We start from the raw sequence: 49,871 nt of genomic DNA on the forward strand, positions 1-49,871 counted from the left end.
TCAGTGGATGATTGGCCGATACGTCCGACTGCTTCAACCACGACATTGGCGTTCCTGTTCATGTTCTTAGGCTTCGGCGGCTTCCGGGCTTGCGCCCTGGCTACGGCGAGCGCTTCTTTGGGGTGTTTGGTGTCTGCGAGGGCGTTGCCGCGTTGGAGAGTGATCCAGCGGCGGGTGTTCGGGTTTCGGCAGACGTAGATTTTTTCCGAGTCGTCGGTGAGTGCTCTGATTAGCATCATTGGTGGGCCTCGATTCTTATTACTTGTTCGGGGTCGCTTCGGTGCTTGATTTGGACACCGTTCCAGGTGAGTTCCACGACGGTGGCGTGCAGTTGGTGGGTGAGGTAGGTGATACGCCCGTAGATTCGTGGCTCTCCCGGAATGTTGATGCAGGCGTGGAGCCCCAAGTGGTCGAGGTTGTTGAGGCGGCCGGTTTGGATCTCGTCCATGTCCCGGAGCGGGTCGAGACGTGGGACTGGTCCGTCGCTCCTGGGGCGTTTCGGGGTTGCTGGTTCAGTCACTTTTCCTCCTGGTACTGGTTAGCGCGGGCACGGAGCCATGCGGTGATTGGCTGGGCAACGCGCAACCGGTCTTGCAGGCTGCCCTGGATCAGTTCGTTCCATGCCTTGTACTGAAAAGCGTCGGCTACCTCGTTGAGCGCTTCTGCTTTCGCTTCGGCGCGGACGGTTTCAAGCCAGCGGTTGAACTGGGCGGCGCGACCCGGAATAGGGTTTCCGTCAGTGTCGCTTGTATAGAACGTCCGTATGGTCGCAGTGTCCGGCGTGAATTCCCCGCCGTAGTAAGTGGCTTCATGTTTGTCATTGGCGCCCATGGGAACCATCTCCTATGTTTTTGATTAGTAATTCCTGTGCTCCGACCTGTAGTGTTTTCCCTTGTGCATCTCAGTCCTGATGCTGAACGAAGTCACTCGATCCCAACAGGAGGAAGTTATGGGTTTCATTGGTTGGATTGTTTTAGGCCTTATTGCTGGTGCGATCGCTAAGGCGATCAAGCCTGGTGAGCAGGGTGGCGGCTGGCTCGCTACCCTGGTGCTTGGTGTTGTTGGTGCCGTCATTGGCGGCTGGATTGGTTCCGCGGCATTCGGTGTCGGAGTGGACGAGTTCTGGTCGCTTTCGACTTGGTTGCTGGCCATCGGCGGCTCGCTGATCGTCCTCGTTATCTGGGGATTGATCACACGCAAGAAGGCGTAGTTTGCGCGACAGAACGGGGTCTTACCTTTCGAGGTGAGGCCCCGTTCGCCATGTACGACGAGTGGTCAACTTGAGTCTGGCGTGATGCTCAATTTCTGTTCCTCCTGTACAAGGTGGTTGATTTGTTAATTTTTTGACAAGGTTTCAGCTGCTGGTCAGGTTGTTGCTGAGCTGTACTTAGATTGGTCTTCCAGCACCTGGTCCAGCTGGTCGGCGGGTACCAGTACTTCTCTGGCTTTACTTCCGCTGGCTGGGCCGACAATGCCAAGGGCTTCCAGCTGTTCCATGAGCTGGACGGCTTTCGCGAAGCCGATCCTGAGCTTGCGCTGAAGCATTGAAGTTGATCCGAACTGGGTCGTGATCACCAAGCGCAAGGCTGAACGGAACAGCTGTTCATCGTCTTTGGGCATTGGCTTGGCCGCGGCCGTCATGCTGGTGTTTCCGCTGCTGAAGACGATGACGCCTTTGGCAGTCTTGAGCGCTTCCATGGCTGCTGCTTCAGCACGCTCTGCTTCGTTTTCTGGCCGGCCAGTACTCCGTTGGCGCAGTGCATAGGCCAGGGATGGAAGCCGACGGTTCCAGCCGTCGCGAGCTTCAATGAGTTTCACGTCAAGGTCGGAGCCTTCTTCGGCGCGGATGGGCATCAGCAGGCCGATGAAGGAGTCTCCGCAGGTGATCATCATCCGGGTGCGGGTAGCAGTTGGCTCGATAGCCAAGGGCTCCTTGTAGGCCGCGGCCGCATGAGCGAATAGCTGTAGCAGCTTCCCGTTGGCCAGGATCCGGGAGGGCACCTGCTTGGCAGCGGTGACGGCTTCTTCGAAGAGTCGTGGCAAGTTAGGGAAGACCCCAGAGGTGTTTCCGTTGGGCACGATGTACGTCTTCCCAGGGAACAAGCCAGAAATGTCGGTGAAGATCAGTTCCTTGGTAGAGACCTTGATCTGCAAGGAATCGCCGATTTCATCCTCTGGCTGGTTCTTCGAAGCTTTGAAGACTTGGAGCAGTTCCTTGACCACGGTCGGGTCTAGGTCGAAGGAGTCTTCTTCGGGGTCTCCGGTGAGCCCTTCGGAATCCCAGACGCTCACGATTGCCAGTGCAGCCGACGCGGTGTTGGTTGCTTGGACGTAGACATTCTGGTCATCGGCCATGAAATGCACGACGTCCAGGCCGGTATCAGCATCGTTGTGAACATGCGGCTGTACAGCGATCAGTGCGTGGCGCAAGTCCGCGGTGTTTACGGTGAGGATCATGGCTTCTCCTTCAAAGCTGGGCGGGGTCTTCTGGTGTTTGCCGAGGCGCGTTTGCGTGCGGCCTTAGCCCGGTCTTCGGGAGTGGTGCCGCCGAAGATGCCGTACTTGAACGTGTCCTTATCAGCGAACGCCGTTTCCCGGCAGGCATACCGGACTGGGCAGGTAGCGCAAATGCTCTGAGCTTTATGCGCTTCCGATGCGGCGATGCTCGATGGGAAGAACGGATCACCGTTCTTCTTGAAATCCCAGGGATAGCAAGCTGCCTTGTCCTGCCACGAAGCAATGTCATCGGTCAGTTTGGGGGCTTGGCGGGTAATGCTCGCCATGCTTCTGGTGGCCATGGCTACTCGTTCTCGCCATCGCAGTCGACACACAGGCCCGACCACTCGGAATCCGCTACTACTTCCTGATTGCAGCCACCACAAGTCGCGGTGACCTCGTCAGGGAGGGGGACCAAGTCCAGTTCACGATTGCGATGGGGCTCGTTCATGGCCGAGTACTCCATGGCCAGCTTCTCGTCGATGTCGAGTTCGTAGCCGAGATGCTCAGTGAGGAAGTTGTAGTAATCGTGAGCGCTCTTCCAGCGAGAGCCGTGCCGGTGGTTTTCAAATCCCGAGCGTTCGAAGCCCGACAGCTTACCCAGCGATTCCTCGACGCTGACCTGATCGGCAAACGCGAGCAGCATGCCCAGATAAGCCAGCGACTGGCGCACCAGATGCTTGTGCATTTCGTCATTCCAGCGATCCAAGAGCTCGCTGGAAGCGGGCGTGCCGTCAAACTCTGGGGGCTTGATGCCCACCACGTCGCCAAGAATGGTGCGACCCTCTTCGGAGTAACGGACTACGGAGTTGATCTGCTTTGCGATAGCGTCCTTCGCCAACGACTCCGAAGGCTTCACGGTCTCGAAGGCGTTCTTGATGAAGGCGATTCGGGAGCGCTGCACGATCTTGAGCATGCTCTTGAGCTTGTTCTGCGTCTCCCTGTCGCGCTTCTCCTGCTCGGTCAGCTCGGGCTTCGCCTTTTTCTGCTTCGCGTACCAAACCGGCTCCGGGTCCCGGTAGTTGAAGCGGTACTTGTGGCCGGCGGCAACATGCTCCTCGTCGGTCATCTCGTCCTCAACGGCTGACCAACCACTGCTGTAGGAAATCTCGTAGTCGCCTTCTTTGGCGTCCAATTCTTTCAGCTCCGCCACGCGCTGTGACTTCTTGATCGACATCTCAGTCTCTGTAATGACGCGCTCAACGGTCTCAACGCTGGCGCCGTTAGGCATGTCCTCGATGCGTTCCACGGCGCGTTCGTACAGGTTCGGGATATCGGACTTCTCTTCCAGCTCCTGCAAGCGCTGTACCGCGTCCAAGCTCAGGCGGCCGGCCGAGTAAGCCTTGGAAACGCCGTCGTTCTTCTGGGCGACCTTTGCGCGAGCCTGCACCTCCTTGCGCGACATCTTGAACTTCTTGCCCACGGTCGTGATGTCCATGCCAAGATCCAGCAAACCCTGGATGCCCTTGGATACTTCGGCCTCGGACAGCGGCCGGTGGTTCCGGCCAGTGGTCAACATCGTCTCGATGTCAGCGCGAGCGCCACGCTCCTCGGTGGGCTCTGGAAGAACCACGCACGGAACCTCGGTCAGGCCGGCCTGCGCGGCAGCAGCACGACGGCGGTTGCCGTCCTGCACCACGTAGTCGCCTTCACGGTCCGGGTGCGGGTAAACGAGCAACGGGTTCAGCAAGCCCAGCGACTTGATCTCGCCGGACAGCTGGGTCAGATCGCCCAAGTCCTCGCGGATGTTATCGGGGTGCTGGTGAACAGCGGAAAGGGCAAGAACTTCAAGTCTGCCGTTGAATTTAGCCAAGAAAATACACCTCTAGTGCGTCAAAAGATTGGAAAGAAAACAGTTATGCGGCGCGGAAAGCGCGAAGGTCAGATGCCACCCAGTCGCCAACAGCCAGGACTACCCAGCCGAACGCTGCGATAGCGCACAAGCCACTGAAACCGGAAGGCATCTGCGCGGTCAGCATGCAGAGCAGCAAGAGCAACCCGATGGTCGGCATATGGACCCAGAACATGCGGCGGACCGCGAAACGAAGAACGTCTGCAGGACTCATGGGAATCACCCCTCAAACAAGGACTGAGCCGGCACCGGGGGAGGAAGGAGCACCGCGGAGAAATCAGCGATCTCCAAACCGTTCACGTGCAAGTGGCCAATGCCGTTGTCGCCGTCCGCGACGGTGCCGACCTCGACGTAGACGTTGCACCCTCGGTACTTGTTCTTCGCCCACGCGCTCACCGTTGCCTTAGCGGCCTTGGCGCGATCAGTCTTTGGCGATTCCAGCCAGGAGGCATGCAATGATGCAGACGGCCGGCCGGAGCCCTTCGGATTGATCACCACGCGGCCCTCGACCCGGCTCACAGCACTATGCCTTTCTGGTTCAAGACCTCGTCGAGTTTCTTGGTGACCTGATCGGCGACAGACTTCGGCGTGGCCACCATCGAGCCGCCCAGCGTTACGCGGATAGTCTGCCCACTGGGCTGGACCATCATGTTTTCAGGCGATCGCATGGACGGATGCCCTGAGCGCTGTACCATCTCCGCCACCTGCTGGCCACGAAGCTTGTCAATCTGGTCTCGCAGCTCGTCGAGGGCATCGTCCAAGCGGTCAATATTCACCAGCGTGTGGTCAATGACCCCATTGATGTTGCCTGTGGAGTCGAACCCTGGCCACTGCTTCAAAGCAATCAGCAAGTGAACGGTGGCTTCCTTCGCACGGTCGTAAGCATCCTGGCGAGCAACGACGTTATGCGCCTCAGCGATACGCGCCGGGTTCTCCGACTGGTGATTCTTCCGGAACCAAGACTTAGACATCGCCCTCTCCTCTTCTTGCTTTGCACTTGCCGCACTGGCACGGTCCGTCTTCGTTGGGGGTGAACCCGATATCGATACCTTCGAGTCCGCTTGCCGAGGCGAGCTTCCTACCGACCTCGTCGGCGACCCGATTAGCGACTTCCTGCGTCCGGAGCATTGCCCGGCCTGCCTCGACCTGCGTCTGCTTCAGCTCAGCGGACTTCTCGTTGGCCTTCGCCCCGGTGATGAAGAAGTACATTCCCGAGCCAAGGACTCCGAGGAATACCAGGTAGGCAGCGCCGAACAAGATCCACATGATGGCGTTCACTTCTTGCTCCTTGGCTTGCGTCCTTCGCACCATCCGAAGCGTGCAGCTTCACCGCGATGCTCGGCACAGTACTTGTCGCGCTCCGAACCGCGAGCCCTCTTGTTTTCCTTCAGCTCGATACCGCAGAACCCGCACAGTCGGGCAGCGGCTTCCGGCCGAATGCGAGTAGCTACAATGCCCACGAGTGCTGCACCTCCACACGCTGGTTATCGATGTACGCCTGCAAATCCTTGGCAGCGACACGGATCGTCTTGCCTGTCCGGCCGATCATCACCTTGGGCAGTTCACCTAGATCGATCAGGTCGTAAATGGTCTGCTTGCTCACCGAGAGCAGCTCACCAGCCTCGACGACCGAGTAGAGCAACCGGACCGGTCTGGTCTCAGTCGGCACCCCTGGTTCAACATCCACCACACGCTCGCCCCTGCGAGTCTGTGGAAACTTGACTACACTGGTCATTGAAATCACGCCTTTCTTAGCGGTTAGTTTTGGTTTCGTCGCCCTCAGCAGTTGCACCTGCTGGGGGCTTTTCTAGATTTGTCCCGTAAGACTGATAGACCCTCTCGGTAGACTCAGAGGTTCCAACACCCGCACCAGACGGTGCACCACCTACTGAGAGGGAAACTTCATGGGACACATTCGCTACGCCGGGGATATCTACAACTTGCCCGAGGATGAGTTTGCGGATGTCCGCCAACGTGTTTTCGATGCGTTGAAGAACGACCAATTCACGACCATCACCATCAAGGACCCCGACGGGGACTTGAACACGCTGGCCATCAGCCGTGGCATCGGGATTAGCTTCCATGATTGGGACGCTTTCACCGCTTCCGATCTGTCCATGTAAGTTCCTGGACTTGCCCTCAGCAGTTGCACCTGCTGGGGGCATTTCCTTTTCCTGGGGATTGCTCATGCCGCACGCACCCTTCCCGACTTGTTTTCCAACTGGCCACTCTTTTCTTCCACTTTGGTCAAAAAGAGATCATCTACGGCCACGCCTAGGAATTTCGCAATTCGCAATGCTGGCTCTGGCTGTAAAGTGTCGACCTCGCCATTGCAGAGGCGGTTCATATAGCTATGCGACTTCCATCCCGCAATGCTGGCGAGTTCGCGACGAGACACCTCCTGAATCTCCATGATGGTCAGGAGCTTCTTCCTGTCCTTGAGTTTCATCCAGATATCTCCTAACTGGATCGGGAACTTTACGACCTTCACTGTACTATCCTTTCTTCCAAGTGTCCAGATAATCATTACATTAACCACCCCCTAGTGTCCACTCTTTTTTTACGGATTTACCTAGAACCGCGTGGATTCGGGCATTCTTCGCAATTTATAGCTAGAGTTCTTAGTGTCCACGACATGCTTACAAGAAGTGTCCGCACTGTTTGCGCGTGTCCATGCGATCCGGAAAGACTATGGCTGTGAACGAATTACACCCACTCGGCCGCCTCATCCAGGCAGCGCAAGACCGTGAAGGTTGGTCAACCCGCGACATGGAGAGGGTGGCTGAGCGAAACGGCTACTCGATGAAGCACTCGAATTTTTCCCGCTTGAAGATTGAACCCGTGGTTGCAATCAAAGCGAGTCAAATTCAAGTACTCGCGTCGGTGCTTGGTGTCTCGGAGCAGGCGGTTGCTTATGCAGCTGTCGCCAGTATGGGAGTCCAAATGGACGCCCAGGATGCTTCTCTGGAAAATTCGCTTCGCTATTCAACGGATCTAAGCGTCCGGGACCAGCGATTAGTTTTGTCTCTGGTATCCGCGATGCGTGACGCGGAAAGTGGCACTGATGGACAACGAAGCCAATCTCAAGCAAGCGAAACTCCAGCACTGCGAGCGGTGGCGCCCGAGGGTGACCCTCGCCCTGGACAGAAGATGAAGCTGCCAGATTCGCCCGAAGTAGCAATCGCGAAGCTTCGCCTAAAGCAGGCCATCGAAGCGGACGAGTCCGCTGGTTACGGCATCACGGAACGCCATGGCGACGAAGCCAGGAGTATCCCAGTACCACCACGCGATAAGCTTGCCGCTCACCCAAAAGTGAAGACCAAGCGCGAGCAGCTCGACGAAGAAACCGGTCAGAGCAACGAAGATTACGAAGACCTCTACGATGACAATGAAAGGAGCTAACTTATGGAAATGATTCTCCAAGAGATCCCTTTGGACGAGCTAGTTCTCGACCGCAGGAATCCACGTTTACCGGACGTGGACATGCCCGATCAAGATACCGCGCTTGAGACTTTGGCTCAGAACGCTGATTTGGGTGAGCTCGTAGATTCGATCTCAAATGCGGGTTGGATCAATTTCGAACCGTTGATCGTGACTATTGAGGGTGGCGAAAATGTCGTTATTGAGGGTAACCGCCGACTAGCTGCATTGAAGATCATCCGTGATCGTCGGCTTCAGGAATTGGTAGGAGTTTATCCACCTAAACAGATTCACGCCGAGGCTCAACCCGAAAAATTGCATGTGAACTTAGTAGCTTCCCGCGAAGCTGCGCGTGAGTTTATCGGGTTCAAGCATATCAATGGAGCTTTTAGGTGGGATTCTTACGCGAAGGCGAAGTTTGCGCACGAATGGTACACGGCTTCACCCGATCTCAACATGATCAGCAAGAAACTCGGTGACAGTCACAGTACCGTTTCACGTTTGATAAATGCCTATTCGGTTTTGCATCAAGCTGAACACTCAGGGTTTGACCGCCATGAGATTGAAAAGAAGAACCTTCATTTTTCACACCTCTATACAGCACTTCCAGCGCCCAGTGTTCGAAAGTTCCTAGGTATCGATGAAGTGAGTGCCAAGGAAGTGCTAACAGAGGCTCCCATACCTGCGGATCACACTGAGAATCTAGTTCAATTGATGACATGGCTTTACGGACAGGGACGCCAGGCTGCCGTTGTCAGGACACAGAATCCAGACTTGGGCAAGCTGGTCAAAATTCTCGGAGATTCCCGAGCAACTAGTGCTCTGAATCAGGAGAACGACTTGTCATACGCGTTCACCATGGTCATTGATCGCTCGGACGTGTTTTCAAAATCTATCCTTCGACTCCGAAAGTCTGCAAAAGAAGCACTCGATGCCGTCCCTGGCTACGACGGTAGTTCGGATTCTTACCAGAATATGCAGGATATTGCGGACACTATCGACGTGCTCGGCGCGCAGGTGAGCAGACGATACCGAAGAGCTTTGAATGAAGCTTCTGACGGCGGTATCGATGGTTAGTGTGTTCAGCCCCCGCGCAACCCGCGCGCGGGGTGCCGACTGGGTCGAGCTTTCCGTCTTGATTGAAGGTCGCCCTATGACGAACGGGCGGATTATTTCTGCTCAGCGCATTCTGTCTGAACCGGGAGATGATCTTGAAATTATTGATCAAGATGATCTGGATGATGGCATAGGCATCGATTTTGATAACGACCCCAGTGTTTCCGACAACGTCTCTGAGGAAAAGTGCCAACTCATCCTTGAGGAGCTGGAGAGCCGTTCGCAATTATTAGGTGATCTTTATCCATTTTCGATAGTTTCGAAAAACTCTGGTTGGTCACTAGAAATGAAGGAACGAATCTCTCCTGAGATCTCCGGTGCACACAAATGCTACCTTGCGTGTCTACTAATGACTTGCGCGCGAAGCGAACTTCTAAATTTCGATAGGACTTCTTCGGTAGTGCAAGGGATCGGCAATGCCTTTCAAGCATTGGCATATATCAGCGCGGCCGAGCTGCTTGGCGGAAAAGCGTTCTGGATGGGTTTCCCTCGCCCTGATCGTTCAAACATGTTGGATGCAGTACGCAACTTGTCTGACCAAATGGGCCTGGGGATTCCAGTTGATCAACGTCCGCCGAGCGTAGGTAGCACGAATTCAGTTAAAGACGGCGGGATCGATTTGATCGCATGGAGAACATTCAAGGATGGGCGACCTTCTGGAATTGTTCTATACGGTCAAGTTGCGAGTGGCGATGATTGGCAAGAAAAATCTGTCAACGGAAACATTGGGAAATTCAAAGCCTTCTTTAAGAGCGCACCAGCGGCCCATCCACTGATCGCAATTTTCATCCCAAGGGTTGCCAACGACGGCATAGGGGAGGACAACGTATATTCGTACGAAGATCGTGTCTCGGCAAGTATTTCCAGCTTGGACGGGGAACTCGGCTTGATCGTAGATAGGCTCCGACTAACAGAACTTACTGGCCAGTTCGGGCGATCAGCAAGCTATGAATACAAAGATATCCAGTACTGTATTCGCAAAATAGTCGAATGGTCAGTAAAAGCCATAAAGCAAGCTAGGGAATAACAAAACCGAATTCGGCAACCATGGGCGCGACGGCCTTTGAAACTACGAGGAGTTCGTCCATGGTTCCGGTGCGATGCGCTGAATAATTTAGCGACAATGCCCGCTGAGGTAGGTCTTTATATAGTTCGGTAATTTGTGGAACCATGTCATAGCTGAGCATCCACATTCCTTTGGGATTCGCACACAGCAGGTTCGCTAAATCTTCATGATCCTCTTCGCCAAAAGCGTTGAGGTATAGGTAGCTTCCCTTTTCAAAGTAAGGAGGATCTGCATAGATAAATGCGTCAGGGTCAGAAAGGTACTGCCCAATGCACTCCAACCCATCGGTGTTAGTCACCGAAATCCTGCCGCGTTCCTGTCCGAGCCATTCTATTTTGGCCCGTAACTTTTCCCTGTTGAATCGAGCGCCAATTTTGTCTTTAGCCTCTTGACTACGCCCTCCGATAACACCAGCATTCAAAACGCCAGATCGATTGGTGCGGTTAAGGAAAAAGGTGGCGAAACCGAGACGCGTCGACTCTGAAATATCCGCTGACTTATAAATCGCTTTTTGCCTATCCCACTCTTCAATGGTGAGATCTGTAGAATCAAAAATTTCCAAAAATTCTTGAGTGCGATTGATCGCGGAATCCCAGAACGCGAAAATTGCAGGATCGAGATCATTGATTACAATCTTCGCCACTGCGTTACGTTCCAATAATGCTAAGGCGGCGCCAGCTCCGCCAGCATAGGGCTCGACATAGGTTGCATCATCTAGGCAAAGTGCGTCAATTGTCTGCTGAATAAACCCGGTCAATGCAGACTTTCCCCCAGGGTAGCGAAGTGGACTGGCACCCATCTCGCGCTTGGTAATGATCGTCACAATAATTCCCTAGCCCTAGAAAGCAACTTATCCACCCTACCATTCTCAACCTGTGTCATCGAATTGTCGATTGTTCACAATCCGGGTTGACTGGTGTGAATGATTGCACATGATCTGCACTAGGGGAGTCGTGGCGTCACTCCGACACATTAGCCACCAGTTCCATATCGAATATATATTCGAACTAAAGTTCTTGGTATGCAGAAAGTATGGGGCATGCTGCGCTCCTTCGCGCACGTCATTATTATTTGGAATCGTCCGTACCCGGACATAGTCGCGGCCACTGACGGCCGGCGCATTTGGATTGACCCGAAACTCACAACAGTGGAGCGTAAGTGCTTCCTGGCGCACGAGGCAATCCATATCCAGCACGGCCACGACGGTTGCCAGTCGCCGGCCGTCGAACGGCAAGTCTGTCTGGAAGTAGCACGCTTCCTTGTCAGCTTTGAGAGCCTGCAGGAAGTTGCAGGCTGGTCACGATGCCCGGTCGAAATGGCCGAGGAACTCGGAGTAACAGAACAAGTCATCTTGGACCGACTGGCCACCCTGGATGGAGACCAGATCCAGGCCCTCTGGCCACCCGGCGAGTACATCGCCTAACCACAAATCCACATCTCGTAACCAATCGCGCCAATGGGCACTAATTGGCGCGCAAAATTTCCCCAAGGAGGGAAGAAATATGAGCACCTCAGATAAGCCAATCAGGTCGAAGCGGAGTAATAACGAAGGCACTGCACCACGGCTTCGCAAAGACGGCTCGTGGCAGGCCAACTATGTCGCCGGCTATCTTCCAAGTGGAAAACCCATCCGGAAATCCGTTTATGGATCCACGAAGGCTCAATGCGCGGCCAAACTCAAAACCGCGCTGCTTGAAGTGTCTGATGGATCCGTAGTCCTGAGCCGATCTCCGAGGCTAATCGAATGGCTGGATCACTATCTCGATGTCATAGCTCCGAGCACCATAAAGGAGCGAACAATCAACGCCCATCGCTCCAAAGTTGATAACTACGTGCGACGCCACAGGATCGCTGGCAAACGCCTGGATAAGCTTACGCCCACCGACGTCGACCTTTTGTACCGGGACGCACGGGGGAGTCGCCAGCGCACGACCAGCCGCGGCTCCAAGTCCGACCCGCTCTCACCGAGCACCATCCACGGACTGCACCGAGTCCTCCGGCGAGCGCTGAATGTGGCAGTAAATCGCGGTGTAATGGCGAAGAATCCGGTGTTGCGTGTTGAAGTATCTGGGAAGTCTAATTTTGAGCCTCAGGTTTACACGACGGAGGAAGTGCGTCGGATGCTTGCCTTGGCTACGGGTATGGATGATGGGGCGCGGTGGATTCTGAATCTGACCCTTGGCCCTAGGCAGGGGGAAGCGCTGGGTTTGTCCTGGTCTGACGTGGATCTGGAATCGGCGCGGATTAAGTTGGTGCGCGAGGTGTATTCGTTGCCGTGGAAGCATGGGTGCGGAGATTCCTGCGGCCGGCGGTATGGTTCGAACTGTCCGTCACGTCACGGTGGCGGCTTCTTCACTGGCCCGCCGAAGAGCGATGCCGGTAACCGTAGTCTGCCGATCCCCGCGCAGCTGGTTGCTGCCTTGAAGGAGCACCGCGAGGTGCAGTCGCTGCAACGTTCAAAAGATTGGGGGCCCTACGTCGACCAAGTAGGGGCCGAACATGATCTGGTGTTCAGTCGGACGAACGGGCAGCCTGTCGACCATCGAGCCGATTGGCAGGCCTGGAAGGACTTCTTGGCTGCAGCGGAAGTTCCTAATGGGCGTGTGCACGACGGCCGGCACACGGCTGCAACCACGCTGCTGCTATTGGGCATCGACCCTCGAGTGGTGATGGAAATCCTTGGTTGGTCGCAGGTCTCCATGCTGACCAGGTATCAGCACGTGCTGGACGAGATGCACGATGATGTGGCGAAGAAGCTCACGAATCACTGGACTCCGGATCCGGAGCCGGAAAGCAATATCATCTCGCTTGCGGATATGCGCAAGAGGCGACTGGGCGGGGGCACCTGAAACCAAAATTGTGGTGGTGTTGTGGTGGAAGAGCCCGAGTTGCCTCAATTTTAGTCACAAAAAAAGAACCGCCGTTCACTTGTTTTGCCAAGTGAACGGCGGTTTTGTATTTTGTACCCCCGGCCGGATTCGAACCGGCGACCTAGAGATTAGAAGGCTCTTGCTCTATCCAGCTGAGCTACGGAGGCATAACCGAAAATAGTTTAGCTCATTGATCACCAAAAATACGACTTGAGGCCGATAGGCTGGAGAAGCGAATGTAGATCATCATCTGATTAGGAGTAGTTAAGTTGCCGAAATTGAGAATCGGTAGCGTGTTGAGCATCGTGTGCTTCTGTCTGCTAAGCGTGGTTTTAGCTTGGGCCGTAGCGTTGCCGCTTTGGATGGGAGAAGGCATAAATGATGCCAAGCTTCCAGGAATCGCCATGGCAATGATGTTTACCCCGACCATCGCTGCTCTAGTGATTGCCATTGTCGAACGCCGGCTAACGAGCTTCAGCTCCGAGGTTGGGCTCTGGCCAATCAAGCGTCCGGGGAAGTTTGCCATCGCACTGGTGCTGTCCTATGGGATTCCGCTCGGGCTCATACTTCAAGCGCCCTTCATCGGAACATGGCTAGGGGTCTTCCCTGGTGATCTGCAGAATTTCACCGTACTGCGCGTTGTCTCCGGCCAGGAAGGCCCGACAATCTACCTTCTCGGACAGGTGGGGTTGATAGTTGTCGCTGGCCTCATGAATTCCTTGTTTGCTTTAGGAGAGGAGATTGGTTGGCGGGGATGGCTTTGGATTCGCCTGCAGCCTTATGGGCAGCTTGTATCAATTCTTGTATCCGGCGTCGTCTGGGGGATCTGGCATGCACCATTGGTGCTTCTGGGCTACAACTATCCGATGGCTACGGGCGCGTGGGGAGTCATGGCTATGTGCGGCATGTGTACCGTATTTGGCGCCTTCCTTGGCTGGTTGCGTACCTACAGTGATTCCGTATGGCCAGCGGCTTTGGCGCATGGAGCCTTCAACGCCAGCGTGGGATTGGTTTCACTGTTTATGGTGATGGGAGTTCCTTTGGACGCAACAAAAGCATCAATCATGGGTTGGTCCGGCTGGATCTTGCCAGGAACCGTCATAGCCGCCATGCTATTGAAAGGCGCATTCAAACCTCAATGGGCTAAAGATTTATCCACAGGCCGTTGACTTTGCGTCCGACCGGATCTTGCGGTGCGCCATCATCGGATTCAATGGCAGAAAAGGCTTCTGCCATTTGTATCCAATAGGAGGCAGTCCAATGAGCGATCTTGTGACAATCCGCGGAATTGTCGGAACGGAACCTCAACTCAGCATTACGCCCAAGGGCGTTTCCATCTTGAAATTCCGAGTAGCGACGCATGAGCGAAAACGCGATCTTGAAACAGGGCAGTGGGTCGACGGGCCGACCAATTGGTATGCGGTTTCGGCGTTCCGTGCCCTGGGAGAGAATTCCATGGAATCCCTGGGGCAAGGCGACCATGTAATGATTTTCGGAAAGTTGCAGATCCGAGAATACGAACGAGCAGATGGCTCGCGAGGGAATAGCGCAGATATCGAGGCTTATTCAATTGGTCACGATCTGCGTTTTGGAACGAGTTCCTTCAACCGTGTACGGACAGATACCGGCGAAATGGAGCGTGTGCAGCACCCGTCACGTTCGTCCGACACTGAAGCGAGCTGGCAAAGCGAGGATGGGGAAGCGGCCTGAAGACGCGTGTTCTGGTGGTGTTTGAGGGTTTCGTGTGAATCCGGGCACCACCAACCCAAAATAGTGGTGTGTGGATTCGGAAATGACCCCCGCAACAGACTAGCCTTAAGAACATGGCGGAATTCATTTACACGATGACCAAGGCTCGCAAGGCCGTTGGCGACAAAGTCATCCTTGACAATGTCAGCATGTCGTTCTTCCCCGGTGCCAAAATTGGCGTCGTGGGACCCAACGGTGCTGGTAAGTCAACGATCCTAAAGATCATGGCGGGGATCGATACTCCCTCCAACGGTGAAGCGCGTCTTTCACCGGGCTACTCGGTAGGCATCCTGCTGCAGGAACCCCCACTGAATGAAGAAAAGACCGTCCTGGGCAACGTCCAGGAAGGTGTTGGCGAGATCTATGAAAAGATCACTCGCTTCAACGAAATCTCGGAAGAGATGGCACAGGACGGTGCCGACTTCGACACGCTCCTGGAAGAAATGGGCAAGCTGCAGGAAGCGATTGACGCTGCCGACGCTTGGGACATTGACAATCAGCTCGAACAGGCAATGGACGCGCTGCGCTGCCCACCAGGCGACGAGAAAGTTACCCACCTCTCCGGTGGTGAACGTCGACGTGTAGCACTGTGCAAGCTTCTCCTGCAGAAGCCGGACTTGCTGTTGCTCGATGAGCCTACTAACCACTTGGACGCAGAGTCCGTACTGTGGCTGGAACAGCACCTGGCATCTTACCCGGGCGCCGTGCTGGCCGTAACCCACGACCGCTACTTCCTGGACCATGTCGCCGAATGGATCTGTGAAGTTGACCGCGGTCGCCTGCACCCATACGAGGGCAACTACTCCACTTACCTGGAGAAGAAGCGCGAGCGCATGGAAGTTCAGGGCAAGAAAGACCAGAAGCTTGCTAAGCGTCTGGCAGAAGAACTCGAGTGGGTTCGTTCGAACGCCAAGGGCCGTCAGACTAAGTCGAAGGCTCGTCTGGCGCGCTACGAGGAAATGGCTGCGGAAGCCGAGCGCACCCGCAAGCTGGACTTCGAAGAAATCCAGATTCCGCCAGGCCCGCGCCTGGGCCAGCTGGTAATCGAAGCCGAAAACTTGAAGAAGGGATTCGGCGATCGTGTATTGATCGATGGTCTGTCCTTCTCGCTACCGCGCAACGGCATCGTGGGTGTCATTGGTCCCAACGGCGTCGGCAAGTCGACCCTGTTCAAGACCATCGTTGGCATGGAAGAGCTTGACGGTGGCACCCTGAAGGTCGGCGACACGGTCAAGATTTCCTATGTCGACCAGAATCGCGAAAATATCGACCCAGAGAAGTCGTTGTGGGAGGTCGTTTCTGACGGCCTCGATTACATCAACGTCGGTCAAGTTGAGATGCCATCGCGTGCCTACGTTTCGGCGTTCGGGTTCAAGGGCCCAGACCAGCAGAAGAAGGCAGGTGTTCTCTCCGGTGGTGAGCGCAACCGTCTGAACCTGGCGCTGACCCTCAAGCAGGGTGGCAACCTGTTGCTGCTCGATGAGCCTACTAACGACTTGGACGTTGAAACCCTGTCGTCGTTGGAAAACGCGCTGCTTGAGTTCCCGGGTTGCGCTGTAGTGGTCTCCCACGACCGTTGGTTCCTGGACCGAGTCGCGACCCACATCTTGTCGTACGAGGGCACTGAGGAGAACCCATCGAACTGGTACTGGTTCGAAGGCAACTTCGACTCTTACGAGAGCAACAAGGTTGAACGATTGGGTGCCGACGCGGCTAAGCCGCACCGTGTTACCCACCGTCGCCTGACCCGCGACTAATCCACGGGCATGAAAATAGCCGCCACATTTGTGGCGGCTATTTTTATGCCGCAGGAGGCATCGTTCAATTAGCTCGTCGTCGAATCGGCACGCAATCCGGACAATTTCAGATACTCGCGATCCTGGTAAAGCAGGTGTTGCTGTTGCGCATGCCCGAAGAGTACCGCATGGACTTCAGCAGCAATCAGGCGGGAGCCTCCAACGCTGATGGAGGAGTGGATACTGGCGCGGAAAGCAACGGGAGCCTCGATGAAATGTGGCTCGCCGGTGGGCAAGACCCGGAAATGTTGATCGCTGGTAAATCGTGGGGCACCCGGGCGCGCGAAATTATTTGCCAGCTCGTGCTGGTCTTCGCCGAGCATATGGATCACGAAACTCGATGCTGCTAGCACAGCGCCGGCAGCGCCGGATTCTTTGGCCAGCGAGAACGAAACGGCAACGGGATCAATGGAAAGTGAAGCGAGGGAAGAGATAGTTAAACCGTAGAATGCCCCGTCGACCGCTGCAGTAATCACTGCTACTCCAGCAGGATGGTGACGGAAGGCTGTACGGAATCCATCTGATAATTCGCTCACTGAGCCGCTCCTTTGCCTGGAGTTGGAATAAAACTCCAGTAACTGATGCAAAAGCCCGAGCTTTTGCCAACAACTTTGAATACTTCCACCCTAAGACCTCAAGTAAACTTGAGGTCAAGGAAAGGGGTGGTGATGCTTCACACAGCGGAATCTGGGGATTGCGAAAAAGATTTTCCCGGGCGTGAACTGCTAAGCATCGGGCAGGTTAGCGAACGCACTGGTGTGGCCAGATCTGCACTGCATTATTACGAAGATATTGGGCTGATCGTTTCCATGCGGACAGCGGGGAATCAGCGACGCTATCCTCGCCACTTGCTGCGTCGTATCTCGTTGATCAGTGTCGGCAGTAAGTTGGGCATCCCACTCAGCGACATCAAGCGTGCTTTGGCACCAGTGCCGATGGGAAAAATCCCCGAGGAAAGAGACTGGCTTCGCGCGACAGAGGAATGGAAGAAAGTACTCGAAGCGAGGCGGCGTGCCATCGAGGAATTAGAAGATCGGCTTATGGGATGCATTGGATGCGGCTGCCTGTCGATGCAGGCCTGCAGCCTCCTGAATCCGGAAGACCAATTGGCGCGTGAAGGTGTGGGCGCGCGGCGATTGGAAGCACCCGCAGATGCCGGGGAGCAGTCCATGTAGCCGGAGGGGCAGAACATTACCTGTTTTGAAATTCCGATATCCTCTGGCGCCTTCGGTTGGCGCCGCCTCGAACTCCCGTACTGAACTCGGCACTTACTAGAATGTAATCATGAAAATTGCTCAAATATATCGCTTTCCTGTTAAAGGGCTACCAGGCGAAGCAGTCAGTTCGGTCGCAGCCAAAAAGGGAAGCGGGCTAGAGGGCGATCGCTGTGTCGCCTTCGGAAACGGCACAATTGAGCACCAAGACGGACAGTGGCAGAGCTGCCTAAGCTTCACTATTCTCAAGAACAACAAGAGCCTGCAAAAGTGGCAAGTTGAATCCAGTTTTCCACTTATCACCATGACCGCGCCAGCATCTACAGGTGCGGCACCATTGACCTTTGATGCCAGTAGCCAGCATGGCAGGGATGCCGCCAGCACCTATCTGTCGAATCACTTGCCGGCGCAGGGGCCAAAACCGCGAAGATTGGTGTCTGCACCGCAAGGAATGTTCGATTCGCGACTGTCGGGCATTTCGATTATTAACCCCAATACGGTTGCGGAGCTGTCGCGAGTATCCGGGGTGCACTTGGATCCCCGGCGGTATCGAGGCAACCTTGTGGTGGAAGGCCTGCCCGCATACTCGGAATATGGGCTTATTGGCAAAGTGCTGCGCATAGGCGAAACCCGTATTGCCATTACCAAATCAATCGCCCGTTGCTCAGCAACCTCGGTAAATCCGGATACTACCGAAGTCGATACCAACGGACCCCGTTTGCTGGCAACGCACTTTGGCCACGTTCACTGTGGCATTTATGGAACCGTTCTGGAATCCGGGGTCTTGGAGACTGGCGCCTCAATTGAAATAGAAAACGAAGCAACAGAGGCCGAAGAACTGGTTCCAGTGAAGATCTCTCCACGGTTCATGACCATACTTCGAAACGAGGACTTGGGCTCAGGAGTAGTCGAACTGCTGCTTCACGATCCTTACGGATGGATTAAGTCTGAGTATGAACCGGGCATGCATCTAAGGGTTCACTTGCCAGATCCGCTGTGGAGAAATTACACCATCACCTCGGCGAGCGACCGGGGCATTAGTATCGCCGTTCGCATCCAAGGTGAAGCTTCAGCGAAAATAGCACAGCTGCAGGAGGACGAGCAACTTCTTGTCTCAGGGCCGTACGGTGTGCTGACCTCGGCTAATGTACTGGGCTCCAGCACTGCCATCGTCAGCGCTGGAATTGGCATCACTCCTGCTTTGGGGCTGCTCGGGGATGCTGCAGCGGTGAATGGCAGCCAAGATCTGAGGTTCATCCATGTCGAACGTGGCGGAGCCAGTGCCTTGTACTGCCGGCTGGAACAGATGGCTGCCGGGCTGAAGGCGCCAATCAGCTTGGATCGCATCGACACCTCCGAGGGGCGGCCAGCGGCTGCTGCGATCGCAGCACGACTACGCGGTTGCAGCAGGGTGGTGGTGTGCGGGCCTGAAGAGTTCACCAAGATGGTATTCGAGGCGTGCGAGCAAGCGGGAATTTCTGCTTCGCAGATTTACAGCGAAACCTTCGCATCACCGGCGACCGATCTGGAACGCCTTTTTGAGAACTATCCGCCCGCAGAAGTCTCTTGTCGCGGGAGCGAAAAGAATTTCACCTGGAGTGCGGAGAATGGAGTGTTGCTTGATGCGCTGGAAGAGCAAGGGCTTGAACCGGCTAGTCTTTGCCGCTCGGGTTCTTGCGGCGAATGCGCCGTTAGCCTGCTCAGGGGCAGGATTTCCTACCCGTTGGAGTCGAGCGCCCGCGTAGCACCGGGCCAGATCCTCGCCTGTATGGCCGTACCAGCAGGCGATATTGAACTGGACGCATGAACCACGCGGGCGGTGCGCTATCGATTCAGGACTAGTGCCCCTCTGCGAACTCAGGCAGGCGGATCATGCCTTCCTGGGCGACGGTCACGACGAGCTCGCCTGCCTTGTTGTAGAACTTTCCCGCACCAAGTCCGCGGGCCGACGAGGCCGATGGCGAATGAAGTACGTAGAGCAGCCATTCATCGACTCGGAAATCCCGGTGCCACCACATTGCGTGATCGAGGCTGGCGATGCTCAAGCCGCGATGTACCCATGGCACTCCATGGGCTCGCAGGGCAGGCTCAAGTAGCATGTAGTCGCTCGCGTAAGCCAAGGCAGCTCGGTGCAGGGCGGGCTCATTGGGCATTGCCGAGGTGGTGCGCAACCAAACCGCACTATCGGCAAGCTTGGCCGAATTTCCTGGAAGGTAGATCGGTTCCGAAACATGCCGGACGTCGAAAGGCCGTTCGAAAGCCCATTCCTTTGCCACTGGATGGTCCAGGTGCCCCACGAGATCTGCGGTAGTCGGAAGCGACTCGGGATCCGGGATTCCGGCAGGCATTGGATCATGGTGTTCGAGGCCGTTTGCCGGTTCCTGGAATGAGGTGATCATTGATAGGATCGGTTCGCCATTTTGGTAGGCGTGCACTCGACGTGCGGAAAATGAGCGGCCATCGCGCAGGCGCTGTACGCCGAAAGTGATGTTCTGGTTCGGGTCTCCCGGACGCAGGAAATAACCGTGCAGGGAATGGATCGCACGGGTCGCTTCAACTGTACGCGTGGCGGCCATGATCGATTGGGCCAGAACCTGCCCGCCAAAGACGCGAGGTCGAGTCTGCCCAGGGGTATGGCCGATGAAGATATCCTCATCCGTGCGCGCCTGGTCTTCTCCATCCAGATTCAACAGATCCAGCAGGATCTGGGTGGTGCCTAGGTCTTCAGTCACTGTGCGGGCTCCTTGGAATGCGATAGCGGAACAAAACCAAATTTAATGCTACTCGAAAGTAATATTTTCAGTTGAGATTCGGGCTCATAGGAAAACTATACGTTTCACGGAGCAGCATCACGCCATGAGCAAAGTCGCCACGCGTAGTTGCCGCTCCGTGAGACGATAAATATATGGCTAGTGATGCGGTGATTTTCGACGACAGTAATTCAGTAAGCGACTTAGCGAACTTTATTAGCCGGGCGAAAACAATTGAAGATGATGCGGCCCAATTCGTCGCTCGAAATACGGCCTTGGCTGTCTATGTACCTGTTTTGGTCCCTTCCGACCTCGGTCAAGGCGGCTATACCATCCTCGGAATGCGAGTTCATCGCTTGGCGCAGCCTGCAGATCTCAAGGCCAGCTATTCCTTGGCATCGATCCAGGATCGCCTTGCTCGCATGGGGGAGTCAACCGTCGACTTCGCGCTCCCACCGGTTGAAGAGAACCCTAAATGGGCTGGGATCTCCGTGCCGGTCTCAGGCTGGGAAGATGCAGGAGCCGTAGCGAACGACATGCTATCTTCCTCAGCTCAAAACGGCATCGACGCCGTCGCCCAAGCATTGCCGGTAAACCCGGGATTGCCTGTGCTTGTGCAGATACGGCAGCGAATTTGGGCTGCGGATGTGCCAGGAGAAGATTTGAAGATTCCTATGGGCTCCGCATTTGCCATGCATGCCTTGGGTTTCTTGGCGTCTGGCGGGCAAAGCCGAGTATTCCGCAATGGCAGTTGGACTCGACTGAGCAACGAGCGAGGGCATGTCCTTGTCCGCAAAGCCTCTTTGCTCGGCTAAGCAGTAATAAGGATATGGACTAGAACGCGCCCGTGGCGGTTCTAGTCCATAAATTCTTAGAGCAGATTCCGGTGTTCATCCGGAGTGTTCAGCAGCGAGTGGGCTGCACGCTCAAAGTAGTCCCGAAGGGTTTCGGCCTGCAGCATTGGCAGCTCTAGCTGGTCTATAGCCTTGTTCATATGGCCCAGCCAGACATCACGGTAGTGGCCGTTCACCGGGTAATTTGCATGACGCATGCGGAGCCGAGGGTGGCCACGATGCTCGGAGAATGTTGTCGGACCACCCCAGTATTGTTCCAGGAACAGCTGGAGGCGAACTTGGGCAGCCCGAAGCTCCTTCTCTGGGTACATCCGTCGGAAATCCTCGTCTTCGGCAACGGAACTGTAGAAATTCTTGGTCAGCTGCGCGAAGATTTCGCGACCGCCAACCTCTGCGTAGAAGGTACCGGGATAGTTGGCAACGTCGATCGGCGTTTCGGCGGCATCCAAGAATTCTTGGCTGGATCGGCCTAGAACCAGGGGATTGCTGAAGGGATCTTTTTTCGGGTCATGTGCAAGTGGCAGGTTTTCAGTCATTCGTAAAAATCCTCAGGAGGAGCTAGGGGATACCGGCTCGTGGAGAACCGGGAAGTTGACGGACCGGGCGATGAAGCAAACCTTGTTCGCTTGGGAGTGGAGCGAATCGGCAAGTTCTCGTTGGGATTCATCGGCAAGGTAAACGACGGGCCGCAAGATGGCTTGGGTGAATTCACCGCTGTTATCCCTATTGAGACGCAGTGTTCCAGAAGCATCGTCCGTATAGCCAGTGATATTCACGCCGTGGGTAACCGCTACATGCAGATACGAGAGCATGTGGCATTGGCTCAGGGCAGCAAGCAGGAGTTGTTCTGGATTCCAGCGATCGCGATCCCCATGGAATGTTGGATCCGCGGTGCCCGGCAAATCTGGCAAGCCCGATGCGCGCAATACATGGTCCCGGCCGTAGCTGCGGTAGCTTTCCGTTCCGGTTCCACGATTGCCTGTCCATTCGAGCCCTACCCGATATTCATGTTGCGAGAGGTCCATAGGTCTATTCTCCCACTTTTAACCGAAAGGTGGCGGCGGCTTCCGCATTGAGCAGAAGCCGCCGCCACCATCCGAGCGACCCTAGATTTCTAGTGTCTCGGCGTCCGCCCGACGCGCAGCGAGAGCCCGGACCACGTCGGCACGCGATTCCACCAGCAGACGGCGCATCGCCGCGTGCTTGGATCCCAGGGATTCCAGGAATGCATCCGTCTGGTCCAAAGTTTCATGCGAGACGTTGGAGCTGGGGTAGAAGCCGATCACAATCTGCTTGGCCATCTCATGCGAGTAGGATTCCCACGCGTTGACCAGCAGCCCGAAGTAGTCCTCGGCGTATCCGGAGATCAACGCGTTCTGGTGCACGTTGTTGAAACCGGAAATGACCGCGCTTTGCTGATCGTTGGACAAGGTAGCAGCGGTTGCCGCCCCGAATGCCTCTGCCTTTGCTTCTGCAGTTGGGCGGGAAGCTCGCGCGGTGTACCACGAGGCCTTGCCCTTGGCCGTGTCGTCGCTGGCCAGAACTGCGTCGAGATCAGCATCGCTCAGGTAGCCGCCGGCACTCAGCGCAATTGCGAAGGACCAGCGCAAATCGGTGTCAACGGCCAGGCCTGGCAAGCTCGCCGAGCCGTCGAACAAGTTCCTGACGCGATCCAACTGGGCGGCGGCGCGCGAGCGGTGCGCGAAGGCCTTGACGAACTGCAGCTGCGCGTCGGAGCCTGCTTCAGCATTGGAAGCCAGCTGCCACAGCTGGTCGGCAGCCTGCACCGAAAGTTCTTCGCTGCGTTCTGCAGCAACATAAAGATCCAGCGAGGTGTTCAGCTGGCGCAACAGCACCATGATCACCGTGGAATCCACCTCGTGGCCAATATTGTTCAGCAGCAACTGGACGTAGGTGCTTGCAGGGGCTTCGGCATCACGTACAGAGTCCCACGCGGCTGACCAAACAAGAGTGCGCGGCAGCGACTCCTGGAAGTCCTTCAGATGCTCGGTGGCAGTCGCCAAGGAAACTTCATCCAGGCGGATCTTCGCGTAGGTCAGGTCATCGTCATTGAGCAGAACCAAATCCGGGCGCTTCATGCCGGCCAGCGCGGGAACGAAGGTGAGCTCGCCATCGATATCAAGTTCTTCGCGGTGCACGCGCTGCAGCGTTCCGGCCTCATTGAGCGAGTAGAAGCCGACAGCAAGTCGGTGCTGGCGCAAAGTCGGGAACTGGGCAACGGCGGACTGGCGAATGGCAAAGGACGTAATAGCACCGTCATTGCCGGTTTCAATTTCGGCCTTGAGGGTGTTCACACCAGCGGTTTCCAGCCAGGATGCGCCCCAGCCGCTGAGATCGCGGCCGCTGGCGGCTTCCAGTTCCTTGAGCAGGTCTGGCAGCTCGGTGTTCTTCCAGGCATGCTTGGCGAAGTACTCGCGTACGCCAGCCATGAATTCTTCCTGGCCTACGAAAGCTACCAGCTGGCGCAGAACGCTGGCCCCCTTGGCATAGGTGATTCCATCGAAGTTGACCTCTACGTCTTCAAGGTCATTGATCTCCGCGACAATGGGGTGGGTGGAAGGCAACTGGTCCTGGCGGTAGGCCCAGTTCTTCTCCAACGTATTGAAGGTGGTCCAAGCGCTTGTGAACTCGGTGTTCTGCGCGGCCGCCAGAGTGGACATGAATTCTGCGAAGGACTCATTGAGCCACAGATCGTTCCACCACTTCATGGTGACCAGGTCACCGAACCACATGTGTGCCAGCTCATGCAGGATGGTGATCGCGCGGCGCTCAATCATGGCACCGGTTGGACGGGAACGGAAGATGTATTCCTCGAGGAAGGTCACCGCTCCAGCGTTTTCCATGGCGCCTGCGTTGAATTCGGGAACGAACAACTGATCGTACTTCTCGAATGGGTATGGGGTGCCGAAGTTCTTCTCGTAGAATTCGAAACCCTGACGGGTCACGGTGACGATGTTCTCGACGTCCAGGTACTGCATCATGGATGCGCGGGCGAAGACACCCAGCTCGATGGTGCGGCCGCTGGAGGAAACCAGCGAATCGCGGGCGACCTGGTAGGGGCCTGCGATCAGGGCAGTGATGTAGCACGAGATGCGCTGGGTTGGGGCAAAGGCCCAAGTTGCTGAATCGCCGTTTTCCTCTGGCGCAGGAGTCGGGGCGTTGGAAACAACGTTCCAGTATTTTGGCGCGGTGACCGAGAACTGGAAGGTGGCCTTCAAATCAGGCTGCTCGAAGACGGCGAACATGCGCCGGCAGTCCGCGACCTCGAACTGGGTGTACAAGTAGACTTCCTGGTCCACTGGGTCCACGAATCGATGCAGGCCTTCGCCGGTGTTCATGTACAGCGCGTCCGCGTCGATCACGAGTAGGTTTTCTGCGGCGAGGTTCGGCAACTGGATACGGATGCCATCTGAATGCTGCGCTGGGTCCAGCTCGACGCCATTGAGATTGATGGAGCGTACCGAGTCGGTGACTGCATCAATGAATGTCGAAGCGCCGGCGGTGGCGGAGAACCGCACCGTAGTCTTGGAAGTGAAGACGCGCGCACCGCGAGTAAGATCCAGGCTTACCTCATAGCTGTCAACGTTGAGCAGATTTGCGCGTTCGCTGGCCTCGGCGCGAGTGAGGTTCATTCCTGGCATGGGTTCTCCAATTCTTGGTGATGGCTATCCACCGGTGGAAGTTGTGAAATGAATATTGAATATCTGTCTATTGTGTCACCTTTGACCGGGCATTGCGCAAGTCATCGGGCCGAACAATTTACTCAATTTTCCAATAGCGTCCCGAAATTGCACGCTTTGGGACGCCTCGGAGACTTATTCGGTTCATACTCCGTGATGCGCAGCTGAGAAGTAGCCGGAGCGCGTGCAGCGGTCGCTATCCTAGATAGGACAGTAAAAGAACCCTCCCTAGTAAATGAGGCAATCGACTATGCGCGTGCATATCGCTACTGACCATGCAGGACTTGAGCTCAGCGAATACCTGGTAAAGCACCTGACCGCCAAGGGCTACGAAATGGTCAACCACGGCCCGAAGTCCTACGATCCGGAGGATGATTACCCGGCATTCTGCATCAACGCGGCACAAGCTGTTGTTGATGACCAGCGCGCGGGCGTGGACGCACTGGGTATCGTCTTGGGCGGCTCCGGCAACGGCGAACAAATTGCTGCCAACAAGGTCGAAGGGATTCGCGCCGCACTGGCGTGGAACATGGATACCGCGAAATTGGCCCGTGAGCACAACAACGCCAACGTCATAGCCGTTGGCGGGCGCCAGCACTCAGTAGAAGAAGCTGCGGAACTTATCGAGGCCTTCCTCAATGAACCATTTAGCGAAGCGGAGCGCCACGTACGCCGCATCGGCAAAATCGCCACGTATGAAACGACCGGCGAGGTCATCGACTAGTCGTGCCTGAAGGTCATTCCCTTCACCGTCTTGCCCGCCAGTTCGACGATGTCTTTGGCGGGCAAACGGTCCTGGTTACTTCTCCGCAGGGCCGTTTCAGCTCCGATGCCGCGCGCATCGACGGCCATCAGCTGGAACAGGCCTTTGCCAAAGGCAAGCAGCTCTTCTGCCGCTTTTCCAACGATCTCTATCTGCGAGTGCATCTGGGGCTCTATGGCGCGTTCAATTTCGGGGGAGACAGCTACTTTACGGGTGCTTCCTCTATTGGCGCCCCTCGGAAGATTGGTGAAATCGAAGCCAGTGCCAGTACGGATGCTGAGAAGTACACCGGCCCGCCCGCACCGGTAGGAGCAGTTAGAGCGCGGATCGTTTCCGAACACGGCTGGGCTGATTTGCGCGGGCCAACTGCATGCGAGGTTCTGGAGTACGAACAGGTCCAGATTCATCTGGATAAGCTCGGCCCGGATCCATTGATTGGGTCCGCAGTGCTTTTCAGGGCAGCCAAAGGCCAGGCTGATTTAGCGGACGCAGATATTCGGCTTGAAGCGGGCTTCAAGGAATTCCGGGCGAACCTGATGAAGACCAAGACAGCCATTGGCATCGTGCTCATGAACCAGGCGCTCATTTCTGGTGTCGGCAATATCTACCGAGCGGAAGCCCTATTCCGGAATCGAATCGCTCCGGAATTGCCGGCGAATGAACTCAGTGCTCAAAAGGCCAAATCACTTTGGTGGGACATCGTATCGGTAATGGAAGACGGCGTTCGCGATGGCAAGATCATCACTACCTTGCCCGAAGACCGCGACCCACAGGGCGTGGTTTGGCCCGATAACGCGTACTACGTTTATCAGCGGCAGGGAATGGGGTGCCGGAAATGTTCGGCGCAGATTTCCCTGGCCGAAATCGCGGCTCGCAAGCTGTACTGGTGCCCTCGTTGCCAGAAGCTTCCGCGCAAACATGTGAAGGCATAAGCTGCAGATTCGTCGATGGGACGAGCGGAGTTCTTTTCGTTCAGGCTCGTCGGCGTGTTTTGCTACCCATCACCGTACGGCAGTGATAAGGGAGAGGTGCCAAGTGAGACATGGAATCCCCGATTTGCAAAGCAAGAGTTTTATGGTCTAGACTGAATCTTGTTCGAAGAGCAGAAGCTTCGAAATGGGGATGTAGCTTAGTGGTAAAGCCTTAGTCTTCCAAACTAATGATGCGGGTTCGATTCCCGTCATCCCCTCCAAATGAAAAGGCCTCGCCGTGCGGGGCCTTTTCGCGTATCTGGACGAAGGCCGCTCTTTTCCTGGCCTCCTCTGCGTAGTGCAGCCATTTCGGGTCACTGCAGAAATGAGGCTACGAGAATGTTTGCGGCTTCCATTTTTCTGCTCCTGGACGTCAAATCGCATTCTTGTGCATCGGTGGGGAGCGTTTTTCCCAGGCCCGTTCACTTCGTCAGCGGCGGAGAAGAGTCGTCGCCGAACGTCGCTAATTGATTCGATGAGCCTCGGGTTCCGGGGTGCAGCTTCGGGAAATGGCGGTTTCCCGCTTTCAAATTTGCCAAACTGGCGCCCTCCTAACGCCTGCCTGGGAGCTGTTGGCATGGCGTCAGGTTTGCAAGCGTGACGCTTGGTTTCGACCGGGGTTCAGTCCAGCAGCCACGGATTATGTGCCGGGTCGCCGAGCAAAGCAACAGTTGCTGCGTGAACACCTGGAAAAATAATCGGCCGCATCTGGGTCCCAGTCAATGCTTCAAAGGAGAATGGGTGGATCCTGTCTTCCAGTCGGCCGGCGGCACTGGTGTTGCGGTCGCTCGAAAATCTACCTGTAATTCAACTCACGAAAAAGCGAGTTTTGGCTAAATTCTGTCTTGTGAAACGAGGAAAACCGCTAAATCATGCGGATGTCTTTCTGCAACATGCAAAATCCTCGATTTTGCTTTTGGTTCGAACCCGTGTAACTTAGTTTCTTGTGATCAGCACGGGAAACAAAACATTCCCGGACCGATTGCAAAACGGTTAGTCCAGATGAAACAAGCTTTCTTCTGAACTTTACCGGGGTGTAGCTCAGCTTGGCTAGAGCGCGCGCTTTGGGAGCGTGAGGTCGCAGGTTCGAATCCTGTCACCCCGACTTTATGGCTGAAGCAATTCAGCCGTAGAATTGAGAACTGAGAGATCAGTCCTCGTGAGTGGCGGAAATTGAAAAATTCTCGGTATTCAAGCAAAACGGTTAGTTGGAGCAAAGCATCGCTTGATGCGGCTTCCTGGCTAATCGGGGTGTAGCTCAGCTTGGCTAGAGCGCGCGCTTTGGGAGCGTGAGGTCGTAGGTTCGAATCCTGTCACCCCGACTTTACGAGTGAAAATCTTCGGATTCAGCTCGTGAAATTTGAGAGCTAAATATAATTTAGATCTTGTGATCACTAAGAACCGTAAAAAGTAACTAGTAAGCATCACAAACGATTAGTGGATACAGGATAACTCGGGTTAGACTGTTCACTGCTAATCGGGGTGTAGCTCAGCTTGGCTAGAGCGCGCGCTTTGGGAGCGTGAGGTCGCAGGTTCGAATCCTGTCACCCCGACTCTGTCGAACAACCCCGCAACGCCACCATGTTGCGGGGTTTTTTGCAGATTAGACCTAATATTAGACAACTCAGGAGTACAACGCTGTGAAGAGCGCCGTCGAAAACGTCAACCCGACCCGGGTTAAGCTGACCGTTGAAGTTCCTTACGAGGAACTGAAGCCCCGCGTCGATGAGGCGTACAAGACCATCGCTCAGCAGATTCAGATCCCAGGCTTCCGCAAGGGCAAAGTTCCTGCAAAGATGATCGACCAGCGCGTCGGTCGCGGCCATGTCATCGAGACTGCCGTCAACGAAGGTCTGAACGAGTACTACCAGAAGGCAATGGTTGAGAACGAACTCACCCCGCTGTCCCGCCCAGAGGTAGACATCACCGAATTGCCATCCCTCGAAAAGGAAGGCGAAGGCCAGCTGGTCTTCACCCTCGAGGTAGACGTACGTCCGAAGGTTGAACTTCCGGACTACAAAGGCATCGAAGTTTCTGTTGAGGCCAAGGAAGTTGCTGACGAGGACATCGAGAAGGCTCTCGACGATCTGCGCGGCCGCTTCGGCACCCTGAAGGAAGTTGAAGCTCCAGCAGCTGCAGACTCCTTCGTGACCATCGACCTGACCGCTGCTGTAGAAGGCGAAGAAGTCGACTCCGCACAGGGCCTGTCCTACCAGATCGGTTCCGGCAACATGCTTGAGGGCATGGACGAGGCTGTTACCGGCCTGTCCGCTGGCGAAGACGCAACCTTCGAGACCACCCTGGCTGGCGGCGAGCACGCCGGCAAGACCGCAACCGTCAAGGTTGTCGTCAACGCTGTGAAGCAGCGCGAACTGCCAGAAGCTAACGATGACTTCGCTCAGCTGGCTTCGGAATTCGACACCATCGCCGAACTGCGCGAGAACCTATCGAAGGACGCTGCAGAGGGCAAGGTTGTCGAGCAGGGCGTAGAGGCTCGCGAGCTGGTTCTGGACAAGCTGGTTGAACTGGTTGAGGTTCCTGTTCCTGCATCGGTTATCGATGAGCAGATCGAGCAGCACTTCAACGCACCAGACGCTGAAGCAGACCACGACACCGAAGAGCACCGCGCAGAGGTTCGCGAGAACACCGAGCGTGCTTTCAAGAACGAGATCATCCTCGACGCTGTTGCAGATGCTGAAGAAGTTGGCGTCGAGCAGTCCGAGCTGATCGACTACATCGTTCAGACCGCAGGCCAGTACGGCATGGAGCCAAACCAGTTTGCACAGATGCTGGACGGCGCAGGCCAGGTTCCAATGCTCATGGGCGAAGTTCGCCGCCGCAAGGCACTTGCAAAGGTTCTCGAGTTCGCTAAGGTTACCGATTCCAACGGTGCCGCAGTTGACCTGACCTCCTTCGTCAAGCCAGCCGGTGAAGAAGAAGCTGCTGAGGTTGAGGCCGAAGAGGCCAAGTAGTCTTCACTAAACTCTGATGGCCATCGGCCGCTTGTTCAAAACAAGCCGCCGATGGCCATTTTTGTTCGCTGCGGGCGTGCATCATGCGCCGTGAGCGAAACAGGGGCATGAAACGGCCCAAGAATGGCTTGAAGTAAGTAATCTCAAAGTAACCAGTTGTAGCTATGGGATTAGAAACAGAGATTCCAGAAACTGATCTACACGTTTGGAAGAGGTAGAGAACATGTCAAATGATTCGCGCACTCCCACTATGGCAGCCGCAGAGCCGGCCGGCCGTGATGACTACATCTACAACCGCCTGCTCAAGGAGCGCATCATCTGGCTGGGCTCCGACGTCCGCGACGACAATGCGAATGCCATTTGCTCGCAGTTGCTGCTGCTCTCGGCAGAGGATCCTGAGAAGGACATCTACCTGTACATCAACTCGCCAGGTGGATCGATCACCGCTGGCATGGCCATCTACGACACCATGAACTTCATCCCGAATGACGTCGTGACCGTAGCAACCGGTCTGGCCGCATCGATGGGCCAGTTCCTGCTTTCCTCGGGCACCCCGGGCAAGCGTTTCGCTACGCCGAACGCCCGCATCCTGATGCACCAGCCATCGGGCGGCATCGGCGGTACCGCCTCGGATATCAAGATCCAGGCTGAACTGATCATGCACATGAAGAAGGTCATGAGCGAGTTGACTGCAGAACAGACCGGTCAGACCGTGGAGCAGATCCTCATCGACAACCAGCGTGATAAGTGGTTCACCGCAGAAGATGGCTTGAAGTACGGCTTCTTCGATCAGATCGCAACCCACGCAGGCTCGGTCAACGGTTTCGTAGGCGACGACAACAAATAGTCGCACCGCATCGCTTGATACCCAAAGATTTGTCCTAGGAGAAAACCATGAACTTCAATCCGGAAGCCGTCAGCGGTCAGATGCCGTCGGCCCGCTACATCCTGCCACAGTTCGAAGAGCGCACCCCATACGGCTTCAAGCGCCAGGACCCATACGCAAAGCTATTCGAAGATCGCATCATCTTCCTCGGCGCCCAGGTTGATGATGCATCGGCCGATGACGTGATGGCCCAGCTGCTGGTCCTGGAATCCATGGACCCTGAGCGCGACGTTACCCTGTACATCAATTCGCCAGGTGGTTCCTTCACCGCGATGACTGCAATCTACGACACGATTCAGTTCATCCGCCCAGAGGTCCAGACCGTGTGCCTTGGCCAGGCGGCGTCCGCAGCAGCAGTACTGCTCGCAGCTGGTACCCCGGGCAAGCGTTTGGCCCTGCCTAACGCGCGCGTATTGATCCACCAGCCAGCAATGGGTGGCGGCGAACGCGGCACCGCGACTGACCTGCAGATCCAGGCCGAGGAAGTTATGCGCATGCGCAGCTGGCTGGAAGAGACCATTGCCTCCCACTCCGGCCAGGACGTTGAGAAGGTGCGCGGCGACGTGGAGCGTGACTTGTTCATGACTGCTAGCGAAGCCAAGGTGTACGGCATCGTAGACGAGGTATTGACTCCTCGTAAGCTGAACCGTGCTCAGCTGGGAAGCTAGCGCATACTTGGAATAATCCATGATGAATGGCGGTTTACCTAGTTGTTGGTCTGTCCAAAGGCAGACGGCACAACACAGGTAAACCGCCATATTCATCTAATTTGGGGGACTACTAGCCTAGAATTGAGTAAGTCCACAGCTACTCAAGTAAACGGGAGAATGGTGCGATGGGACGCATGGGTGAAGGCTCGGATCTGTTGAAATGCTCTTTCTGCGGGAAGAGCCAGAAGCAGGTTAAGAAGCTAATTGCAGGCCATGGTGTCTACATTTGTACTGAATGCATCGAACTCTGCAACGAAATCATCGCTGAAGAGTTCGCCGAAGAGCAGGTGCACGAAGAGTTCTCCTTGGCTAAGCCACGCGAGATCTTCAACTCGCTGCAGGAATACGTCATCGGCCAGGAGAACGCCAAGCGTGCTCTCTCGGTCGCTGTCTACAACCACTACAAGCGTATTCACGGCAACCAGGACCACGGTCCTGTTGCGGCGCTGACTAACGATGACCCGCTGGATGATGTGGAAGTCTCGAAGTCCAACATCATGCTTATTGGTCCTACCGGATGCGGTAAGACGTACCTGGCGCAGTCGCTGGCGAAGAAGCTGAATGTTCCTTTCGCTGTCGCCGACGCTACAAGCCTGACTGAAGCAGGCTACGTGGGTGAAGATGTGGAAAATATTCTCCTCAAGCTGCTTCAGTCTGCCGACTATGACGTCAAGAAGGCCGAGACCGGCATCATCTATATCGACGAGATCGACAAGATTTCCCGCAAGAGCGAGAACCCTTCGATCACCCGGGACGTTTCCGGTGAAGGCGTCCAGCAGGCGCTTCTGAAGATCCTTGAAGGCACAGTCGCTGCGGTGCCGCCCCAGGGTGGCCGCAAGCACCCTCATCAGGATTTCATTCAGCTCGACACCACCAATATCCTGTTCATCGTTGCCGGCGCCTTTGCCGGACTGGAAGAAATTATTTCTTCACGGGCCGGGCAGAAGGGCATCGGTTTCGGTGCTCCGCTGAAAGCGCTGAAGTCGGAGACCGCTTCCTACTCGGATGTTCGGCCGGAAGACTTGCTCAAGTTCGGCCTGATTCCAGAATTCATTGGTCGCCTGCCGGTGATCACCACGGTGGAGCATCTGGATAAGGACGCGCTAGTGCGCGTACTGACCGAACCAAAGAACGCACTTCTCAAGCAGTACCAGAAGATGTTCCAGATGGATGGCGTGGCTTTGAGCTTCGACCAGTCGGCACTGGAAGCAATCGCAGAACAGGCTATTGCACGCGAGACCGGCGCGCGTGGTTTGCGGTCGATTCTTGAAGAAACCCTCGGCGGCGTAATGTTCGACCTTCCAAGCCGCGACGACGTTGCCGAAGTGGTCATTACTCGGGCAACCGTCATCGACCGTGAAGATCCCACGTTGCTCTCTCACGCGATGGTGGCCAAGCGCGATATGAAGTCCGCCTAGCCGTATTCAAAAATTCTCTTCGGAAGAAAGTTGGTAGTTCATGGCTGAACGTCAGCAAGTTGATTTTTGGTTCGATCCTATCTGCCCGTTCGCTTGGGCGACGAGCCGCTGGATCAAGGAAGTGGAGAAGGTCCGCGACATCGACGTGAACTGGAACGTCATGAGCCTCTCGATGCTTAACGAAGGCCGCGACCTTCCAGCTGACTACCGCGCCAAGATGGACATCTCATGGGGGCCGGTGCGGGTGGTCACGCGTGCTGCCCAGGAACACGGCGAGGGAGTCAAGGACAGCTTGTACACCGCCATGGGTGAACTGTTCCATTACGAGAAGATCGAAGATCGTGATGAAGTCATCGCCAAGGCGCTGCAGAAGGCGGGATTGCCGGCGGAACTCGCTGAAGCTGCGCATACCGATGCCAACGATGACATGCTGCGCTCGAGCCACGAGGCAGGCATCAACTTGGTGGGGCAGGATGTAGGCACGCCAATCGTCGCCGTTGATGGCGTTGCTTTCTTCGGTCCGGTCATTACCCGTATTCCAACTGGGGAAGATGCAGGAAAGATGTTTGACGCTGCGGCGCAGCTCGCATCCTTCCCGTACTTCTTCGAAATGAAGCGCACTCGTACCGAAAGCCCGGTTTTCGACTAAGCGGGAATTTTCTGTTCCAAGGACGTTGTCTCATTGCGAGGCAGCGCCCTTGGTTTTTAATCAGTGAAGGCGCTTGGCAAGGAGGGCCGGGTGTTCGCCCTCCGATGCCACTAATCCACGGAACGATTGGCTATCCGCCGACGGAGGAAGGCGCGCCATCAAGGCGCCGATCCGCATGGGCCGGACCAGTATTTTGTGCATCCGCCATTCGTTGCATCGTTGCATCGGTGCTTCACCTTCTCGTCGGATCGCGGAGCACGCGGTTCATATTGGCCAGGGACGGTTCCACAGTCCAATTGGTGCGTCGTTCGAACCTCCGTTTCTTAGGCTCGGATGATGACTCATGAGTCCAGGGCAACGGCGCGCGGTGGGCGGACAGTTCATGCTGCCTTCGCAGAGTGCGCAGGAGCGTCATCGGATCGCAAGGCAAGTCGTGGAGGTAGGCCATCGACGTCGGCAACCGGCAATATCGGGTGTCGAATAAGTCCAATTTTAAAGCCTAATTAATGCATATTTTTTCGTACGGGGCAGACATCGCGAAGCCGGGAAAGTATCTGTTACCGAAGCTTCTATTTCATATATTCAGACACGCTGTTCTGGTCTCGCGCGGCAAGGCCGGACTCTGGGCGTGTGATTCGGCTCACTGGTATTTAGGGGCTGGTTTGAAATCACCAGAAATGCACGGGCTCATTCGAAGGGGAGTCGTGGCGCCGGGGAATCGATTGAAAGTATCTGTTTCAAAACTATTTCGCTTCATAACTTGGTGGCCGTTGCAGGTCGGTGACGCGGCGGGCGGAGGAAAATATTCCTGTAGAAAATGCTTGAAGTGTGTGTTTGACTGTTTCCCACGAGTGCAACAGCACCCCCATCGATAGTGGCAAAGAAGCCACTGGACAAGGAGTTAAATCGTGCAGATTCGTTCTCTAATTACGGATTCATCCAAGGGCAAGGGGCGACGCAAGCTGGCAAGCGCCGCGGTTCTTGCAGGCGCGCTGATGCTCGGCGTGGCACCGATGGCCTCGGCAGCGCCGACGACCACTGGTGGCAGCGTCGAGTCAATCACGATCTCGGAACAGAAGGCTGACGCAGCGGTATCCTACTGGACCGCGGATCGGATGAAAGCCGCAAAGAACGCAGATTCACTCGTAGCTGGCAAGTCGGGTTCGGCTGCCAAGGTTGAAGCCGGCAAGCCGGCCAAGGTCGCCGGTCATGGCGCGCAGGCGGCAGCCGGAAAGCAGGCCCAAACGAAGGGTGGCAAGACTCGCGCTACCCAGGAAACACCGGTTTCGCACATCGGCAAGGTGTTCTTCACTCTCGGCGGATCAGACTATGTGTGCTCTGGCAACGCTGTCGTCTCCGCCAACGAGTCGACGGTCTCCACCGCTGGCCACTGCCTGAATGAAGGACCCGGTTCATTCGCAACCCGTTGGGTCTTCGTTCCAGCCTATGAAAACGGCAAAGCACCCTACGGTTCCTACGCAGCGACCGAGCTGGTGGCACCAACTGAATGGTCAAATGGCGGGGACATCACCTATGACACAGGCTTCGCCGTGGTCAGCTCCAGCGGTGGTGCGTCCTTGACTGATGCCGTTGGCGCTTCGGGGGTCGCCTTCAACCAGGCGCGCGGACAGTACTACACTGCTTACGGCTACCCAGCTGCTTCGCCATTCAACGGCGAGACCTTGCAATCGTGCAGCGGATACTCCAGCGACGATCCGTTTGGCCAGTCCCAGTCCCAAGGCATTCCATGCAACATGACCGGCGGCTCGTCCGGTGGCCCATGGTTCCTGGGGAGTGGATCTAACGGCTACCAGAACTCTGTGAACAGCTTCGGCTACAGCTCGGTGCGCGACACCATGTTCGGACCGTACTGGGGCTCGGTGATCCAGCAGGCATACCAGAGCGCGCAGAACTAAGCACTAATAACCCAGCAGCTGGACATCGATGGGGATCCAGCTGCTGGCTGCAAGTAGATGGGAAGAGAAGATGACCGACGGAAATTCGCCAGCTGCCGGGTCAGAAGACTCGGTCCAGAAGCATCGTCTTGAGTCCAGCGCGGAAGACCAACTGGAACACTTCACCGGCGAACGTCGACGCGCGGCTCGGCCCATGGAGAAAACCGTCCAGTCTCCACCCGAGACGGATGACCCTGATGAGGGGGAGGAGCAAGGGCAGAAATAGCAAAACCGGTTGCCATCCCGATGACGGGATGGCAACCGGTTTTTCTGGTTCAACTGCTATTCGGTTTCTTCAGCCGGAGCCAATTCAACGTTGGTGACAGTCATTTCACCGTCGGCTTCAACCAGGGTCAGCTCACGGGCGTTCGCCGCGGACTTCAAGTCCTCGAATCCTGCCTTGAGCTGCGCAACCTGAGACGCTGGAGCGTGGATCTCGCCCGAGAGCACTTCGGTACGCTGCTTGACCTTCGCATCGGACTTGGCCTTGCGGATGCCCGAGAGAGCGACGCCAACCAGTGGCAGTACCGCCGGGTCGGAGCCCTCCACTGCAGCGGACAAGTGCCCGGTGCTTGGCCACTGGGTCAGGTGCACCGACCCGGTGCGCCACCAACCCCAAACCTCTTCGGTAGCGAATGGCAGGAATGGCGCGAACAGCCGCAGCACGGAATCAAGGGTGGTGGCCAGGGTAGCCAGAACCGATGCCTGCTCGGCTTCGCCGTGGCCGCCGTAGGCGCGGTCCTTGACCAATTCGACGTAGTCGTCGGTGAACGACCAGAAGAACGACTCGGTGATATCCAGCGCGCGAGCATAGTCGTAGTTGTCGAAAGCGCGCTGGGCGTCTTCGATAACGGTCGACAGGCGAGCGAGCAGCGAACGATCCAGCCCGTTGGTGACTACCGAAGCGTCATCGGTCAAGACGTTGGCGTCGGTCGCGCCCAAGTTCAGCACGAACTTCGAGGCGTTGAGGATCTTGATGGCCAGGCGGCGGCCGATCTTCATCTGGTTGATTTCATACGCGGTATCGGCACCCAGCTTGGCACTGGCCGCCCAGTAGCGTACGGCGTCCGCGCCGAACTTATCCAGGACTTCGTTAGGTACAACCACGTTGCCCTTGGACTTGGACATCTTCTTGCGGTCCGGATCCAGGATCCAGCCCGAAATCGCAGCGTGCTTCCACGGAGCGTTGCCGTGCAGGGAATCTGCGCGAACCGCGGTGGAGAACAGCCAAGTACGGATGATGTCGTGGCCCTGCGGGCGCAGGTCGAAGGGGTAGACCTTCGAGAAGAACTCGTCGTCACGGCCCCAACGGCCAGCGATTTGCGGGGTCAGCGAGCTGGTTGCCCAGGTGTCCAGGACATCGGCATCGCCAATGAAGCCGTTAGCGGAGCCGCGTTGGTCCTCGGTATAGCCGGTCGGCGCGTCTGCTGCCGGGTCAACCGGAAGCTGGTCGATGGTCGGCAACAGCGGCGCATCGTAGTTCGGTTCGCCGTGCTCGTTGACCTGGTACCACACTGGCACTGGTACGCCGAAGAAGCGCTGGCGGGAAACGAGCCAGTCGCCGTTCAGGCCCGAAACCCAGTTTTCGTAGCGCGAGCGCATGAACGACGGGTGGAAATCAATTGCCTGGCCGCGTGCGATCATCTGGTTGCGGCGTTCTTCATCACGGCCGCCGTTGCGGATGTACCACTGGCGCGAGGTCACGATTTCCAGCGGCTTGTCGCCCTTTTCGAAGAAGTTCACCGGACGGGAAATCTTCTTCGGCTCGCCATCAAGCAGGCCCGCGTCGGAAAGCATCTCGACGACGGTTTCCTTGGCGGAGAACACGGTCTTTGCCGAAATCTGGGCGTACGCTTCCTTGCCGGCCTCGGTGGTGATCCACTCGGGGGTGTCTGCAAGGATGCGGCCGTCGCGTCCAATGATCGGACGGGTTGGCAGCTGCAGTTCGCGCCACCAGGTCACGTCGGTCAAGTCGCCAAACGTGCACACCATGGCAATGCCAGAACCCTTGTCGGCCTGGGCCAATGGGTGCGGGTGGACGGTGACGGGAACTCCGAAGATCGGCGAGGTCACGGTCTTGCCGAACAAGTGCTGGTAGCGCTCGTCATCCGGGTGGGCCACTAGCGCGGCGCAAGCAGCGAGCAGTTCCGGGCGGGTGGTCTCGATGAAGACCTGCTCGCCGTTTTCAGCGTCGAATGCATAACGGTAGTAGGCGCCGGGCATTTCCCGGTCTTCGAGTTCGGCCTGGGCCACTGCGGTACGGAAGGTCACGTCCCACAGGGTTGGAGCTTCAGCCATGTAGGCGTCGCTCTTTGCCAGGTTGTCCAGGAAGGCGCGCTGCGAAGTTGCACGCGAATTGTCGTCGATCGTGCGGTAGGTCATGCGCCAGTCCACCGAAAGGCCCAGGGTGGTGAACAGCTGCTCGAAGACCTTTTCGTCTTCGACCGCCAGCTCTTCACAGATCTCGATGAAGTTCTTGCGGCTGATGACATCCCAGTCGCGCTGGTTCTTCGCAGGCTTTTCCGGTGGACGGTAGCCCTCGATGTAAGGCTTGGTCGGGTCGCAACGGACGCCGAAGTAGTTCTGCACGCGGCGCTCGGTAGGCAAGCCGTTGTCATCCCAACCAAGTGGGTAGAACACGTTCTTGCCGATCATGCGCTGGTAGCGAGCCAACACGTCGGTCTGCGTGTACGAGAACATGTGTCCTACGTGCAGCGAACCCGAAGCGGTTGGCGGGGGAGTGTCGATGGAGTACACGGCTTCGCGAGTCGTGTCCTCATTGAAGTGATAGGTGCCCTCGGTGCGCCACCGGGACGAAAGACGTTCTTCCAAGCCTTCCAAAGCGGGCTTGTCAGGAACGGAAACCGTTGCGGGCGTGTCTGTGCCCAAGTTTTCTTCTGCCATGCGTCTATTCTTCCATGTTTTGCCCGGCGCACAGTCATTGTTGCCCATGGCTTGCACCACGCCGCTGTCCAGCCGGGACCAGCTGGATCAAAAGCCTGTGCCGGACCGGCGGCCCTTGGCTCAGCCGTCCTGCCGCGAACGCCGAATCACCTTGTCGCCCGCACCAGCGGCACGGTGCACCCGGGCATAGCAGCGCCGTCTGGCGTTGGCGCATTCCTGCATGGCTCCGCTTACGCAAGATATTCCCTCCGATTGCATCCCTCCGGCAGCCGCGCCAGCTGCACGTTGCCGCCGCGCAGTAGGCGCAGACGGGACAGCATCGGCCATGGCCCTGGCGGCACCGCCGACGCACGCCGCCCTGGATTCCAGGCCCTGGCCCGGAAGAAAATCTTGCCGCATGAAATGTAAGAGAAATTCATGCCTTACCAACTGGTAATGATCTGGTTCTACAGTTGACGTATGACAATTACAGATAAGACTTCTTCCCGTTCGGCCGTTGTTACCGGAGCTTCCAGCGGAATCGGCCAGGCAACAGTCCGTGCGTTGCGCGCACAAGGATGGACCGTCTTCGCAGTAGCCCGCCGGGCCGACCGCTTGGAAAAGCTCGCCGCTGAATGCGGTGCGATCGCGGTGCCAGCAGATGTCAGCGTGCAGGCAGATGTCGACGCACTGGTAGAAACGGTCACCGCGCAAGGCGGCGCAGATACGCTGGTCAATTGCGCCGGCGGTGCGCGTGGAACCGAAACCTGGGCCGACGCGGTCGATGAAAACTGGGACTTCATGTGGCAAGCCAATGTCATGGGAACCATGCGCTTGACCCGTGCACTGCTGCCCCAGCTTCGCGAGGCGCGAGGCACCGTCTTGAACGTTACCTCCACCGCCGCACTGGCCAGCTACGAAGGCGGCAGCGGCTACAACGCGGCAAAGGCCGCTGAACGTGCCATGACCCAGGCGCTTCGTCTTGAAGAAGTCGAGAACGGGCTGCGGGTAATCGAGATCCTGCCCGGCCTGGTGCAGACAGAAGAGTTCGCGCTCCGTCGTCTGGGAAGCCAGAGCGCCGCCGACAACGTCTACGCCGGTGTGGAGAATCCCTTGACCGGTGAAGACGTTGCCGAAGTCATCCGCTATGCGGTCAGCGCCCCGGCCCACGTGAATCTGGATGAAATTGTCATCCGCCCGCAGGCGCAGGCCGCCAACCACAAGCTAGTGCGCAGCGCCAACTAGGCGCCCAACAACATCGGTGAGGATCAATTCATGAGTCAAGCGACCCAGCAGAAGATACATGTTGTCGCAACATCCCATGGCACGGACAACGCCAACGGGCAGCAACTAATCCATGATCTGCGTGCCGACCTGGAACGGCGGAGCGAAGAGCGATTCCCGGTGCAGCTTGTCTGGCACGAAGCCTATGTGGATGTCCAAGAGCCCCGGCTTGAAACGGTTATCGCCGGTTTGCCTGAAGGCGAGCCGGCAGTGGTCTTGCCGCTGCTGGTCTCCGACGGCGTTCATACGACGCACGACATTGCGCAGGCGGTCTCCTCGCGCGCGGGAACCTCCGCCGCCCTGCCATTGGGTCCGCTGCCGGAGCTGGCCCAAGTCCTGGCGCAACGCGCCGCAGGGCACCTGGCCAACGACCCGCTCGTTGTCTTGGCGACGGCGGGCACGAGATTGGAAGTCGGCCAAAACCAGGTCAAGAATCTCGCCGAGCAGCTCGCTGTCCTATTGGAGCGCGAAGTGCAGGTGGGCTACTGCGCAGGGGCCCAGCCGCGGATCGCTGACGTCGTGGGAAATGCTGCCGCGCGTCCAGTGCTCGTGCTCAGCTCGCTGCTCGCCGACGGATTCTTCCAGCAGAAGCTGGCTAGCACGGGGGCAGGCGTGGTGACAAGCCCCCTGCTTCCTGACGTAATGATTGCTCAATGTTTCCTTGTGCGACTGCAAAAGGCGCTCGAAGAGGAGCTTTTCATGTCTCCAGATGACGAAGTCCTAACTCGTTAGGCAACGCGTAGCCATGTGACACCGGCAGGTTGCCGACCCCCTGGGGGCAGTTCCTACGCTGGTGGACATGACGCAGACAACCACACCAGTTCGCTCCACAAGAGCGGCAAAACCCAACGGCCAATGGAAAATCGACGGCCCTGCCCCGTTGAATGCCAACGAAGAGATGAAGGCCGCCGACAACGGCCTGAACGTGCGCCAGCGCATCGAGGAAATCTACTCGAAGCAGGGCTTCGATTCCATTGAACCCGAGGATCTGCACGGCCGCTTCCGCTGGTGGGGCCTCTACACCCAGCGTGCCCAGGGGATCCCCGGCGGCAAGACGGCGACGCTGAGCCCAGAAGAACTTGAAGACCGCTACTTCATGCTGCGCGTGCGCATCGACGGCGGCGCCCTGACCACCGAGCAACTGCGCGTCATCGGCCAGATCTCCACCGACTTCGCCCGCGACACCGCCGACCTGACAGATCGCCAGAACGTCCAGCTGCACTGGATCGACGTCGTCGATGTCCCGGAGATCTGGCAGCGGCTGGAAGCCGTCGGCCTGCACACCACCGAGGCCTGCGGCGACGTGCCCCGTGTCATCCTCGGCTCTCCGGTGGCAGGCATCAGCAAGGACGAGATCATCGATCCCAGCCCGGTGATCGCCGAAATTTCCCGCCGCTACATCGGCAAGCCGGAATTCGCGAACCTCCCGCGCAAGTTCAAGACCGCCATCACCGGCCACCCAAGCCAGGATGTCGTCCACGAAATCAACGACATCGCCTTGATCGGCACCGTCCACCCGCAGCTCGGCCCCGGATACGACCTTTGGGTCGGCGGCGGGCTGTCGGCAAACCCCCGCCTTGGCGAACGCCTCGGCGCTTTCGTGACCGAAGAGCAGGCCCCGGATGTCTGGGAGGGCGTAGTTTCCATCTTCCGGGACTACGGATACCGCCGCTTGCGCAACCGCGCACGCCTGAAGTTCCTGCTGGCCGAATGGGGCACGGAAAAAATGCGCCAGGTGCTGCAAGATGAGTACCTGGGCTATGAGCTGCCCGACGGCCCGTTGCCGGAGCAGCCCACCGAAGCAGGAGACCACAGCGGAGTCAACGAGCAGAAGGACGGCAAGTTCTACATCGGGTTGACCGCTCCGGCTGGCCGCGTATCCGGTACCGCGCTGACCGGCCTTGCCGATTTGGCCGAAGCCCATGGATCCACCCGGCTGCGCACCACCCCGCACCAGAAGATCATCGCCCTGGACATCGCCGAAGAGCAGGTGCAGGATTTCGTCGCTTCGGCCCGGGTCCTGGGCCTGGAGGCATTCCCCAGCTTGTTCAAGCGTTCGGCCATTGCCTGCACCGGTATCGAATTCTGCAAGCTGGCCATTGTGGACACCAAAGACACCATGATTGACGCGGTAGCAAAAATCGAGGATCGCCTGGCCGACCACGAGGGCAAGCTGCCTCGCCAACTGTCCCTGCACGTCAACGGCTGCCCGAACTCCTGCGCCCGCATCCAAACCGCGGACCTCGGATTCAAGGGCCAGCTGATTACCAACGACCAGGGAGAACAGGTCTCCGGATTCCAGGTTCACCTCGGTGGCACCCTGGCCGGTTTCGAAAATGGCGAAGCCGCCCTGGGGCGCACGGTGCGCGGGCTCAAGGTCGCGGCTGATGAATTGCCCGAATACGTGGAGCGGGTAGTGAAGAACTACTCGGCCTCGGCTGCCGAAGGGGAATCCTTCGCTGCCTGGGCCCACCGAGCTGAAGAGGATGAGCTGAAATGAGCAAGCCGACCCCAGTACGTACCCGCAGCGAGGCTGAACTGCGGCGCATCGCCAAGCTGGGCGCCGCCGAGCTGGGCTGGGATGCCACAGCGGACCAGGTCGTCGCTTTCGCAGCTGAGCACCTCGACGCCGACGAGGTAGCGGTGGCCTGCTCGATGGCCGATGCCGTGCTGCCGCACCTGGTCTGCGCGCAGCTGCCCAAGGTCGATGTGCTGTTCCTGGAAACCGGATACCACTTTGCCGAAACCCACGGAACCCGCGACGAAGTGGCTCGCACGCTGGACGTGAACATCGTCGACGTGCTGCCTGCCTTGACCGTGGCCGAACAGGATGCGAAGTTCGGCAAGGACCTGTTCTCCCGGGATCCGGCCGCCTGCTGCCAGCTGCGCAAGATGGACCCGCTGGCCAGATCCCTGTCCGGATACAGCGCGTGGTTCACCGGGGTACGCCGTGACGAAGCTGAGACCCGCATCAACACGCCCCTGGTCGCTTTCGACGAGAAGCACGGACTGGTCAAATTCAATCCCGTGGCCCCCTGGAGCTTCGATCAGCTGATCGACTACGCCACCGGGCACCAAGTACCCGTGAACCTGCTGCTGTCCAACGGCTACCCGTCCATCGGATGCCAGCCTTGCACCCGGCCGGTAGCCGAGGGCGAGGACCCGCGGGCTGGCCGCTGGGCCGGGCTGAATAAAACCGAATGCGGAATCCACGTCTAAGGAGCGAATCATGACCATCACCGCTAACGCGCCCGCAGGCACCCAGCGCAGCGTCCTGGACGCCCTGGAAGCCGAATCAATCCACATCATCCGCGAAGTGCTCGCCGAATTCGACAAGCCCGGACTGCTGTTCTCCGGCGGCAAGGACTCCGTAGTCGTCCTGCACCTGCTGGCCAAGGCCGTCTCCCCGGGCCGCGTGCCCATCCCCGTCGTGCACATCGATACCGGCCACAACTTCGCCGAGGTGCTCAACTTCCGCGACGCGGTCGTGGAAAAGTACGGGCTGAACCTCGTCGTCGGCTCCGTGCAGGAGTACATCGACCGCGGAGAGCTGGCCGAGCTGCCCGACGGCACCCGCAACCGCCTGCAGACCCGGGTCCTGCTGGACACCATCGAATCCAACGGCTTCGACGTGGTCTTCGGCGGGGCGCGCCGCGATGAGGACAAGGCCCGCGCCAAGGAGCGCATCCTGTCCCTGCGCGACGAGTTCGGCGTCTGGGATCCGCGCAACCAGCGCCCGGAAATCTGGAGCCTGTACAACGGGCGGCACGAGCCGGATTGGCATGTGCGCGCCTTCCCGATCTCCAACTGGACCGAACGCGATATCTGGGCCTACATCCAGCGAGAGAACATCGAGCTGCCGCCGATCTACTTCGCGCACTGCCGCCAGGTCTTCGAACGCGACGGCATGTGGCGGGCACTGACCAGCGTCAGCCAGCCCAACGCCGATGAGCCGGTCGTCGTCAAGCAGGTGCGCTACCGCACCGTGGGCGACGCCAGCTGCACCGGTGCGGTGCTCTCCGCCGCCGACACCGTGGCGAAGGTGCTCGATGAATTGGCCGTCGCCACCATCACCGAACGCGGAGCCACCCGCGCCGACGACCGTATTTCCGCCGCGGGAATGGAAGACCGCAAGACCGAAGGGTACTTCTAAGATGACCACCACACTATTGCGCATCGCTACCGCCGGTTCGGTCGACGACGGCAAGTCCACTCTCGTGGGCCGCCTGCTCCATGACGCCAAGGCCATCCTCGCCGACTCGCTCGATGACCTGGCCCGTACCAGCGCCGAACGCGGCTTCGGCGGCAGCGCCGGAACCCTGGACCTCGCGCTGGTCACCGACGGGCTGCGCGCCGAACGCGAGCAGGGCATCACCATCGACGTGGCCTACCGCTACTTCTCCACCGACAAGCGGTCCTTCATCTTGGCCGATTGCCCCGGACACGTGCAGTACACCCGCAACACCGTCACCGGCGCGTCGACCGCAGACGCGGCGATCGTGCTGGTTGACGCGAGGCACGGCGTGCTGGAGCAGACCCGGCGCCACCTTGGCGTGCTCGCCTTGCTGCGGGTTCCGCAACTGGTCATCGCCGTGAACAAGATGGACCTGATCGACTGGGACGAAGCGGCCTTCAGCCAGATCGAGGCCGAAGTACTCGCGCTCGCCGGAGAACTCGGCCTGAAGTCAACCACCGTCATCCCGGTCTCCGCGCTTCAGGGAGATAACATCGTCGATCCTTCGGCTTCCGCGCACTGGTATGCCGGCCCGACCTTGCTCGGGCTGCTCGAGGACATCGAGCCACGGCTCGGCGGGGGCACTGCCCGTCTGGATGTCCAGTACGTGATCCGCCCGCAAGGCGCCTTGGCTCCAGGCCTGGACCCGGACGCGTACCGCGACTACCGCGGATATGCCGGAACTCTGGTTGACGGCAGCTTGGCCGTGGGGGAGTCCGTGCAGGTGCTCTCCAACGGCCAGCCGGTGAGTAGCCGGATCAAGGCCATCAGCACCCCTGCTGGTGCCGCGCACCGCGCCCAGGCCGGCGACGCCATCGTTGTCGAGCTGGAGACCGACTTGGATATTGCCCGCGGCGACACCATCGTCGCCGGCGAACTGCCAACCGCGCACCGGGAGTTCCAGGCGAACATCTGCGTATTGGATCCAGTGAAGCTCACTAGCGGCCAACGGCTGTTGATCAAGCACGGTACCAAGGTCGCCGCAGCCAAGCTGTCAACCATCGACTACGTCATCAACGTGGCCGACTATTCGCAGCAGCCCGCCCACTCCTTGGAGCTCAACGACCTGGGCCGGATCACCTTGCGCAGCCAGGCAGCGTTGGCCATCGAGCAGTACGCCACCTCGCGCACTGGCGGAAGCTTCCTGCTGATCGATCCAGCTACGGGGCGCACCCTTGCGGCGGGGATCTTCGAGGAAAATAATGAAGCAGCCTGATGCTGGCCAGCCAGCAGGAAACCAAGGCCGGGTCCGGCTGACGGCTCATGGGCAGAAGACCGGCTTCCGAGGACGCTTCCTCGGGCTGGCGGCGGTCGGAGCATTGAGCGCAGTTGCTGTGGCGACGACGTTTCTTCCGGGACCAAATGAAGTACCAGCGCAGGCGGCACATCACGGACCGGCAGATGAGCTGAAGATTGGCTATTTCGCCAACCTCACCCATGCTCCGGCCTTGATCGCCCAGTCCGAAGGTCTTCTCCAAGATCACCTTGAAGAAGACGGTACCAGTGTCCAAAGCCAGATATTCAACGCGGGACCGGCAGCCGTAGAAGCCTTGAACTCGGGGGCCATCGACGCCGCGTATCTGGGGCCAAACCCAGCGTTGAACAGCTACCTGTCCAGCGATGGCGAGTCTTTGAACGTGGTGTCCGGCGTCGCCTACGGCGGAGCCAGCCTGGTCGTGGACAAGAAGATCACTGAGCCCGAGGAACTGGCCGGCAGCAATCTGGCCAGCCCGCAATTCGGCGGAACCCAGGATGTTGCCTTGCGCAGCTACCTGAAGGGCCTGGGCTTGAAACAGGACGCCACAGTGACCCCGAGCTCCAATGGAACCGTCGCACAGCTTTTCGGCCGCGGTGAAATTGACGGTGCTTGGCTTCCGGAGCCCTACGCTTCATTGCTAGTCGAGAAGAACGGGGGACACCGCTTGGTGAATGAAGCCGAGCTCTGGCCCGACGGCAAGTTCCCGACAACGGTTCTGGTGGTCTCCAAGGAATTCATGGCTAGCCATCCGCAAACCGTGCAGAAGCTGGTCGATGCAAATACCCAAGCCATCGATTGGCTCAATCATGCGGACGGAAAACAGAAGTTGGCGGCTGTGCAGAAAGCTTTGGTCGAAGCCAACGGAAGTTCCTTTGACGAATCAGTGATCGCTGAAGCCTTGAAGCAGGTGTACTTCAGCGAGGACCCCCTGCCTGAAACCTACCAGTCACTCGTGGACCACGCATTAGCCGTAGGAGTGGGGTCTGGCGGTAACGCAGACGGACTCGTGGATACGCGTTTTCTTGAACAGCAGGAGAAGTAATGGGAGTACGGCTGAATGAAGTTTCCCTGAGCTATCCAGGCACTGGCTTGGTCATAGATCGCCTCAGTGCAGAAATTGAAGACGGAGAGTTTATCGCTGTCTTGGGGGCCTCAGGCTGCGGCAAGTCGTCCTTGCTCAACATGATTGCTGGGCTACTGGCGCCAAGCTCCGGCTGGCTTGAAGTACCTGAAGACGGCGCGGCATTCATGTTCCAGGATGCCAACCTCCTGCCGTGGCTGACAGCCAGCGAGAACGTTGACCTGGCGCTCAAGCTCGCGGGGAAGCCAGCTCCGGAACGCCAGCAACGCGTCGAGGAACTGCTCAACCTCGTTCAGCTGGGGCATGCAAGCGGCAAGAAGCCGCATGAACTTTCTGGCGGCATGCGCCAACGCGTAGCTTTGGCCAGGGCTTTGGCTCAGGACCGCCAGGTTCTGTTGATGGATGAGCCATTTGCCGCCCTGGACGCCATCACGCGTGACATGCTCCATGAGCAGTTGCGGGCCTTGTGGAGGCAAACGGGCAAGACCATCATCTTCGTCACCCACAATGTGCGTGAGGCGATTCGCCTCTCCGGCCGCATTCTGGTGCTTTCTTCGCACCCCGGGCGCATCCTGGAGACTCGCCGGATCACCGGCGAACTCCGCAATAACCCGGCCGAGGCCGCCGCATTGGCCGATGAACTAACCACGATTCTCAGAAAGGAGCAGCGGAAACATGAGCTCACTGACAGAATCTCGAACTAGGTTCAAACCCGTGCGCGTTATCAAGCTACGCCCGAACAACCAGCTCGATTCATGGGTTGCCCCCTTGCTCACTGTGGTTGTGCTTCTGAGCCTGTGGCAAATTATTTCCTGGGCAAGCCCACTGCGCGAAGACCTTTTCCCCGGTCCACTGGCTGTCGCGGCTAAGCTTCCGCAACTGCTGGCAGATGGATCATTGGTTGCGGCCGTGGGCAATTCGTTGTTCCGCGCCGTGAGCGGATTTGCGATTGCCGTGATTATTTCCACCCCGCTGGCGTTGCTGCTGGCGCATCAGCCGCTGTTGCGCAAGGGGGTGGGGCCACTGGTGTCGGCCATGCAGGTATTGCCCTCTATTGCGTGGGTTCCCGCAGCCATCATTCTTTTTGGCCTGAGCGATGCGACCATCTACACGGTTCTGCTGCTCGGCGCGATTCCATCCATCATCAATGGCCTGCTCGCCGGGATCGACATGATTCCAGCGCAGTACAAGTCCTTGTCCAAGGTGCTCGGTGCCTCCAAGTGGGAGCATGTGCTGCACATTGAGCTGCCAGCTGCCATGCCAGGGTATGTAGCCGGACTGCGTCAGGGCTGGGCCTTCGCTTGGCGTTCGCTGATGGCTGCCGAATTGATTGCGGTGGGCGGTTCGCTGGCCCTAGGCGTCGGTTCACTGCTGCAACGGGGCCGCGATCTGGCAGACCTGCCGTTGGTCATGCTGGTGATCTTGACCATCCTGCTGGTGGGTGTGCTGATCGAATTGGTATTTTTTGCTCCGATTGAACGCAAGCTGTTGCGCGATCGAGGAATGACCCGAACGGGAGAAAACAATGGCTAAAGGGCATATCACCCTGATTGGCGGTGGGCCGGGGGATCCCGAGCTGATTACCGTCGCCGGCTATAAGGCACTGCTTGCAGCGGAAGTGGTTTTGGCCGACAAGCTGGGACCTACCGCCTTGCTGGCAGAACTTTCCGATGATGTGGTTGTCATCGATGTGGGCAAGTCACCAGGCTGCCACGTCAAAACCCAGGATGAAACCAATGAATTACTGGTCAAGTACGCTTTAGAAGGTAATCGGGTAGTTCGCCTCAAAGGTGGCGACCCGTTTGTACTTGGACGCGGCGGCGAGGAACTGCTCTACGCCGCGAAATACGGGATCCCTACGCGTGTGATTCCCGGAATTACCAGTGCAGTCTCCGTGCCCATGGCCGCTGGCATTCCCGTCACGCACCGGGGAATAGCGGCCGGTTTTACCGTAGTCAGTGGCCACAGCGAACTCGCGGACGTGCCGATCCGCTCCGATCACACCCTTGCGGTGCTGATGGGAGTATCGAATTTGCCACAAATTGTTGAGACATTGCTTACCCGTGGTTTACCGTCAAGTACACCGATTGCGATAGTTGAGCGAGGTTACTCACAGACGCAGCGCACAACTATCGGTACGCTAGAAGGGATAGTAAAGCGCGCCCGCAAGGCCGCAGTGGCGAATCCGGCCGTTATCGTTATTGGTGACGTCGTTCGGCTAGCCCCGGAAGCCTCCGACCAACTGGTAGACCTCCTGCCGCTAGAGAATGCCGATGCCACCGCGCCGGCCTCATTCGTTGACTAAGAAAGAGAAGTTGTTTGATGAGTGAAATTATCGTCCCTGAGCACCTCCATTCCCGGGCGCTGCGTGTTGCCATTGTTGGTGCCGGTCCGGCCGGCATCTACGCCGCTGACCTGCTCAACAAGAGCCAGCCGGTCGCATCGGGCGAACTGAAGCTGCACGTTGATCTCTTTGACGAGCTTCCTACGCCATTCGGTCTGATCCGTTACGGAGTTTCCCCGGATCACCCGCGTATCAAGGGCATCATCAACGCCCTTCACAAGGTGCTGGACAACGACTGGATCGACTTCTACGGCAACGTCGGCTTGGGCCGCGACATCTCGCTGGAAGACCTGCATACCCGTTACGACGCAGTGATCATCTCCACCGGCGCCCAGAAGGACGCTGACCTGAACATCCCAGGTGTCGATCTTGAAGGGTCCTTCGGCGGCGCCGACTTCGTGTCCTGGTATGACGCACACCCAGATGTTGACAAGAATTGGGACCTGTCCGCCAAGGAAGTTGCTGTCATCGGCAACGGCAACGTTGCCCTGGACGTGGCCCGCATCCTTTCCAAGCATGCTGACCAGCTGCTGGAAACCGAAATCCCTGAGCACATCTACGAGCAGCTGAATGACTCGGCCGTCACCGACGTGCATGTCTTCGGCCGCCGTGGCCCGGCCCAGGTGAAGTTCACCCCGCTGGAACTGCGCGAACTCTCGCACTCCAAGGACGTTGACATCGTCCTGTACCCAGAGGACTTCGAGTTCGACAAGGCTTCGGATGAAGCCATGAAGACCAATAACCAGACCAAGACCATGGTCTCCACCCTGACCAACTGGCTGATCGAGCAGGAAGAGCGTGAAGAAGCTCCAAGCGCCTCGCGCCGCCTGCACCTGCACTTCCTGCAGTCGCCAGTCGAGGTATTGGGCGAAGATGGCAAGGTCACCGGCTTGAAGGTGGAGCGCAACGAGCTCGACGGAAATGGCGGCGCACGCGGCACCGGCGAATTCGTCGAGTACCCGCTGCAGGCCATCTACCGTGCCGTCGGCTACTTCGGTTCGGCAGTCGACGACATTGAATACGACGGGGCCAAGGGCGTTTTGCCCAACGTGGAAGGCCGCGTGCTGAACGCGTCCGGCGCTCACGTTCCCGGCCTGTATGCCACTGGCTGGATCAAGCGTGGCCCGATTGGGCTGATTGGCCACACCAAGGGCGACGCACTGGAGACCATTACCCACTTGCTTGAAGACCTCACTAAGCTGGCGCAGCCGGATTCTTCCCAGAAGATCTCGGAACTGCTCGAAAGCCGCGGCGTGAACTTCTCCAACTGGGATGGCTGGAAGAACTTGGACGCGCACGAGAAGGAACTGGGCGCCGCAGCCGGCACCGTTTCGACTCGCTTCGGCGAGATCACTCGCGACCGCGTCAAGGTCGTAGAGCGCGAAGCGATGATGGAATTCTCTTCGGCAAAAAAATTGGTTGAGAGCCTGTAAGTTTCACCCCGGGCTCTAGCACTGAATGGGCGGTGTGCCACCGCCAAATTTGCGAGGGTCACCCCCCCATAGTGGTTTAAGAAGTGCAATGATGTAAAAAATAGATAACTGGGTAATCAGGGGGTTAAAAAGGAAATGGAGGGGCA

General features: G+C 57.6%; 53 protein-coding genes, 5 tRNA genes and 1 pseudogene (1 of these 59 only partly in view). 37 read left to right on the forward strand and 22 right to left on the reverse strand.

The annotated features are described in order from the left end of the window. The 3 genes from ACIQTS_RS03055 to ACIQTS_RS03065 all read right to left on the reverse strand — a co-directional run. Positions 1-46 carry the 5' end (the start) of an HNH endonuclease gene (locus tag ACIQTS_RS03055; protein ID WP_402471127.1) on the reverse strand. Its footprint begins 1,214 nt before the window's first position, so 46 of the gene's 1,260 nt are visible here — the first part of the coding sequence; the start codon lies at positions 44-46; its stop codon lies off the left edge, out of view. Between the two features lie 189 nt (positions 47-235). Beyond that, entirely contained in the window at positions 236-448 is a 213-nt protein-coding gene (locus ACIQTS_RS03060; RefSeq protein WP_402471129.1) for a hypothetical protein, read from the reverse strand. Between the two features lie 68 nt (positions 449-516). After that, a complete protein-coding gene (locus ACIQTS_RS03065) occupies positions 517-831 on the reverse strand; it encodes a hypothetical protein (RefSeq protein WP_402471131.1) in 315 nt (104 codons plus the stop codon). 118 nt (positions 832-949) lie between these two features. Here ACIQTS_RS03065 and ACIQTS_RS03070 point away from each other — a divergent pair, with 118 nt between their 5' ends. Continuing rightward, positions 950-1,210 (forward strand): GlsB/YeaQ/YmgE family stress response membrane protein, encoded by a 261-nt coding sequence (locus tag ACIQTS_RS03070; protein ID WP_402471134.1) that lies wholly within the window; start codon positions 950-952, stop codon positions 1,208-1,210. Between the two features lie 191 nt (positions 1,211-1,401). Here ACIQTS_RS03070 and ACIQTS_RS03075 read toward each other — a convergent pair. The 9 genes and pseudogenes from ACIQTS_RS03075 to ACIQTS_RS03115 form a co-directional block, all read right to left on the reverse strand. Then, a pseudogene (locus tag ACIQTS_RS03075) lies at positions 1,402-1,611 on the reverse strand (DNA translocase FtsK); the annotation flags it as partial. An 842-nt stretch (positions 1,612-2,453) separates the two neighbouring features. Beyond that, positions 2,454-2,798, reverse strand: a complete 345-nt coding sequence (locus ACIQTS_RS03080) for a WhiB family transcriptional regulator (protein ID WP_402471136.1) — start codon at positions 2,796-2,798, stop codon at positions 2,454-2,456. Between the two features lie 2 nt (positions 2,799-2,800). Next, positions 2,801-4,309 (reverse strand): ParB/RepB/Spo0J family partition protein, encoded by a 1,509-nt coding sequence (locus ACIQTS_RS03085; RefSeq protein WP_402471139.1) that lies wholly within the window; start codon positions 4,307-4,309, stop codon positions 2,801-2,803. Between the two features lie 43 nt (positions 4,310-4,352). Then, entirely contained in the window at positions 4,353-4,562 is a 210-nt protein-coding gene (locus ACIQTS_RS03090; RefSeq protein ID WP_402471141.1) for a hypothetical protein, read from the reverse strand. Positions 4,563-4,567: 5 nt separating this feature from the next. Beyond that, on the reverse strand, positions 4,568-4,867 hold the full coding sequence (locus ACIQTS_RS03095) for a hypothetical protein (protein ID WP_402471144.1): 300 nt from the start codon (positions 4,865-4,867) through the stop codon (positions 4,568-4,570). Beyond that, on the reverse strand, positions 4,864-5,319 hold the full coding sequence (locus ACIQTS_RS03100; protein ID WP_402471147.1) for a hypothetical protein: 456 nt from the start codon (positions 5,317-5,319) through the stop codon (positions 4,864-4,866). The genes ACIQTS_RS03095 and ACIQTS_RS03100 overlap by 4 nt, the downstream gene beginning before the upstream one ends. Further along, positions 5,312-5,626 (reverse strand): hypothetical protein, encoded by a 315-nt coding sequence (locus ACIQTS_RS03105; protein ID WP_402471150.1) that lies wholly within the window; start codon positions 5,624-5,626, stop codon positions 5,312-5,314. Before ACIQTS_RS03105 ends, ACIQTS_RS03100 begins: the two co-directional genes overlap by 8 nt. Beyond that, a complete protein-coding gene (locus ACIQTS_RS03110) occupies positions 5,623-5,808 on the reverse strand; it encodes a hypothetical protein (RefSeq protein WP_402471153.1) in 186 nt (61 codons plus the stop codon). Before ACIQTS_RS03110 ends, ACIQTS_RS03105 begins: the two co-directional genes overlap by 4 nt. Then, a complete protein-coding gene (locus ACIQTS_RS03115) occupies positions 5,796-6,083 on the reverse strand; it encodes a helix-turn-helix domain-containing protein (RefSeq protein WP_402471155.1) in 288 nt (95 codons plus the stop codon). Before ACIQTS_RS03115 ends, ACIQTS_RS03110 begins: the two co-directional genes overlap by 13 nt. A 169-nt stretch (positions 6,084-6,252) precedes the next feature. Between ACIQTS_RS03115 and ACIQTS_RS03120 the strand changes: the two genes are divergently transcribed. Further along, positions 6,253-6,471 (forward strand): hypothetical protein, encoded by a 219-nt coding sequence (locus ACIQTS_RS03120; RefSeq protein WP_402471156.1) that lies wholly within the window; start codon positions 6,253-6,255, stop codon positions 6,469-6,471. 62 nt (positions 6,472-6,533) lie between these two features. On the opposite strand, the gene ACIQTS_RS03125 is transcribed toward ACIQTS_RS03120, so the two are convergent. Beyond that, positions 6,534-6,839 (reverse strand): helix-turn-helix domain-containing protein, encoded by a 306-nt coding sequence (locus ACIQTS_RS03125; protein ID WP_402471158.1) that lies wholly within the window; start codon positions 6,837-6,839, stop codon positions 6,534-6,536. Between the two features lie 206 nt (positions 6,840-7,045). On the opposite strand from ACIQTS_RS03125, the gene ACIQTS_RS03130 reads away from it, so the two are divergent. From ACIQTS_RS03130 to ACIQTS_RS03140, 3 genes are read left to right on the forward strand one after another with little or no spacing between them, the layout of a single operon-like run. Further along, positions 7,046-7,750: a hypothetical protein gene (locus ACIQTS_RS03130; protein ID WP_402471160.1), complete on the forward strand. Its 705-nt coding sequence runs from the start codon at positions 7,046-7,048 to the stop codon at positions 7,748-7,750. Positions 7,751-7,753: 3 nt separating this feature from the next. Then, complete coding sequence (locus tag ACIQTS_RS03135) at positions 7,754-8,845, forward strand: ParB N-terminal domain-containing protein (protein WP_402471162.1); 1,092 nt, start codon at positions 7,754-7,756, stop codon at positions 8,843-8,845. After that, positions 8,814-9,911: a hypothetical protein gene (locus tag ACIQTS_RS03140; protein ID WP_402471165.1), complete on the forward strand. Its 1,098-nt coding sequence runs from the start codon at positions 8,814-8,816 to the stop codon at positions 9,909-9,911. The genes ACIQTS_RS03135 and ACIQTS_RS03140 overlap by 32 nt, the downstream gene beginning before the upstream one ends. Here ACIQTS_RS03140 and ACIQTS_RS03145 read toward each other — a convergent pair. After that, positions 9,901-10,773 carry a DNA adenine methylase gene (locus tag ACIQTS_RS03145; protein ID WP_402471168.1) on the reverse strand — a complete coding sequence of 291 codons (873 nt, stop codon included), beginning with the start codon at positions 10,771-10,773 and terminating at the stop codon, positions 9,901-9,903. The two genes, ACIQTS_RS03140 and ACIQTS_RS03145, sit on opposite strands and share 11 nt — an antisense overlap. 198 nt (positions 10,774-10,971) lie before the next feature. Here ACIQTS_RS03145 and ACIQTS_RS03150 point away from each other — a divergent pair, with 198 nt between their 5' ends. Together ACIQTS_RS03150 and ACIQTS_RS03155 are read left to right on the forward strand one after the other, a co-directional pair. Continuing rightward, complete coding sequence (locus tag ACIQTS_RS03150; RefSeq protein WP_402471171.1) at positions 10,972-11,373, forward strand: ImmA/IrrE family metallo-endopeptidase; 402 nt, start codon at positions 10,972-10,974, stop codon at positions 11,371-11,373. A 79-nt stretch (positions 11,374-11,452) separates the two neighbouring features. Next, positions 11,453-12,799, forward strand: coding sequence for a tyrosine-type recombinase/integrase (locus ACIQTS_RS03155; RefSeq protein ID WP_402471173.1), 1,347 nt, complete (start codon positions 11,453-11,455; stop codon positions 12,797-12,799). Between the two features lie 114 nt (positions 12,800-12,913). Here ACIQTS_RS03155 and ACIQTS_RS03160 read toward each other — a convergent pair. Together ACIQTS_RS03160 and ACIQTS_RS03165 are read right to left on the reverse strand one after the other, a co-directional pair. Continuing rightward, positions 12,914-12,987 (reverse strand) — tRNA-Arg (locus ACIQTS_RS03160). A gap of 20 nt (positions 12,988-13,007) precedes the next feature. After that, positions 13,008-13,226 carry a hypothetical protein gene (locus tag ACIQTS_RS03165; protein ID WP_400288072.1) on the reverse strand — a complete coding sequence of 73 codons (219 nt, stop codon included), beginning with the start codon at positions 13,224-13,226 and terminating at the stop codon, positions 13,008-13,010. Here ACIQTS_RS03165 and ACIQTS_RS03170 point away from each other — a divergent pair. The 3 genes from ACIQTS_RS03170 (at position 13,225) to ettA (ending at position 16,326) form a co-directional block, all read left to right on the forward strand. Next, a complete protein-coding gene (locus ACIQTS_RS03170; protein ID WP_400288070.1) occupies positions 13,225-13,989 on the forward strand; it encodes a lysostaphin resistance A-like protein in 765 nt (254 codons plus the stop codon). The two genes, ACIQTS_RS03165 and ACIQTS_RS03170, sit on opposite strands and share 2 nt — an antisense overlap. Positions 13,990-14,080: 91 nt before the next feature. Next, on the forward strand, positions 14,081-14,530 hold the full coding sequence (locus ACIQTS_RS03175; RefSeq protein WP_402471175.1) for a single-stranded DNA-binding protein: 450 nt from the start codon (positions 14,081-14,083) through the stop codon (positions 14,528-14,530). 113 nt (positions 14,531-14,643) lie between these two features. Then, positions 14,644-16,326 (forward strand): energy-dependent translational throttle protein EttA, encoded by a 1,683-nt coding sequence (gene ettA / locus ACIQTS_RS03180; RefSeq protein WP_105661447.1) that lies wholly within the window; start codon positions 14,644-14,646, stop codon positions 16,324-16,326. Positions 16,327-16,394: 68 nt separating this feature from the next. Here ettA and ACIQTS_RS03185 read toward each other — a convergent pair whose 3' ends face one another. Continuing rightward, entirely contained in the window at positions 16,395-16,901 is a 507-nt protein-coding gene (locus ACIQTS_RS03185; protein ID WP_400288066.1) for a flavin reductase family protein, read from the reverse strand. 132 nt (positions 16,902-17,033) lie between these two features. Between ACIQTS_RS03185 and soxR the strand changes: the two genes are divergently transcribed. Then, positions 17,034-17,540: a redox-sensitive transcriptional activator SoxR gene (gene soxR, locus ACIQTS_RS03190; protein ID WP_332486867.1), complete on the forward strand. Its 507-nt coding sequence runs from the start codon at positions 17,034-17,036 to the stop codon at positions 17,538-17,540. A gap of 109 nt (positions 17,541-17,649) precedes the next feature. After that, positions 17,650-19,386: an MOSC domain-containing protein gene (locus tag ACIQTS_RS03195; RefSeq protein ID WP_402471178.1), complete on the forward strand. Its 1,737-nt coding sequence runs from the start codon at positions 17,650-17,652 to the stop codon at positions 19,384-19,386. Positions 19,387-19,417: 31 nt separating this feature from the next. Here ACIQTS_RS03195 and ACIQTS_RS03200 read toward each other — a convergent pair whose 3' ends face one another. Beyond that, positions 19,418-20,311 carry an acyl-CoA thioesterase gene (locus tag ACIQTS_RS03200; RefSeq protein ID WP_402471180.1) on the reverse strand — a complete coding sequence of 298 codons (894 nt, stop codon included), beginning with the start codon at positions 20,309-20,311 and terminating at the stop codon, positions 19,418-19,420. Positions 20,312-20,484: 173 nt separating this feature from the next. On the opposite strand from ACIQTS_RS03200, the gene ACIQTS_RS03205 reads away from it, so the two are divergent. Further along, positions 20,485-21,144 carry a hypothetical protein gene (locus tag ACIQTS_RS03205; RefSeq protein ID WP_400288062.1) on the forward strand — a complete coding sequence of 220 codons (660 nt, stop codon included), beginning with the start codon at positions 20,485-20,487 and terminating at the stop codon, positions 21,142-21,144. Between the two features lie 56 nt (positions 21,145-21,200). On the opposite strand, the gene ACIQTS_RS03210 is transcribed toward ACIQTS_RS03205, so the two are convergent. The 3 genes from ACIQTS_RS03210 to pepN form a co-directional block, all read right to left on the reverse strand. After that, positions 21,201-21,719: a globin gene (locus ACIQTS_RS03210; protein ID WP_105659199.1), complete on the reverse strand. Its 519-nt coding sequence runs from the start codon at positions 21,717-21,719 to the stop codon at positions 21,201-21,203. Positions 21,720-21,731: 12 nt separating this feature from the next. After that, positions 21,732-22,208, reverse strand: coding sequence for an OsmC family protein (locus ACIQTS_RS03215; protein WP_332486839.1), 477 nt, complete (start codon positions 22,206-22,208; stop codon positions 21,732-21,734). An 81-nt stretch (positions 22,209-22,289) separates the two neighbouring features. Then, positions 22,290-24,845 carry an aminopeptidase N gene (pepN, locus tag ACIQTS_RS03220; RefSeq protein ID WP_400288060.1) on the reverse strand — a complete coding sequence of 852 codons (2,556 nt, stop codon included), beginning with the start codon at positions 24,843-24,845 and terminating at the stop codon, positions 22,290-22,292. Between the two features lie 289 nt (positions 24,846-25,134). Between pepN and ACIQTS_RS03225 the strand changes: the two genes are divergently transcribed. From ACIQTS_RS03225 to ACIQTS_RS03285, 13 genes are all read left to right on the forward strand, one after another. Then, the gene (locus ACIQTS_RS03225) at positions 25,135-25,608 is read left to right on the forward strand and encodes a ribose-5-phosphate isomerase (RefSeq protein ID WP_400288740.1); all 474 of its coding nucleotides are present in this window, start codon (positions 25,135-25,137) and stop codon (positions 25,606-25,608) included. Between the two features lie 2 nt (positions 25,609-25,610). After that, complete coding sequence (locus ACIQTS_RS03230) at positions 25,611-26,579, forward strand: Fpg/Nei family DNA glycosylase (protein ID WP_400288058.1); 969 nt, start codon at positions 25,611-25,613, stop codon at positions 26,577-26,579. Between the two features lie 186 nt (positions 26,580-26,765). Next, positions 26,766-26,839: transfer RNA gene (locus ACIQTS_RS03235), tRNA-Gly, on the forward strand. 809 nt (positions 26,840-27,648) lie between these two features. Beyond that, a tRNA-Pro gene (locus tag ACIQTS_RS03240) sits at positions 27,649-27,723 on the forward strand. 142 nt (positions 27,724-27,865) lie between these two features. Then, positions 27,866-27,940, forward strand: a tRNA-Pro gene (locus tag ACIQTS_RS03245). Between the two features lie 156 nt (positions 27,941-28,096). Further along, positions 28,097-28,171: transfer RNA gene (locus tag ACIQTS_RS03250), tRNA-Pro, on the forward strand. An 87-nt stretch (positions 28,172-28,258) separates the two neighbouring features. Continuing rightward, a complete protein-coding gene (gene tig / locus ACIQTS_RS03255) occupies positions 28,259-29,590 on the forward strand; it encodes a trigger factor (RefSeq protein WP_105658461.1) in 1,332 nt (443 codons plus the stop codon). A gap of 223 nt (positions 29,591-29,813) precedes the next feature. Beyond that, positions 29,814-30,437, forward strand: a complete 624-nt coding sequence (locus tag ACIQTS_RS03260; RefSeq protein WP_286134321.1) for an ATP-dependent Clp protease proteolytic subunit — start codon at positions 29,814-29,816, stop codon at positions 30,435-30,437. A 47-nt stretch (positions 30,438-30,484) separates the two neighbouring features. After that, positions 30,485-31,144, forward strand: coding sequence for an ATP-dependent Clp protease proteolytic subunit (locus ACIQTS_RS03265; RefSeq protein WP_105658463.1), 660 nt, complete (start codon positions 30,485-30,487; stop codon positions 31,142-31,144). A 167-nt stretch (positions 31,145-31,311) separates the two neighbouring features. Then, on the forward strand, positions 31,312-32,604 hold the full coding sequence (clpX, locus tag ACIQTS_RS03270) for an ATP-dependent Clp protease ATP-binding subunit ClpX (protein ID WP_400288054.1): 1,293 nt from the start codon (positions 31,312-31,314) through the stop codon (positions 32,602-32,604). 40 nt (positions 32,605-32,644) lie between these two features. Further along, positions 32,645-33,253 carry a DsbA family protein gene (locus tag ACIQTS_RS03275; protein WP_400288052.1) on the forward strand — a complete coding sequence of 203 codons (609 nt, stop codon included), beginning with the start codon at positions 32,645-32,647 and terminating at the stop codon, positions 33,251-33,253. 908 nt (positions 33,254-34,161) lie between these two features. After that, a complete protein-coding gene (locus ACIQTS_RS03280) occupies positions 34,162-35,169 on the forward strand; it encodes a trypsin-like serine peptidase (protein ID WP_400288050.1) in 1,008 nt (335 codons plus the stop codon). Between the two features lie 70 nt (positions 35,170-35,239). Then, positions 35,240-35,434, forward strand: coding sequence for a hypothetical protein (locus ACIQTS_RS03285; RefSeq protein ID WP_402471187.1), 195 nt, complete (start codon positions 35,240-35,242; stop codon positions 35,432-35,434). A 56-nt stretch (positions 35,435-35,490) separates the two neighbouring features. Here the strand turns inward: ACIQTS_RS03285 and valS are convergent, their stop codons facing one another. Then, on the reverse strand, positions 35,491-38,112 hold the full coding sequence (gene valS / locus ACIQTS_RS03290; RefSeq protein ID WP_402471189.1) for a valine--tRNA ligase: 2,622 nt from the start codon (positions 38,110-38,112) through the stop codon (positions 35,491-35,493). Between the two features lie 459 nt (positions 38,113-38,571). Here valS and ACIQTS_RS03295 point away from each other — a divergent pair, with 459 nt between their 5' ends. The 11 genes from ACIQTS_RS03295 (at position 38,572) to ACIQTS_RS03345 (ending at position 49,725) form a co-directional block, all read left to right on the forward strand. Continuing rightward, positions 38,572-39,336: an SDR family oxidoreductase gene (locus ACIQTS_RS03295; RefSeq protein WP_400288046.1), complete on the forward strand. Its 765-nt coding sequence runs from the start codon at positions 38,572-38,574 to the stop codon at positions 39,334-39,336. A 30-nt stretch (positions 39,337-39,366) separates the two neighbouring features. After that, positions 39,367-40,107, forward strand: a complete 741-nt coding sequence (locus ACIQTS_RS03300; RefSeq protein WP_400288044.1) for a sirohydrochlorin chelatase — start codon at positions 39,367-39,369, stop codon at positions 40,105-40,107. 67 nt (positions 40,108-40,174) lie between these two features. Then, complete coding sequence (locus ACIQTS_RS03305) at positions 40,175-41,875, forward strand: nitrite/sulfite reductase (protein WP_402471192.1); 1,701 nt, start codon at positions 40,175-40,177, stop codon at positions 41,873-41,875. Beyond that, entirely contained in the window at positions 41,872-42,594 is a 723-nt protein-coding gene (locus ACIQTS_RS03310) for a phosphoadenylyl-sulfate reductase (RefSeq protein ID WP_105658471.1), read from the forward strand. Before ACIQTS_RS03305 ends, ACIQTS_RS03310 begins: the two co-directional genes overlap by 4 nt. A 10-nt stretch (positions 42,595-42,604) precedes the next feature. Continuing rightward, positions 42,605-43,528: a sulfate adenylyltransferase subunit CysD gene (cysD, locus tag ACIQTS_RS03315; protein ID WP_105658472.1), complete on the forward strand. Its 924-nt coding sequence runs from the start codon at positions 42,605-42,607 to the stop codon at positions 43,526-43,528. Between the two features lies 1 nt (position 43,529). Next, complete coding sequence (locus ACIQTS_RS03320; RefSeq protein WP_400288041.1) at positions 43,530-44,825, forward strand: sulfate adenylyltransferase subunit 1; 1,296 nt, start codon at positions 43,530-43,532, stop codon at positions 44,823-44,825. After that, positions 44,812-45,909, forward strand: a complete 1,098-nt coding sequence (locus tag ACIQTS_RS03325; RefSeq protein WP_402471196.1) for an ABC transporter substrate-binding protein — start codon at positions 44,812-44,814, stop codon at positions 45,907-45,909. The genes ACIQTS_RS03320 and ACIQTS_RS03325 overlap by 14 nt, the downstream gene beginning before the upstream one ends. Continuing rightward, a complete protein-coding gene (locus tag ACIQTS_RS03330; RefSeq protein ID WP_332486856.1) occupies positions 45,909-46,652 on the forward strand; it encodes an ABC transporter ATP-binding protein in 744 nt (247 codons plus the stop codon). Before ACIQTS_RS03325 ends, ACIQTS_RS03330 begins: the two co-directional genes overlap by 1 nt. Further along, entirely contained in the window at positions 46,624-47,481 is an 858-nt protein-coding gene (locus ACIQTS_RS03335; protein ID WP_105658476.1) for an ABC transporter permease, read from the forward strand. The genes ACIQTS_RS03330 and ACIQTS_RS03335 overlap by 29 nt, the downstream gene beginning before the upstream one ends. Next, on the forward strand, positions 47,474-48,253 hold the full coding sequence (cobA, locus tag ACIQTS_RS03340; protein WP_402471200.1) for a uroporphyrinogen-III C-methyltransferase: 780 nt from the start codon (positions 47,474-47,476) through the stop codon (positions 48,251-48,253). Before ACIQTS_RS03335 ends, cobA begins: the two co-directional genes overlap by 8 nt. A gap of 17 nt (positions 48,254-48,270) precedes the next feature. Beyond that, positions 48,271-49,725 carry an FAD-dependent oxidoreductase gene (locus tag ACIQTS_RS03345; protein ID WP_332594712.1) on the forward strand — a complete coding sequence of 485 codons (1,455 nt, stop codon included), beginning with the start codon at positions 48,271-48,273 and terminating at the stop codon, positions 49,723-49,725. Positions 49,726-49,871 lie beyond the last annotated feature (146 nt).

Source organism: Glutamicibacter sp. NPDC090743 (assembly GCF_044769125.1).
Taxonomy (GTDB): domain Bacteria; phylum Actinomycetota; class Actinomycetes; order Actinomycetales; family Micrococcaceae; genus Glutamicibacter.

Coding starts and splice junctions, on each gene's coding strand:
- ACIQTS_RS03060 (WP_402471129.1), bottom strand. CDS start 448: ATGGACGAGATCCAAACCGGCCGCCTCAACAACCTCGACCACTTGGGG.
- ACIQTS_RS03065 (WP_402471131.1), bottom strand. CDS start 831: ATGGGCGCCAATGACAAACATGAAGCCACTTACTACGGCGGGGAATTC.
- ACIQTS_RS03070 (WP_402471134.1), top strand. CDS start 950: ATGGGTTTCATTGGTTGGATTGTTTTAGGCCTTATTGCTGGTGCGATC.
- ACIQTS_RS03080 (WP_402471136.1), bottom strand. CDS start 2,798: ATGGCCACCAGAAGCATGGCGAGCATTACCCGCCAAGCCCCCAAACTG.
- ACIQTS_RS03090 (WP_402471141.1), bottom strand. CDS start 4,562: ATGAGTCCTGCAGACGTTCTTCGTTTCGCGGTCCGCCGCATGTTCTGG.
- ACIQTS_RS03100 (WP_402471147.1), bottom strand. CDS start 5,319: ATGTCTAAGTCTTGGTTCCGGAAGAATCACCAGTCGGAGAACCCGGCG.
- ACIQTS_RS03115 (WP_402471155.1), bottom strand. CDS start 6,083: ATGACCAGTGTAGTCAAGTTTCCACAGACTCGCAGGGGCGAGCGTGTG.
- ACIQTS_RS03120 (WP_402471156.1), top strand. CDS start 6,253: ATGGGACACATTCGCTACGCCGGGGATATCTACAACTTGCCCGAGGAT.
- ACIQTS_RS03135 (WP_402471162.1), top strand. CDS start 7,754: ATGGAAATGATTCTCCAAGAGATCCCTTTGGACGAGCTAGTTCTCGAC.
- ACIQTS_RS03140 (WP_402471165.1), top strand. CDS start 8,814: ATGAAGCTTCTGACGGCGGTATCGATGGTTAGTGTGTTCAGCCCCCGC.
- ACIQTS_RS03150 (WP_402471171.1), top strand. CDS start 10,972: ATGCAGAAAGTATGGGGCATGCTGCGCTCCTTCGCGCACGTCATTATT.
- ACIQTS_RS03155 (WP_402471173.1), top strand. CDS start 11,453: ATGAGCACCTCAGATAAGCCAATCAGGTCGAAGCGGAGTAATAACGAA.
- ACIQTS_RS03170 (WP_400288070.1), top strand. CDS start 13,225: ATGGCAATGATGTTTACCCCGACCATCGCTGCTCTAGTGATTGCCATT.
- ACIQTS_RS03165 (WP_400288072.1), bottom strand. CDS start 13,226: ATGGCGATTCCTGGAAGCTTGGCATCATTTATGCCTTCTCCCATCCAA.
- ACIQTS_RS03175 (WP_402471175.1), top strand. CDS start 14,081: ATGAGCGATCTTGTGACAATCCGCGGAATTGTCGGAACGGAACCTCAA.
- ettA (WP_105661447.1), top strand. CDS start 14,644: ATGGCGGAATTCATTTACACGATGACCAAGGCTCGCAAGGCCGTTGGC.
- soxR (WP_332486867.1), top strand. CDS start 17,034: ATGCTTCACACAGCGGAATCTGGGGATTGCGAAAAAGATTTTCCCGGG.
- ACIQTS_RS03195 (WP_402471178.1), top strand. CDS start 17,650: ATGAAAATTGCTCAAATATATCGCTTTCCTGTTAAAGGGCTACCAGGC.
- ACIQTS_RS03205 (WP_400288062.1), top strand. CDS start 20,485: ATGGCTAGTGATGCGGTGATTTTCGACGACAGTAATTCAGTAAGCGAC.
- ACIQTS_RS03210 (WP_105659199.1), bottom strand. CDS start 21,719: ATGACTGAAAACCTGCCACTTGCACATGACCCGAAAAAAGATCCCTTC.
- ACIQTS_RS03215 (WP_332486839.1), bottom strand. CDS start 22,208: ATGGACCTCTCGCAACATGAATATCGGGTAGGGCTCGAATGGACAGGC.
- pepN (WP_400288060.1), bottom strand. CDS start 24,845: ATGCCAGGAATGAACCTCACTCGCGCCGAGGCCAGCGAACGCGCAAAT.
- ACIQTS_RS03225 (WP_400288740.1), top strand. CDS start 25,135: ATGCGCGTGCATATCGCTACTGACCATGCAGGACTTGAGCTCAGCGAA.
- ACIQTS_RS03260 (WP_286134321.1), top strand. CDS start 29,814: ATGTCAAATGATTCGCGCACTCCCACTATGGCAGCCGCAGAGCCGGCC.
- ACIQTS_RS03265 (WP_105658463.1), top strand. CDS start 30,485: ATGAACTTCAATCCGGAAGCCGTCAGCGGTCAGATGCCGTCGGCCCGC.
- clpX (WP_400288054.1), top strand. CDS start 31,312: ATGGGACGCATGGGTGAAGGCTCGGATCTGTTGAAATGCTCTTTCTGC.
- ACIQTS_RS03275 (WP_400288052.1), top strand. CDS start 32,645: ATGGCTGAACGTCAGCAAGTTGATTTTTGGTTCGATCCTATCTGCCCG.
- ACIQTS_RS03285 (WP_402471187.1), top strand. CDS start 35,240: ATGACCGACGGAAATTCGCCAGCTGCCGGGTCAGAAGACTCGGTCCAG.
- valS (WP_402471189.1), bottom strand. CDS start 38,112: ATGGCAGAAGAAAACTTGGGCACAGACACGCCCGCAACGGTTTCCGTT.
- ACIQTS_RS03295 (WP_400288046.1), top strand. CDS start 38,572: ATGACAATTACAGATAAGACTTCTTCCCGTTCGGCCGTTGTTACCGGA.
- ACIQTS_RS03300 (WP_400288044.1), top strand. CDS start 39,367: ATGAGTCAAGCGACCCAGCAGAAGATACATGTTGTCGCAACATCCCAT.
- ACIQTS_RS03305 (WP_402471192.1), top strand. CDS start 40,175: ATGACGCAGACAACCACACCAGTTCGCTCCACAAGAGCGGCAAAACCC.
- ACIQTS_RS03310 (WP_105658471.1), top strand. CDS start 41,872: ATGAGCAAGCCGACCCCAGTACGTACCCGCAGCGAGGCTGAACTGCGG.
- cysD (WP_105658472.1), top strand. CDS start 42,605: ATGACCATCACCGCTAACGCGCCCGCAGGCACCCAGCGCAGCGTCCTG.
- ACIQTS_RS03320 (WP_400288041.1), top strand. CDS start 43,530: ATGACCACCACACTATTGCGCATCGCTACCGCCGGTTCGGTCGACGAC.
- ACIQTS_RS03325 (WP_402471196.1), top strand. CDS start 44,812: ATGAAGCAGCCTGATGCTGGCCAGCCAGCAGGAAACCAAGGCCGGGTC.
- ACIQTS_RS03330 (WP_332486856.1), top strand. CDS start 45,909: ATGGGAGTACGGCTGAATGAAGTTTCCCTGAGCTATCCAGGCACTGGC.
- ACIQTS_RS03335 (WP_105658476.1), top strand. CDS start 46,624: ATGAGCTCACTGACAGAATCTCGAACTAGGTTCAAACCCGTGCGCGTT.
- cobA (WP_402471200.1), top strand. CDS start 47,474: ATGGCTAAAGGGCATATCACCCTGATTGGCGGTGGGCCGGGGGATCCC.
- ACIQTS_RS03345 (WP_332594712.1), top strand. CDS start 48,271: ATGAGTGAAATTATCGTCCCTGAGCACCTCCATTCCCGGGCGCTGCGT.